At 69.9% G+C, this 55,423-nt stretch carries 55 protein-coding genes and 2 pseudogenes (1 of these 57 cut by a window edge); 34 read left to right on the top strand and 23 right to left on the bottom strand.

The annotated features are described in order from the left end of the window. Positions 1-87, bottom strand: the 5' end (the start) of a protein-coding gene (locus MKK54_RS12505) for a cysteine desulfurase family protein (protein ID WP_244011284.1). Its footprint begins 1,071 nt before the window's first position; 87 of the gene's 1,158 nt are visible here — the first part of the coding sequence; its start codon is at positions 85-87; its stop codon lies off the left edge, out of view. Between the two features lie 325 nt (positions 88-412). On the opposite strand from MKK54_RS12505, the gene MKK54_RS12500 reads away from it, so the two are divergent. Continuing rightward, complete coding sequence (locus tag MKK54_RS12500) at positions 413-1,072, top strand: alpha/beta hydrolase (RefSeq protein ID WP_244011283.1); 660 nt, start codon at positions 413-415, stop codon at positions 1,070-1,072. Between the two features lie 316 nt (positions 1,073-1,388). Here the strand turns inward: MKK54_RS12500 and MKK54_RS24745 are convergent. The 3 genes and pseudogenes from MKK54_RS24745 to MKK54_RS12490 all read right to left on the bottom strand — a co-directional run. Beyond that, positions 1,389-3,491: pseudogene (locus tag MKK54_RS24745) on the bottom strand (Pls/PosA family non-ribosomal peptide synthetase); the annotation flags it as partial. A gap of 117 nt (positions 3,492-3,608) precedes the next feature. Then, a pseudogene (locus MKK54_RS24740) lies at positions 3,609-5,474 on the bottom strand (amino acid adenylation domain-containing protein); the annotation flags it as partial. A 139-nt stretch (positions 5,475-5,613) separates the two neighbouring features. After that, a complete protein-coding gene (locus MKK54_RS12490) occupies positions 5,614-6,201 on the bottom strand; it encodes a histidine phosphatase family protein (protein ID WP_244011281.1) in 588 nt (195 codons plus the stop codon). 120 nt (positions 6,202-6,321) lie between these two features. On the opposite strand from MKK54_RS12490, the gene MKK54_RS12485 reads away from it, so the two are divergent. The 3 genes from MKK54_RS12485 (at position 6,322) to MKK54_RS12475 (ending at position 8,255) form a co-directional block, all read left to right on the top strand. Then, the gene (locus tag MKK54_RS12485) at positions 6,322-7,350 is read left to right on the top strand and encodes a polyphosphate kinase 2 family protein (RefSeq protein WP_244011280.1); all 1,029 of its coding nucleotides are present in this window, start codon (positions 6,322-6,324) and stop codon (positions 7,348-7,350) included. 147 nt (positions 7,351-7,497) lie between these two features. After that, a complete protein-coding gene (locus tag MKK54_RS12480; RefSeq protein WP_244011279.1) occupies positions 7,498-7,815 on the top strand; it encodes a putative quinol monooxygenase in 318 nt (105 codons plus the stop codon). After that, positions 7,803-8,255 carry a MarR family winged helix-turn-helix transcriptional regulator gene (locus MKK54_RS12475; protein ID WP_244011278.1) on the top strand — a complete coding sequence of 151 codons (453 nt, stop codon included), beginning with the start codon at positions 7,803-7,805 and terminating at the stop codon, positions 8,253-8,255. The genes MKK54_RS12480 and MKK54_RS12475 overlap by 13 nt, the downstream gene beginning before the upstream one ends. A gap of 53 nt (positions 8,256-8,308) precedes the next feature. On the opposite strand, the gene fabI is transcribed toward MKK54_RS12475, so the two are convergent. The 3 genes from fabI to MKK54_RS12460 form a co-directional block, all read right to left on the bottom strand. Further along, a complete protein-coding gene (gene fabI / locus MKK54_RS12470) occupies positions 8,309-9,151 on the bottom strand; it encodes an enoyl-ACP reductase FabI (protein WP_238277862.1) in 843 nt (280 codons plus the stop codon). 155 nt (positions 9,152-9,306) lie between these two features. Continuing rightward, positions 9,307-10,230, bottom strand: a complete 924-nt coding sequence (locus MKK54_RS12465; RefSeq protein WP_244011277.1) for a DnaJ C-terminal domain-containing protein — start codon at positions 10,228-10,230, stop codon at positions 9,307-9,309. Between the two features lie 193 nt (positions 10,231-10,423). Next, complete coding sequence (locus MKK54_RS12460; RefSeq protein WP_244011306.1) at positions 10,424-10,885, bottom strand: RT0821/Lpp0805 family surface protein; 462 nt, start codon at positions 10,883-10,885, stop codon at positions 10,424-10,426. A gap of 200 nt (positions 10,886-11,085) precedes the next feature. Between MKK54_RS12460 and pdxH the strand changes: the two genes are divergently transcribed. From pdxH to MKK54_RS12430, 6 genes are all read left to right on the top strand, one after another. Further along, the gene (gene pdxH, locus MKK54_RS12455; RefSeq protein ID WP_279597332.1) at positions 11,086-11,754 is read left to right on the top strand and encodes a pyridoxamine 5'-phosphate oxidase; all 669 of its coding nucleotides are present in this window, start codon (positions 11,086-11,088) and stop codon (positions 11,752-11,754) included. A 265-nt stretch (positions 11,755-12,019) separates the two neighbouring features. Further along, positions 12,020-12,742, top strand: coding sequence for an SDR family NAD(P)-dependent oxidoreductase (locus MKK54_RS12450; protein ID WP_244011304.1), 723 nt, complete (start codon positions 12,020-12,022; stop codon positions 12,740-12,742). A 94-nt stretch (positions 12,743-12,836) separates the two neighbouring features. After that, a complete protein-coding gene (locus MKK54_RS12445) occupies positions 12,837-13,928 on the top strand; it encodes a hypothetical protein (protein ID WP_313898388.1) in 1,092 nt (363 codons plus the stop codon). After that, complete coding sequence (locus tag MKK54_RS12440) at positions 13,925-14,431, top strand: NUDIX hydrolase (RefSeq protein ID WP_409564172.1); 507 nt, start codon at positions 13,925-13,927, stop codon at positions 14,429-14,431. Before MKK54_RS12445 ends, MKK54_RS12440 begins: the two co-directional genes overlap by 4 nt. Next, positions 14,428-14,886: a TIGR02301 family protein gene (locus MKK54_RS12435; protein ID WP_244011274.1), complete on the top strand. Its 459-nt coding sequence runs from the start codon at positions 14,428-14,430 to the stop codon at positions 14,884-14,886. The genes MKK54_RS12440 and MKK54_RS12435 overlap by 4 nt, the downstream gene beginning before the upstream one ends. 161 nt (positions 14,887-15,047) lie before the next feature. Continuing rightward, complete coding sequence (locus MKK54_RS12430) at positions 15,048-15,302, top strand: hypothetical protein (RefSeq protein ID WP_244011272.1); 255 nt, start codon at positions 15,048-15,050, stop codon at positions 15,300-15,302. A gap of 140 nt (positions 15,303-15,442) precedes the next feature. Here the strand turns inward: MKK54_RS12430 and MKK54_RS12425 are convergent, their stop codons facing one another. Further along, complete coding sequence (locus MKK54_RS12425) at positions 15,443-16,780, bottom strand: dihydroorotase (protein ID WP_244011270.1); 1,338 nt, start codon at positions 16,778-16,780, stop codon at positions 15,443-15,445. A gap of 129 nt (positions 16,781-16,909) precedes the next feature. Here MKK54_RS12425 and MKK54_RS12420 point away from each other — a divergent pair, with 129 nt between their 5' ends. The 6 genes from MKK54_RS12420 (at position 16,910) to dxs (ending at position 22,141) form a co-directional block, all read left to right on the top strand. Further along, the gene (locus MKK54_RS12420) at positions 16,910-17,764 is read left to right on the top strand and encodes a YgfZ/GcvT domain-containing protein (protein ID WP_244011268.1); all 855 of its coding nucleotides are present in this window, start codon (positions 16,910-16,912) and stop codon (positions 17,762-17,764) included. A 44-nt stretch (positions 17,765-17,808) separates the two neighbouring features. After that, complete coding sequence (locus MKK54_RS12415; RefSeq protein WP_244011266.1) at positions 17,809-18,444, top strand: DNA-3-methyladenine glycosylase I; 636 nt, start codon at positions 17,809-17,811, stop codon at positions 18,442-18,444. Then, the gene (locus MKK54_RS12410) at positions 18,441-19,043 is read left to right on the top strand and encodes an HD family hydrolase (protein WP_244011263.1); all 603 of its coding nucleotides are present in this window, start codon (positions 18,441-18,443) and stop codon (positions 19,041-19,043) included. The genes MKK54_RS12415 and MKK54_RS12410 overlap by 4 nt, the downstream gene beginning before the upstream one ends. Next, on the top strand, positions 19,043-19,576 hold the full coding sequence (locus MKK54_RS12405; protein WP_244011261.1) for a tyrosine phosphatase family protein: 534 nt from the start codon (positions 19,043-19,045) through the stop codon (positions 19,574-19,576). Before MKK54_RS12410 ends, MKK54_RS12405 begins: the two co-directional genes overlap by 1 nt. Before the next feature lie 180 nt (positions 19,577-19,756). Next, positions 19,757-20,044, top strand: coding sequence for an exodeoxyribonuclease VII small subunit (locus MKK54_RS12400; RefSeq protein WP_244011259.1), 288 nt, complete (start codon positions 19,757-19,759; stop codon positions 20,042-20,044). A 144-nt stretch (positions 20,045-20,188) separates the two neighbouring features. After that, a complete protein-coding gene (gene dxs, locus MKK54_RS12395) occupies positions 20,189-22,141 on the top strand; it encodes a 1-deoxy-D-xylulose-5-phosphate synthase (RefSeq protein ID WP_244011302.1) in 1,953 nt (650 codons plus the stop codon). Positions 22,142-22,191: 50 nt separating this feature from the next. On the opposite strand, the gene MKK54_RS12390 is transcribed toward dxs, so the two are convergent. Further along, positions 22,192-22,746, bottom strand: a complete 555-nt coding sequence (locus MKK54_RS12390) for a superoxide dismutase family protein (RefSeq protein WP_244011257.1) — start codon at positions 22,744-22,746, stop codon at positions 22,192-22,194. Between the two features lie 311 nt (positions 22,747-23,057). Between MKK54_RS12390 and MKK54_RS12385 the strand changes: the two genes are divergently transcribed. Then, complete coding sequence (locus MKK54_RS12385) at positions 23,058-23,603, top strand: hypothetical protein (protein ID WP_244011255.1); 546 nt, start codon at positions 23,058-23,060, stop codon at positions 23,601-23,603. 81 nt (positions 23,604-23,684) lie between these two features. On the opposite strand, the gene MKK54_RS12380 is transcribed toward MKK54_RS12385, so the two are convergent. Then, the gene (locus MKK54_RS12380) at positions 23,685-23,987 is read right to left on the bottom strand and encodes a GcrA family cell cycle regulator (protein WP_279597335.1); all 303 of its coding nucleotides are present in this window, start codon (positions 23,985-23,987) and stop codon (positions 23,685-23,687) included. Between the two features lie 376 nt (positions 23,988-24,363). On the opposite strand from MKK54_RS12380, the gene MKK54_RS12375 reads away from it, so the two are divergent. From MKK54_RS12375 to MKK54_RS12355, 5 genes are all read left to right on the top strand, one after another. After that, complete coding sequence (locus MKK54_RS12375) at positions 24,364-25,377, top strand: NAD-dependent epimerase/dehydratase family protein (protein ID WP_244011252.1); 1,014 nt, start codon at positions 24,364-24,366, stop codon at positions 25,375-25,377. Between the two features lie 183 nt (positions 25,378-25,560). Further along, positions 25,561-26,313, top strand: a complete 753-nt coding sequence (locus MKK54_RS12370) for an ABC transporter permease (protein ID WP_244011250.1) — start codon at positions 25,561-25,563, stop codon at positions 26,311-26,313. A 1-nt stretch (position 26,314) separates the two neighbouring features. Then, positions 26,315-27,073 carry an ABC transporter ATP-binding protein gene (locus MKK54_RS12365; RefSeq protein ID WP_244011248.1) on the top strand — a complete coding sequence of 253 codons (759 nt, stop codon included), beginning with the start codon at positions 26,315-26,317 and terminating at the stop codon, positions 27,071-27,073. Between the two features lie 106 nt (positions 27,074-27,179). Continuing rightward, on the top strand, positions 27,180-27,398 hold the full coding sequence (locus MKK54_RS12360; RefSeq protein WP_244011246.1) for a DUF2842 domain-containing protein: 219 nt from the start codon (positions 27,180-27,182) through the stop codon (positions 27,396-27,398). Between the two features lie 113 nt (positions 27,399-27,511). Continuing rightward, positions 27,512-27,928 carry a hypothetical protein gene (locus tag MKK54_RS12355; protein ID WP_244011245.1) on the top strand — a complete coding sequence of 139 codons (417 nt, stop codon included), beginning with the start codon at positions 27,512-27,514 and terminating at the stop codon, positions 27,926-27,928. 6 nt (positions 27,929-27,934) lie between these two features. Here the strand turns inward: MKK54_RS12355 and MKK54_RS12350 are convergent, their stop codons facing one another. Further along, complete coding sequence (locus MKK54_RS12350; protein ID WP_244011243.1) at positions 27,935-29,023, bottom strand: polysaccharide deacetylase family protein; 1,089 nt, start codon at positions 29,021-29,023, stop codon at positions 27,935-27,937. A gap of 174 nt (positions 29,024-29,197) precedes the next feature. Here MKK54_RS12350 and MKK54_RS12345 point away from each other — a divergent pair, with 174 nt between their 5' ends. Continuing rightward, complete coding sequence (locus MKK54_RS12345; protein WP_244011242.1) at positions 29,198-30,397, top strand: GNAT family N-acetyltransferase; 1,200 nt, start codon at positions 29,198-29,200, stop codon at positions 30,395-30,397. A 90-nt stretch (positions 30,398-30,487) separates the two neighbouring features. Here MKK54_RS12345 and MKK54_RS12340 read toward each other — a convergent pair whose 3' ends face one another. Then, positions 30,488-32,782, bottom strand: a complete 2,295-nt coding sequence (locus MKK54_RS12340) for a GumC family protein (protein WP_244011240.1) — start codon at positions 32,780-32,782, stop codon at positions 30,488-30,490. 208 nt (positions 32,783-32,990) lie between these two features. Here MKK54_RS12340 and MKK54_RS12335 point away from each other — a divergent pair, with 208 nt between their 5' ends. From MKK54_RS12335 to MKK54_RS12325, 3 genes are all read left to right on the top strand, one after another. Then, the gene (locus MKK54_RS12335; protein ID WP_244011238.1) at positions 32,991-33,563 is read left to right on the top strand and encodes a polysaccharide biosynthesis/export family protein; all 573 of its coding nucleotides are present in this window, start codon (positions 32,991-32,993) and stop codon (positions 33,561-33,563) included. 388 nt (positions 33,564-33,951) lie between these two features. After that, positions 33,952-35,124: a glycosyltransferase family 4 protein gene (locus MKK54_RS12330; protein WP_244011301.1), complete on the top strand. Its 1,173-nt coding sequence runs from the start codon at positions 33,952-33,954 to the stop codon at positions 35,122-35,124. A 176-nt stretch (positions 35,125-35,300) separates the two neighbouring features. Then, positions 35,301-36,827, top strand: coding sequence for an undecaprenyl-phosphate glucose phosphotransferase (locus MKK54_RS12325; protein WP_244011236.1), 1,527 nt, complete (start codon positions 35,301-35,303; stop codon positions 36,825-36,827). A 121-nt stretch (positions 36,828-36,948) separates the two neighbouring features. On the opposite strand, the gene MKK54_RS12320 is transcribed toward MKK54_RS12325, so the two are convergent. The 10 genes from MKK54_RS12320 to MKK54_RS12275 all read right to left on the bottom strand — a co-directional run bounded on the left by MKK54_RS12320 (position 36,949) and on the right by MKK54_RS12275 (position 46,462). Next, positions 36,949-37,302 (bottom strand): hypothetical protein, encoded by a 354-nt coding sequence (locus MKK54_RS12320; protein ID WP_244011234.1) that lies wholly within the window; start codon positions 37,300-37,302, stop codon positions 36,949-36,951. A gap of 41 nt (positions 37,303-37,343) precedes the next feature. Beyond that, complete coding sequence (locus tag MKK54_RS12315; RefSeq protein ID WP_244011233.1) at positions 37,344-37,730, bottom strand: EF-hand domain-containing protein; 387 nt, start codon at positions 37,728-37,730, stop codon at positions 37,344-37,346. A 332-nt stretch (positions 37,731-38,062) separates the two neighbouring features. After that, entirely contained in the window at positions 38,063-40,630 is a 2,568-nt protein-coding gene (locus MKK54_RS12310; RefSeq protein WP_244011231.1) for a TonB-dependent receptor, read from the bottom strand. A 267-nt stretch (positions 40,631-40,897) separates the two neighbouring features. After that, positions 40,898-41,533 (bottom strand): hypothetical protein, encoded by a 636-nt coding sequence (locus MKK54_RS12305; protein WP_244011229.1) that lies wholly within the window; start codon positions 41,531-41,533, stop codon positions 40,898-40,900. Then, entirely contained in the window at positions 41,533-42,426 is an 894-nt protein-coding gene (locus MKK54_RS12300; protein ID WP_244011227.1) for an ABC transporter permease, read from the bottom strand. Before MKK54_RS12300 ends, MKK54_RS12305 begins: the two co-directional genes overlap by 1 nt. Further along, positions 42,423-43,166, bottom strand: a complete 744-nt coding sequence (locus MKK54_RS12295) for an ABC transporter ATP-binding protein (RefSeq protein ID WP_244011226.1) — start codon at positions 43,164-43,166, stop codon at positions 42,423-42,425. Before MKK54_RS12295 ends, MKK54_RS12300 begins: the two co-directional genes overlap by 4 nt. After that, complete coding sequence (locus tag MKK54_RS12290) at positions 43,163-43,405, bottom strand: hypothetical protein (RefSeq protein WP_244011224.1); 243 nt, start codon at positions 43,403-43,405, stop codon at positions 43,163-43,165. The genes MKK54_RS12295 and MKK54_RS12290 overlap by 4 nt, the downstream gene beginning before the upstream one ends. Positions 43,406-43,448: 43 nt before the next feature. Then, positions 43,449-43,904 (bottom strand): hypothetical protein, encoded by a 456-nt coding sequence (locus tag MKK54_RS12285; RefSeq protein ID WP_244011222.1) that lies wholly within the window; start codon positions 43,902-43,904, stop codon positions 43,449-43,451. Positions 43,905-44,010: 106 nt separating this feature from the next. Then, complete coding sequence (locus MKK54_RS12280; RefSeq protein WP_409564171.1) at positions 44,011-45,006, bottom strand: YVTN family beta-propeller repeat protein; 996 nt, start codon at positions 45,004-45,006, stop codon at positions 44,011-44,013. A gap of 181 nt (positions 45,007-45,187) precedes the next feature. Further along, positions 45,188-46,462, bottom strand: coding sequence for an ABC transporter substrate-binding protein (locus MKK54_RS12275; protein WP_409564170.1), 1,275 nt, complete (start codon positions 46,460-46,462; stop codon positions 45,188-45,190). A 380-nt stretch (positions 46,463-46,842) separates the two neighbouring features. On the opposite strand from MKK54_RS12275, the gene MKK54_RS12270 reads away from it, so the two are divergent. The 7 genes from MKK54_RS12270 to MKK54_RS12240 all read left to right on the top strand — a co-directional run bounded on the left by MKK54_RS12270 (position 46,843) and on the right by MKK54_RS12240 (position 52,686). Then, positions 46,843-47,388 carry a DUF3280 domain-containing protein gene (locus MKK54_RS12270; RefSeq protein WP_244011219.1) on the top strand — a complete coding sequence of 182 codons (546 nt, stop codon included), beginning with the start codon at positions 46,843-46,845 and terminating at the stop codon, positions 47,386-47,388. A gap of 173 nt (positions 47,389-47,561) precedes the next feature. Beyond that, positions 47,562-48,320 carry a (5-formylfuran-3-yl)methyl phosphate synthase gene (locus MKK54_RS12265; RefSeq protein ID WP_244011217.1) on the top strand — a complete coding sequence of 253 codons (759 nt, stop codon included), beginning with the start codon at positions 47,562-47,564 and terminating at the stop codon, positions 48,318-48,320. Next, positions 48,320-48,937: a uridylate kinase gene (locus MKK54_RS12260; RefSeq protein ID WP_244011215.1), complete on the top strand. Its 618-nt coding sequence runs from the start codon at positions 48,320-48,322 to the stop codon at positions 48,935-48,937. The genes MKK54_RS12265 and MKK54_RS12260 overlap by 1 nt, the downstream gene beginning before the upstream one ends. Beyond that, positions 48,934-50,538, top strand: a complete 1,605-nt coding sequence (locus tag MKK54_RS12255) for a DUF6513 domain-containing protein (protein ID WP_313898387.1) — start codon at positions 48,934-48,936, stop codon at positions 50,536-50,538. Before MKK54_RS12260 ends, MKK54_RS12255 begins: the two co-directional genes overlap by 4 nt. Before the next feature lie 4 nt (positions 50,539-50,542). Next, the gene (locus MKK54_RS12250) at positions 50,543-51,139 is read left to right on the top strand and encodes a DUF447 domain-containing protein (RefSeq protein WP_244011214.1); all 597 of its coding nucleotides are present in this window, start codon (positions 50,543-50,545) and stop codon (positions 51,137-51,139) included. Between the two features lie 30 nt (positions 51,140-51,169). Continuing rightward, complete coding sequence (locus MKK54_RS12245; RefSeq protein ID WP_244011212.1) at positions 51,170-51,706, top strand: SRPBCC family protein; 537 nt, start codon at positions 51,170-51,172, stop codon at positions 51,704-51,706. Positions 51,707-51,729: 23 nt separating this feature from the next. Further along, on the top strand, positions 51,730-52,686 hold the full coding sequence (locus MKK54_RS12240; RefSeq protein WP_244011298.1) for a YncE family protein: 957 nt from the start codon (positions 51,730-51,732) through the stop codon (positions 52,684-52,686). 359 nt (positions 52,687-53,045) lie between these two features. Here the strand turns inward: MKK54_RS12240 and MKK54_RS12235 are convergent, their stop codons facing one another. Then, positions 53,046-53,993, bottom strand: a complete 948-nt coding sequence (locus MKK54_RS12235) for an alpha/beta fold hydrolase (protein WP_244011210.1) — start codon at positions 53,991-53,993, stop codon at positions 53,046-53,048. 97 nt (positions 53,994-54,090) lie between these two features. On the opposite strand from MKK54_RS12235, the gene MKK54_RS12230 reads away from it, so the two are divergent. Next, positions 54,091-54,993 carry a LysR family transcriptional regulator gene (locus tag MKK54_RS12230; protein ID WP_244011208.1) on the top strand — a complete coding sequence of 301 codons (903 nt, stop codon included), beginning with the start codon at positions 54,091-54,093 and terminating at the stop codon, positions 54,991-54,993. The last annotated feature ends 430 nt before the right edge of the window (positions 54,994-55,423 follow it).

Here is a 55,423-nt window from a genome sequence, read left to right as displayed (position 1 = left end):
GCCGAGCGCATTCGCCACGGCGGCCGCAACCTCGGGCCGCACCGGCGAGGTCGCATTGTGGTCGAGATAGGCGCGCGGCGAAATCATGCGGAAAAAACCACTGGCGGCGTCAAGTGCGGAAGCGACAAATCCTTGCTTTTGCCCCCCACGATCATGCTAAGGCGCCGTCACGATACGTGTTCCGGTTGCCCATCGTGCGGGGAACGCGCCGATCCGAAGCTGGCTCGACCGGCGTTGTTTAGAATGATTCCAGTTCGCTAGAATTATTCTAAGAGCGCTTTTAAGTTCGTCGCCGGACGAGTCAAGGCACGCCTCGCGGCTTTGCCCAGGCGTCGGACGCGCGTCTTCCCGATGTTGGAGCGATCCACCGTGCCGGGTCCCGGCGGACCCGTCGCCCAGGAGTGTTGGTTCCATGCCCGAAGTCATCTTCACCGGTCCGGCCGGACGTCTCGAGGGGCGCTATCAGGCTCCCAAGAAGAAGGGCGCCCCGATCGCGATCGTGCTGCATCCGCACCCCCAGTTCGGGGGCACGATGAACAATCAAATCGTGTACAATCTTTTCTACACCTTCGCCAATCGCGGCTTCGCGGCCCTGCGCTTCAATTTCCGCGGGGTCGGCCGCAGCCAGGGCGCGTTCGACCACGGCACCGGGGAGCTCTCCGACGCGGCCTCGGCCCTCGACTGGGTGCAGGCGGTCAACCCGGAGGCCCGTGCCTGCTGGATCGCCGGCGTCTCGTTCGGCTCCTGGATCGGCATGCAGCTGCTGATGCGCCGTCCCGAGATCGAGGGCTTCATCTCGATCGCCGCGATGGCCAACCGCTACGACTTCACCTTCCTGGCGCCCTGCCCGTCGTCGGGCCTGTTCGTGCACGGCTCCGAGGACCGGGTCGCCCCGGCCCGCGAGGTCATGCCGGTGATCGAGAAGGTGAAGACCCAGAAGGGCGTCATCATCGAGCACCAGATGGTGGAGGGCGCCAACCACTTCTTCGACGGGAAGGTCGACGAACTGACCCAGACGGTCGACACCTACCTCGACAAGCGCCTCGGACCGAAAGACGAGGCGAAGGCCTGAGACGCCGTCCCGGCGCGGATCAGCGGGAGCTTTCCTCCGGGGCCGCCCCGATCGCGGATGAGGCGCGCGCTGCTTGAGGCGACGCGTCGGTCCAGGGGGGAGCAACAATGGTACGCGGGTCTTCCGAGTCGCGGTGCTGACACTGAGGTGGGCGAGAGGCTGGCCGGCCACAAAATCCACCACGCGTCGCTCGGCTTCGGCCTGCGCAACTCGGAGGATGTTCGTGTCGAGAAGCCAACCGCTCACAGGGCTACGTCGCGCACGGGCATGACGCTTCGCGGCGGATCGAAATCGGCCGCCGGTCCAGCGTCCGCTCTCACGCCTTCACATGAACCACCGGCACCGCCGGCGCGCCCTCCCACTCCGAATGGGCCGGGATCGATTCGCCCTTCATCACGATGGTGAGCGGGCGCAGGCGGGCGTAGTCGCCGACCTTGGTGTCGTAGAGCACCGTCGAGAACGCGCCCACCGAGACGCCCCGGCCGACCTCGACGCGGCCGACCTTCATGATGCGGTCCTCGTAGAGGTGCGTCTGCAGGGCGGAGGTGCGGTTGATGGTGGCGTAGTCGCCGATCGTCACGCAATCGAACTCGGTGATGTCGGTGGTGAGCATGCACACCCCCTGCCCCACCTTCACGCCGAGGAGCCGCAGCATCCAGGGCAGGAACGGCGTGCCGACGAGGTGCTCCAGCAGGACCTTGCCGGCCAGACCCCAGTACAGCACCGCGACGGCCTCGGTGCGCATCGCCCACCAGGACCACATCGGCTGCATGCCGGGCTTGTAGACGCCCATCAGCAGCCACTTCACCGCGATGACGGTGAAGGACTGGATGAAGGCGATGGCGACGCTGACCGCCACGAAGGTCACGGCCAGCCCGGTCCAGTCCTCCGCCAGGATGGCGGGGTAGAAGTACCAGTCGATGGCCGTGATCGCGAGGGTGATGAACAGCATCGGCGAGAACGAGGTCGAGAACGCCTCGAAGATGCCGCGCCGGAGCTTGGGGCCGATGCCCGGCTCGTAGGTCTGCGTGTTCGAGCCGAGATCGACCCGCTGGCGCGCGGGCAGCTTGATCGGCGGCGAGCCGAACCAGGTGTCGCCCGGGCTCATGAGGTCGTTGGCGGGCGGCTTCGACTTGATGCCGATGAGCACGTCCTCGGGGATCACGGCGCCCGGCGGCACCACCGCGTCGTTGCCGACGAAGACGCGCGGGCCGGTATGGACCTCGTGCATCGTCATCCAGCCGCGCCGGATCTCCTCCTCGCCGAATACCACCTCGTCGGCCACGAAGTTGCGCGCCCCGATATCGGCCAGATCGTAGCGCCCGCCGAGATTGGTGGAGATCTCGGCCCCCTGCCCCATCCGGGCGCCCATCAGGCGGTACCAGGCCCGCATGTAGACGGTGGCGAAGAGCGACGAGAGCGTCTCCAGCGTCACCTCGGCCGCCAACGCCACCGCCCATTTGCGCAGGTAGAAGCCGCTGTAGATCGAGTGCGTCCCCGACGAGACGCGGGGCAGCACCAGCCAGCGGATGCCCGCGATGAGGAGGACGGTGCCCGCCGTCATCAGCATGGCGGTGGGCCAGGTCAGCAGCGGCAGGTACCAGTGGTAGTCGATGTCGGTGATGTCGCCGAGCGAGTCGTTGAGCTGGTCGAAGATGTAGAAGGCCGGGAAGATCGGCAGCAGGCCGATGGCGGGGATCGCCGCCAGCAGGAAGGTGTAGAGCGCCGCGAAGGCGAAGCGGCGCCGGGGCGAGGCCGTGGCCGGCTCGGGCAGGGCGGCGGGGTCGGCCATGCCGATCTTGCGGCCCGGCGAACCGTCCCAGATCTCGGCCGCGCCGACCCGCGTGCCGGTGGGAACGGTGGTGAGGTCCGAGATCTCGGCATGGTCGCCGATGATCGTGTCGGGGCCGATGACGCAGGAGGCGCCGATGGCGACGTCCGTCCCGATGGCGACGCGGCCGATGATCAGCGCGTCGCCCACCACCTCCGCGTTGGCGATGACGAGGCGCCCGCCCAGCGAGGCGCCCGCGCCGACGCTGAGCAGGTCGGGCGCGCCGACCTCCACGTCGGAGATCAGCGCGTCCCGGCCGATGTCGGCGCCGAGCAGGCGCAGGTAGAACACGATGGCGGGCGAGCCCTGGAGCCACTTGATGTGGACCAGCGGCGTCAGGCGCTGCGTCAGCCACCAGCGGAAGTAGTAGACGCCCCAGAGCGGGTAGCGCCCGGGCCTGGTCTGCCCGAGGATCAGCCACTTGGCCGCCACCGCGATCGAGGCCGTCACGGCGTTGATGCCGATATAGACCAGGAGCAGCACCGCGAGTTCGCCGAAGAACCCGAGCCCGCCGCCGGTGAGCAGCAGGTAGGTCACGAAGATGCCGAGCCACTGCGCGGTGGCGAGCGCGATGACGAAGGGCAGGGCCGCGGCCTGCGCGAGGCCGCAGAGGAACCGGCGCTGCAGGGAGGGCGCCGGGAAGCCGAGATCGCGGATCGCCATCTCGGTGCCCGCCCCCCCGGTGCGGTCGATCAGGGTGTCGGCCATGGCCCGCAGGGTGCGCCGGCCGTAGACGTCCTGCAGGGTGATGGCGGCGAGTGCCGGCACCTCGCGGACCGCGCCGACGAAGCGGGCGGCGAGCAGGGAGTGGCCGCCGAGATCGGCGAAGAAGTCCCCCTCGAGCGGAATCGCCTGGTTGCCGAAGATGCGGTTGGCGGCGGCCAGCAGCGCCGCCTCGGTCTCGTTGCGCGGGGGCTCCTGCTCGCCCGCGACGTCCGCCACCGTGAGGGTGGCGACGCGCAGGGCCTTGCGGTCGACCTTGCCCGAGGTCAGGCGCGGCAGCACCTCCACGGCCTCGAAATGCCCCGGTACCATGTAGGGGGGCATCTGCTCGGCCAGCCTGTGCCGCAGGGCGGCCTTGTCGATCTCGGTGCCGCGCTCGGGCACCAGGAAGGCCACGAGGCGGTCGACCCCGTCGTCCTGGCGCAGCACCACCGCCGCCTGATTGATGCCGGGAAGCACCTGGATGCGCGACTCGATCTCGCCGAGCTCCACCCGGAAGCCCCGGATCTTGACCTGGTCGTCGATGCGGCCGTGGAACAGGATGTTGCCGGCCGCATCGAGCGAGACCGCGTCGCCGGAGCGGTACAGCACCGGGTCCGTCCCGTCCGAGCCGTAAGGGTTGGCGATGAATTTTTCGGCGGTCAGTTCCGGGCGCTGGAGGTAGCCCTTCGCCACGCCCGGGCCGCCGATGAGGAGTTCGCCCTGCTGGCCTGGGCCCAGGAGTTCGAGGGTCTCGCCGGCGACATAGACGGAATAGTTCGGGATCGGCCCGCCGATCGTCACGGGCACGCCCGGCCGCATCTCGGCGGCGGTGGCCACCACCGTGGCCTCGGTCGGCCCGTAGGTGTTGAAGAGTTTTCGCGCGGTCGTCGCCCAGCGCGCGACCAGAGGCTCGGGCAGGGCCTCGCCGCCGAGCAGCACGAGGCGCACGGTGGGCAGGTCCTGCGAGATCATCGCCAGCAGCGTCGGCACCGTGTCGAGGACGGTGACGCCGGCCCGCGCCAGGATGCCGGGCAGTGCCTCGACATCGCCCATCATCGCCGGGGAGGCCACGAACAGCGTCGCGCCCACGAGGTAGGGCACCCAGATCTCCTCCATCGAGAGATCGAAGGCGACCGAGGCGCCCTGGAACACCACGTCGTCGGCGCGCATGCCGTAGAGCGCGTTCCCCGAGCGCAGGAAGTGGCAGATGTTGGCGTGGCTGATGACGATGCCCTTCGGCACGCCGGTCGAGCCCGAGGTGTAGATCAGGTAGGCCGGGTGGGCGGGCGTGAGGCCGGACGCCCGGGGGTCGGGGATCGCCGCCTCGGCCGGGGTTCCGGCGTCCAGCGCCGCCACGGTCAGGGCGGGGGTGCCGCCCGGTGCCTGGGGCGCGAGGTCGGGCGAGACGAGGAGCACCTTGGCCTCGGCGTCGGCGAGGCAGACCGCGACGCGGTCGGCGGGGGCCTCGGCGTCGAAGGGCAGCCACGCGGCACCCGACAGGGTGATGCCGATCTGGGTGATGAGGAGATCTGTCCCGCGCGCCATCCAGAGGCCGACCACGTCGCCGGGCCCGATGCCGCGATGCGCGAGGCCGCGCGCGATGTCGCGCGCCCGCGCCTCGACCTCGGCATAGGTGAAGGCCGGGTGCGCGCCGTCGGGGCCGGTGCCGGCGCCGTCGACGAGAGCGGGATGGTCGGGGCGCGCCCGCGCGCTCTCGCGAAAGATCTCGCCCAGGACCTCGTCGCGTATCAGGTCGGGGCGAACCGCGCCCCGCAGCACCGCACGCGCGCCGGGCGCCGTAAAGTCGCTCCCCTGCGGCCCGCGCGCTTCCGCCCGGGTCCGGGTCGTCTCGGCGAGACTGCTCATCCGATGCTCCGCTGTCGGTTCCCGATGGATCGAGAGCCGTCCTTCTTGCCGGGTACGCGCCCGGATCGCGCCGAAATCACGGCGCGTCTAGCACGTTTGGCCCGCCGGCTTGAACCGGTGTTGAACGCGCAGCGGTCGATCAGGCCCAGCGCCATCCGGCCCGGTCGAGAACGAGGACGCTGCCCTGGCGGATGCCGATGCGCGGCGCGTCCCGGATGCCGAGATGGCCGCGAATCACCAGGATCGCCCGGGCGACTCCGCCATGGGCGACGATCACGGCGGGCCGCATCAGTTCGGTGATCGCCGGTTCCACCCGCTCCACCAGCATGGCGTAGCTCTCTCCCGTCCCGCCGGGCGGGCGATAGCCCCAGCGGTCGCGGTCGCGGGCGATGGCGCCGGCCGGGTCCCAGCGCCGGATCTCGGCCCAGGTCGAGCCCTCCCAGGCGCCGAAGCTGATCTCCTTCAGGCGCGGATCGCGGCGATAATCCTCCGGTGGGAGGTCGAGGCGGGCGCGCAGGGTCTCCATCGTGCGCCGGGTCCGGGCGAGCGGGCTGGCGACGAAGTCCAGGGTCGGCAGATCGGGACCCGCGATGGCGGCGAGTCGCGCGGCCACCGCCCCGGCCTGGCGCACGCCTTCGGCGTTGAGGTCGACGTCCCGCTGTCCCTGGAGGCGGCCTTCGGCGTTCCAGTCGGTCTGGCCGTGGCGGATGAAGTAGATCGGGTTCACGGTCTCACGCTCCGCCGCGCACCGGAACGGCCGAGCCTGGGAATCGTTCTCGCACGCACATCCTGGCCCTGATCCGGCTGCGGCCCAACCCTGCCCTCAACCCAGTCGCCGAGTCTCGTCATGTCGAAGCATCACGGCAAGCATCGCCGGGGCCAGCGTCCCACGGAAACCGACCCTTCCGCGTCGCAGCGTGATGTTTCGCACCGCAAGAAGAGCGGGAAGCACCGGGACGCCGATTCGGGAAGCGCCGTTCACCGGCCGCCCGCCTCCGCCGTCTGGGCACGCGAGGCGGAGACCCGGGACGGGAGCGCGGTCGCGGCGCCCGGTCCGGCCCTGGCGCCCGCCGCGCGGGGCATCGTCACGGTGCGGCCCGGCACCCGGTGCGATCTCGGCGCGATCGACGCCGACGCCGATGGCGGGCTCGACAAGGAGGCGGCGAAGGCGGCGCTGCGGGCCGAGCGCGCCCGGATCGTGGCCCTGCAGGAGCGGCTCTATGCCGAGCATGCGCGCAGCCTGCTGGTGGTGTTCCAGGCCATCGATACCGGAGGTAAGGACGGCACCATCCGGGCGGTGTTCGAGGGCGTGAACCCGCAGGGGTGCCGGGTCTGGTCCTTCAAGGTCCCGAGCGCGGAGGAGAGCGACCATGATTTCCTGTGGCGCTACCACGCCAAGGCGCCGGCGCGCGGCATGATCAACGTGTTCAATCGCAGCCATTACGAGGACGTGCTGGTGGTGCGGGTGAAGGACCTCGTGCCCGAGCCCGTCTGGCGGGCGCGCTACGGCCAGATCAACGACTTCGAGCGGATGCTCACCGCCTCCGGCACCACGGTGCTGAAGTTCTTCCTGCACATCTCGAAGGACGAGCAAAAGGAGCGCCTGGAGGCGCGGATCGCCGATCCGGACAAGCACTGGAAGTTCGATCCGGCCGACCTCGTGGAACGCAAGTCCTGGGACGCCTATCAGACCGCCTTCGCGGATGCGCTCACGGAATGCTCCACCCCGCCGGCGCCCTGGCACGTGGTGCCGGCCAACCGGAAGTGGTACCGCAACCTCCTCGTCGCCCGCACCATCGCCGACACCCTGGAGGCGATGGACCCGCGCTTTCCGGAGGCGAAGGCGGACATCGCCGGGATGACCGTGCCGGATTGACCCGAGGCCACTCGGCTCGAGACCCCTTGTCGCGGCATCGAGCCGCTTCGCACCGTGTCCGCATCAACGACCCTGCATCCCCGCCGGTCTTGCCGCGTCCGACGAATCGACCTACCGATTAGTACCCTAATCAGTTTTGGTCCCCTCATGTCCGAACCGTTGACACTCCTCGCCCGTATCACGCCCAAGCCCGAGTACCTTGCCGCCGCGCGCCATGCCGTCCTGGACATCTTGTCCGCGACACGCTCCGAACCGGGCTGCCGCACCTTCATCCTGCACGATGAGGTGAGCGGTGGGGGATGCCTCTATCTCTACGAAGTCTGGGACGACGAGGGCACCCTCGCCGCACATCATGCTCAGCCCTATACGCGCGCTGTGTTCGACCAGTATCGCATCTGGCTGTCCGAGCCGGTCGAGATCACGAAGCTGCGCGAGATCGGCGGGGCGACCGCGTGTTCTTCCTGAAGGAACTCCCCACGCGGCGGATGCTCCAGAACTACGGCGAGCGCTACCCGAGCATGAACGCGCAGGCCGTCACCGAAGCGCTGAGGCTCTTGAGGCGCGCCAGCCTTCTGATGCGCGAGTTGGAGGCGTACTTCAGCGTTCACAAGCTTTCGCAAACCCGGTTTCTCGTCATGATCGTGATCGATCGAGAGCCGGAGCGAAATGGCCTCCTGGCGAGCGAGATCGCCGACCGGCTCGACATCTCCCGACCTGTCGTGACGGAAACGGTCAAGGCGCTGATGCGAGCGGACCTGCTCAGCAGCGTTCCGGCTACCGAGGATGGCCGGGCCAAGCGCATCACGTTGACGCCGACCGGGCAGGCCGTTCTCGCCGGCCTCCTGCCCGGTTACTTCGCGATCATCGCCAATTTCATGGGACGCGAGGACGTTCAGCCGGCGTGAGCGTGCCGTCGACGCATGGAGTCGAAGGCCTCTTCCGGTGTAACCACCAGTCCTCAGTCCTTGTCGAGGCTGAGGTCCGGGGCTTCCGGGTTCTTCATGCCGACCACGTGGTAGCCGGCATCCACGTGCAGGATCTCGCCGGTCATGCCCTTGCTCATGTCCGAGACGAGGTAGGTGGCGGTCTCGCCGACCTCGTCGATGGTCACGGTGCGCCGCAGGGGGGCGTTGTACTCGTTCCACTTCAGGATGTAGCGGAAATCGCCGATGCCGGAGGCGGCGAGCGTCTTGATGGGGCCGGCCGAGATCGCGTTGACGCGGATCTTCGAGGGGCCGAGATCGGCCGCGAGGTAGCGCACGGAGGCCTCGAGCGCGGCCTTGGCGACGCCCATGACGTTGTAGTGCGGCATCCACTTCTCGGCGCCGTAATAGGTCAGCGTCAGGAGCGAGCCGCCGTTCGGCATCAGCTTCTCGGCCCGCTGGGCCACCGCCGTGAACGAGTAGCACGAGATCAGGAGCGACTTCGTGAAGTTGGCCTCCGAGGTCTCGACGTAGCGGCCGGTCAGCTCGTCCTTGTCCGAGAAGGCGATGCAGTGGACGACGAAGTCGATGCCCTCCGGAAACACTTCGGCGGCGGCGGCGAAAACCGCGTCGATCGACGCCGGGTCGGTGACGTCGCAATGGCCGACCACGTGGGCGTCGAGTTCCCGCGCCAGCGGCTCGACCCGCTTCTTCAGGGCGTCGCCCTGGTAGGTGAAGGCGAGCTTGGCGCCGTGGGCGGCCGCGGACTTCGCGATGCCCCAGGCGATCGAGCGATTGTTGGCGACACCGAGCACCAGGCCGCGCTTGCCGGCGAGGAGGCCGCCGACGTGATCGTGAACCGGGTGCGTGTCCGCCATGTGCCACCTGAGCGAGAGCCGTGGCGCGCCGTCACCGGCCCGTCGAGCGACGGGTGGACGAGGGCGCGCCGGGCATCCTTAGCGGAGGCGCGCCGGGGACGGAAGTGCGGGTTTCCCGCGCGCGGCCCCGCCCGTGCCCCCGCCGGTGAGCCGGCTCAGCCCGCCCGGGCCGCGCGCCGGGCCCTGGCGAACTCGGTCAGGGCCGGATCCTCGGCGCTCGGCAGGGTGACGGCGGTGGTGGCGAACAGGTCGCCCCGGCTGCCGTCCTTCTTCGGCAGGCCCTTGCCGCGGAGGCGGAAGGTGCGCCCGGACCCCGTCATCGCCGGAATCTTCATCTCCACCGCCCCGGTCAGCGTCGGTACCCGGATCGGGCCGCCGAGGACCGCATCCTCCAGCGGCACCTCCACGGAGGCACGCAGGTCCGCGCCGTCCACGGTGAAGCGGGGATGGGGCAGGATGCGGATGGTCAGCAGGGCGTCGCCCGGGGTGCCGCGCGGGCCGGCCGGGTTGCCGAGGCCGCGCAGGCGGATGGTCTGGCCGTCCACCACGCCCCTGGGCACCATGACGTCGACGTCGCGCCCGCCCGGCAGCGAGAGGCGCAGCTTCTCCTCGGCGCTGACCTGTTCCAGGGTCACGCTGAGTTCGGCCGACACGTCCTCGCCCTTCACCGGGCCACGCTGGGCGCCGGGACTGGCCGTCCGGAACGCATCGCCGAACAGGTGCGAGAAGATGTCCTCGCCGATGCCCCCGCCCCCGGCGGGCCCGCGCCCGCGCGCGGCGCTCTCGAAGTCGAAGCTCCCGCCGCCGCCCCGGCCGCCGCCGAACCCGCCGAAGCCCTCGAAGCCCGTGGCGCGCGGCTTGCCGTCGCCGTCGATCTCGCCGCGATCGAACTGCGCGCGCTTGCCCGCATCGCCCAGGATCTCGTAGGCGCTGTTGGCTTCGGCGAAGCGGTCCTTGGCCTTGGCGTCATCCTGATTGCGGTCGGGATGGTAGGCCTTGGCGAGCTTGCGGTAGGCCTTCTTGATGTCGGCTTCGCTGGCGCTCTTGGAGACACCCAGCACGTCGTAGGGATTTCGCATCGGTCTTCAGGATTCTCGGTGCCGCCTGGAGCCGGGCGCCTGCCCTGCTCGTTCGGATTCGTCTGTCATGTGGACCGCCTGTTGCTTCTTTGCAACGGTCGCACGTCAGAATCCGCTGTGTTTGGCGCGCCGTCAACGCGCGGAACCCAAAGGCGATCCGGGGACGCCGCCGCGCCGAGCCTCGGGAGAGTTCCTAGACGGAGGATCGCGCGGTCCGGACCCGGGTCAGGGTCCACTCGCCGCCGGACGGCTTGCAGCCGGTGCCGCGCACGAAGCGGCTGCCCGCCGGGGCGATCACTGAGGCGAGAAAGTCGCGGCAGACCAGGTCGTTGGAGACGTAAGGCAGGCCGGTCGGATTGATCGAGCCGCGCAGGGTGGTCTCCGGGTTGTCCCACTTCACCGGGCGGCCGTTGCCCTGCGGATCGAGGGCGACGGCCAGCGCCGCGCTGGCGCGCCGCCAATCCTCGGCCCCGAGATCGTGGCCGAAGCCCAGAGGGCGCCTGTCGATGCTGCCGGTGCTGGTCGGCTCGTCCGGCGACGCCGCCTTCGCCTGCGCGGCCGTTCCCGTGCCGGCCGTCGCCGTCTCCTCGCCCTGGAAGGTGATGATCGGCAGGCCGCAGCCGCTCAGGCCCAGCAGCGCGGCCAGACCCGCCATGACGCCGAGGCGACGCGCCCCGATGCCGCGTTCGATGCGGTTCCGCCGGACGGGATTGTCCAAAATGCCATTGTCCGAAACAGCTTGGGCTCTACACTGACGCCGACGCATTACACCTGATCTCAACGACGTGTTGGGCCGATAACGCTCGTGTCCCACGTCGGTGCCCCCCGACCCGGATCTCACCGCAGGATTACGCCTTGGAACGGTTAAGGATCGATGAGCCCGCCACCCCCACCTCGGGCCGGGAGGTTCCCGGACCCGGCGGCGACTTCACCCGCGCTGCCGACCCCTGGGCGCTGTTCGAGGCCTGGATGGCGGAGGCCGAGGCCTCGGAACCCAATGATCCCAACGCCATGGCCCTGGCGACCGCCGGCGCCGACGGCCTGCCCGACGTGCGCGTCGTGCTGCTGAAGGGCGTCGATGCGCGCGGCTTCGTGTTCTACACGAATCTCGAATCCGCCAAGGGCGACGAGTTGCGCGAGAACCCCCAGGCCGCCCTGGTGCTGCACTGGAAGAGCCTGGGCCGGCAGGTCCGCGCCCGCGGTCCCGTGAGCCACGTCACGCCGGAGGAGGCGGATGCCTACTTCGCCAGCCGCGCGCGCAACAGCCGCCTCGGCGCCCATGCGAGCCGGCAATCGCGTCCCCTCGCCGACCGGGCGACCCTGGAACGCGCGGTGGCCGACCTCGCGGAGCGCTACGGCGAGGGGCCGGTGCCCCGCCCGGAGAACTGGACGGGATTTCGCGTCGCGCCGGTCTCGATCGAGTTCTGGCAGGACGGGCCGTTCCGCCTCCACGATCGGGTCCGCTTTACGCGGGAGGGCGGGACCGAGGACGGGGCGTGGCGCGGTGCGCGGCTCTATCCGTGAGGCCTGCCGGCGGCTTGTCCTTGAAGGCTGCCGGCGGCTTGTCCTCGAGCCTGCCGGCGGCTTGCCTTCGAAGCCTGCCGGCGGCTTGTCCCTGAAGCCTGCCGGCGGCTTGCTGCGTCGCGGGATGACCCTGGATTTTCGGGGCCGCGCCGCTTAGACCTGAATGTGGCGTGGGGGTTCTTTCCGGCAGGGCGGTCGCGCCCGCCGAGCGCCTCCCGATCCTGAAGGAACGGTCTTGGCCTCATCCAACGAACGCCGGCGCGTCATGCTGCTCACGGGGGCGAGCCGTGGCATCGGCCACGCCACCGTCAAACGGTTCTCGGCCGCCGGGTGGCGGGTCATCACCTGTTCGCGCCACCCGTTTCCCGAGAACTGCCCCTGGGAGATGGGGCCGGAGGACCACCTCCAGGTCGATCTCGCCGATCCGCAGGACACGGTGCGCGGCATCGAGGAGGTGGCGGGGCGCCTCGCGGCCGAGGGCGGCCTGCTTCACGCCCTCGTCAACAATGCCGGCATCTCGCCCAAGGGGCCGCAGGGCGAGCGCCTCGGCGCGATCGCCACCGAGTTCAGCGACTGGCAGCGGGTGTTCCAGGTCAACGTGTTCGCCCCCCTCCTCCTGGCGCGCGGCCTCTGCGAGGAACTCACCCGGGCCAAGGGCTCCATCGTCAACGTCACGTCGATCGCGGGCTCCCGCGTCCATCCCTTCGCGGGCGCGGCCTACGGCACCTCGAAGGCGGCGCTCGCCGGCCTGACGCGCGAGATGGCCAGTGATTTCGGGCCTCTCGGAGTCCGCGTGAACGCGATCTCGCCGGGCGAGATCGATACCGCGATCCTGTCGCCGGGCACGGACAAGATCGTCGCCGGCATCCCGCAGCGCCGTCTCGGCACGCCGGACGAGGTCGCCAAGGCGATCTACTTCCTGTGCACCGAAGCCTCGTCCTACGTGAACGGCGCCGAACTGCACATCAACGGCGGCCAGCATGTCTGAACGGGTCGCGCGGTCCGCGCTTCTCGTCGGAATTCTGGGTTCTTGCCTGGGTCTGCCGCTGGTTCTCTCCACCCCGGGCCGCGCGGAACCGGGCGTGACCATCCTCGACCTGCCCTTCCGCGCCCGCGCGATGCGCGGCCCCGGCAGCGAGGTCGCGGTCGCGGTGGCGACCTCCGGCCTGCTCCCCCTCGCGCGGCCCCGTGGCGCCAACCCGGCGCAGGCCGACGAGGACACGCCGATCGTCGTGGTCTGGGGCGATGGCGGCGGTGCGGCCCTCAGCCTCGCCGAAGGGCAGGTGGCGACCACCCTGCTCGGCGCCGAGGCGGTGGAAGGCCTGGCGGCGGCCGAGACCCCGCGCGGCGCCCTGCCCCGCTCCCGCCGCGCCGTGTCCGGCCCCCTGAGCGCGCACCTTGCCGACGCGGTGCCGGCCCTCTCCGGCGGACCCGAACAGGCCGCCAGCCTCGTCATCCGTGAGCGCCAGCCCGTGGCGATGGGGGGCGACCCGAAGCCGGTGCCGATCGTCACCACGGTTCTGACGGCGGCGCCCGAGGCGGCCTTCGCCCTGCGGCGCCCCCGGATCGCCCGGTTCGCCGGCGGCCCCGCCATCGTCGCGGTCACGGTCGCGCCCGACGGCTGGGCCGCGCTCGCGCTGTTCGGAAAGGCGGAGGCCAAGGCCGATCCCGAGAAAGCCGGACCCAAATCGGATGCGAAGGCCGGCCCGACGGCCTGGACGCTCCTGGCGCGGGGCGCGGCGCAGGCGCCCGGCCCCGGCGGTCAGCCGTTGAAGCCGGCGGCGATCGCGGATTTCTCGCGCGACGGCCGGCCCCAGGTCGCCGCCGTCTCGGCGCCCGATGGCGCGGGTCTGCTCCAGCTCTGGGCCCTCGAGGACGGTGCCCTGCGGCTCGCCCGGGAGGCGCCGGGCTACACCAACGTCTCGCCCGGCGAGGGCGAGGCGGACCTCGCCGCCCTGGTGGAACTCACGAAGGACGGCCCTCCCGAACTCGCCCTTCCGGTCGCGGACCGCAGCGCGCTCGCCATCCTGTCCCTGAAGGACGACATTCGCGAGCGGCGGCGCACGCCGCTTCCGGGACTCGCCGCCTTCGGGCTCGCCAGCCTCGGACAGGGTCCCGCGACCCGCCTTCTCGTGGGGCTGGCCGATGGCCGCATCGCCGTGGTGACGCCTTGAACGAAACGGAATCGAGCGCGACGGAATCGAGCGCCACCACGCCGGACGACGCGCAGTCGCGGCTGTTTCCCACCCGGCCCTTCGTCGGCACCTCCATCGCGGTGTTGCGCGCCGACCGCGTGCTCCTCGCCGCCCGGGCCAACGAGCCGATGCGCGGGGTCTGGACGCTGCCCGGCGGCCTCGTCGAGGCGGGCGAGCCCCTGGCGGAGGCGGCCCTGCGCGAGTTGCGGGAGGAGGTCGGCCTCTCGGCCGAGGTGGTGGGCGTGCTCGAACCCACCGAGATCATCCTGCGCGACGAGGCCGGACGGGTGCGACACCATTACGTCGTCCATCCCCATGCCGCCCTCTGGATCGGAGGCGAACCGGAAGCCGGCCCGGAGGCCTTGGGCGTCCGCTGGGCGACCCTGGCCGAACTCGAGACCCTGCCGACCACGCCCGGCCTCGCCGGCACCGTCCGCGCGGCCTTCGCCCGCGTGGGCGAGAGCCGGGAGACTTCGGCTTGACCGTTCGGGGCGTCGGCTTCGCGGTCCTCGTCGGCCTCGCCGCGCTGCCGGCCCTGCCGGATGCGGCCTTGGCCCAGCAATCCCGGGGCGGCACCGCCCGTCCGGCGCCGAAGCCGGCCGAGAAGGAGCCGGCACCGGCGCCCGAGCCGCCGCCGGCCCCCTACGACCGCGACCTGATGCGGCTCTCCGAGATCATCGGCGCGCTGGCCTTCCTGCGCGACCTCTGCGCCACGCCGGACGCGCCGGAATGGCCGGCGCGGATGAAGGCCCTGATGGAGGCCGAGGGCGTCACCCCGAACCGGCGCGACCGCCTCGCCGGGGCCTACAACCGCGGCTATCGCGGCTACAGCCTGACCTACCGGGTCTGTACCCCCGCCGCGACCGAGGCCGCCGGCCGCTTCGTCACCGAGGGCGAGCGCCTATCGCATGCCCTGGCGAGCCGGTTCGGCGGGTAGGTGATGCGGGCCGGACACAGTGTCGGCGCGGCGCACGAAAACGAAGAATTTGAACGCCCGCGTTAACCGCTTCGCAATTCCTGGCTTTGCGAACCCGGCCGCCCGGCCTATCCTCGTGTGACTGGCCGGCTCTTCCACCGGCGCAAACGATGATGTGGCCCATGCACATGGATACGGTCTCCGCGCCCTTCGAGGCGGATCTCGACGACAAGCGCGCCGCGCTGGGCTACGTCTCGGAGGCCTTTGCCGAAGGCTGTCTCGATGGTCTGGATGGCGACTGCATGGCCCAGGCCGCCCTGTTCGCGGCCTTCCAGGAACTCGTCATGACCTATGGCGAGGAGGCGACCGCCCGCTACGCGGAAGGTTTCCCGGATCGCATTCGCGGCGGCGCCTTCACGACCGCGCCCCAGCATTGAGGTCCTCGGAACGCGTCGGGGGCTGACGGCCCTCTCCGATCCGGACGGCGGGACGAGCAGGGCGGACATCAACAGGGCAAGCCTCGCCGGGCTTGCCCTTTTTCATGCGTGTGGTTGATTCCTGCGCGGAGACGTGTTCGTCAGGCCGGCGGCAGCGCTTCCTCGAACACCACCGCCTCGCCCCGCGACGGGGTGGTGAGCGCGCCGTCCCACATCACGCACTGGCCCCGCACCAGGGTGCCCACCGGCCAGCCCGTGACCGTGACGCCGTCATAGGGCGTCCAGCCGCATTTCGAGGCGATCCAGTCGTTGCGGATGGTCTCGCGGCGCTTGAGGTCCACCACCGTGACGTCGGCATCGTAGCCGACCGCCAGCCGGCCCTTGCGGGCGATGCCGAACAGGCGCTTGGGGCCGGCGCTGGTCAGGTCGACGAAGCGCGCCAGCGACAGGCGCCCGGCCGCCACGTGGTCGAGCATGATCGGCACAAGAGTCTGCACTCCCGTCATGCCGGAGGGCGAATCCGGGTAGGGCTTGGCTTTCTCCTCGAGCAGGTGCGGCGCGTGGTCGGAGCCGAGGATGTCGGCGACGCCCTGGGCGAGGCCGTGCCAGATGCCGTCGCGATGGTCGGCGCTCCGCACCGGCGGGTTCATCTGCACCAGGGTGCCGAGGCGGGCGTAAGCGTCATCGCCGTCGAGGGTGAGGTGGTGCGGCGTCACCTCGCAGGTCGCCACGTCCTTGGCTTGCGCGAGATAGGCCATCTCCTCCTTGGTGGAAATGTGCAGGATGTGGATGCGCGCGCCCGTGGCGCGGGCGATGCGCACGAGGCGCTGCGTCGCCTTGAGCGCGGCTTCCGGCGAGCGCCAGACCGGGTGCGAGGACGGATCGCCGGGCACGCGCCGGTCCTTCTGCGCCCGCAGCATCGGCTCGTCCTCGGCGTGGAAGGCCGCGCGCCGGCGCGTGCGCTTCAGGATCTCGGTGACGCCGGCATCGTCCTCGACCAGGAGCGAGCCGGTGGAGGAGCCGATGAACACCTTGATGCCGGCCGCCCCCGGCAGGCGCTCCAATTCCGAAACCCGATGCGCGTTCTCGTGGGTGCCGCCGACCCAGAACGCGAAGTCGCAGTGCATGCGGTGATGCGCGCGGGCGACCTTGTCGGCGAGCGCCTCGGCGCTGGTGGTGAGCGGGTTGGTGTTCGGCATCTCGAACACCGCCGTGACGCCGCCCATCACGGCCGCGCGCGAGCCGGATTCGAGGTCTTCCTTGTGGTCGAGCCCCGGCTCGCGGAAATGCACCTGGCTGTCGATGACGCCCGGCAGCAGGTGGAGGCCCGTGCAGTCGCGCCGCTCGGAGGCCTGTGCGCGGGAGAGATCGCCGATCGCCGCGACGCGCCCCGCCCGGATGCCGAGATCGGCTTGGGTCGCGCCGTCCTGGTTCACCAATGTGCCGCCGGTGAGGAGGAGGTCGAAGGGCTGGTCCATTCCGGATCTCCTGTCCATTCCCGTCTCCCGGAGCGGGCCGCGCACGGGGGCGCGCATTGAGACGGGGTCGCGGGCGGCTTATGTCAGCCTCGGGCGGCACGCAATGCCGCCGCCAGTGAAGGAGCCGCCATGCCCATCGCCCTGCTGCCGGACCGCGCCGTTCTCACCGTCTCGGGCGAGGACGCGACGAGCTTCCTGCAGGGCGTGGTGACCTGCAACGTCGAGACCCTTGCGGCCGACGAGGCCCGCCTCGGCGCGCTCCTGACGCCCCAGGGCAAGATCCTGTTCGACTTCCTGATCGCCCCCGGCCCCGAGGGCGGATTCCGGCTCGATGTGGCGGCCGAGCGCGCGCCCGACCTCGCCAAGCGCCTCGGCCTCTACCGCCTGCGCGCCAAGGTGACGATCGCCCTCGACCCGACGCTGGGCGTCGCCGCCGCCTGGGACGGGGCCGAGACCGCCGCCACGGTCGCGTGCTACCGCGACGGCCGCCTCGCCGGTCTCGGTGCGCGCCTGTATTTCAGCGCCGGCGCCTTTTCGGCGGACGCGACCGAGGCCGATTACCATGCCCATCGCATCGCCCTCGGGATTCCCGAGGGCGGGCGCGACTTCGCCTATAGCGACGCCTTCCCGCACGAGGCCCTGATGGACCAGCTCGGCGGCGTCGATTTTCGCAAGGGCTGCTATGTCGGCCAGGAGGTGGTGTCGCGCATGCAGCATCGCGGCACCGCCCGCACCCGGATCGTGCCCCTGGCGGCGATCTCGGACGCGGCGCTGGAAACCGGCGCGGAGATCACCGCCGGGCAGCGCGGCCTCGGCACCGTGGGCAGCGTCGCCGGACGGCGAGGGCTCGGCACCTTACGTCTCGACCGCCTCGCCGACGCGCTCGCGGCCGGCGAGCCCCTGCGGGCGGGCCATGCCCTGATCGGCGTGGAGAAGCCGGGCTTTGCCACCTTCGCCTTCCCGGAGGCGATGCAGGCCGGGTGACACCGGGTGTTTGTTCCCGGCCCGTTCTCCGGTTAAGACAGGCCATGCCCTCCGAATCCTCCGGCCTGATCCACCATCCCGACGGCTTCGCCCGCTGCTGGTGGGCCGGGCAGGATCCCGTCTACATCGCCTATCACGACACCGAGTGGGGCGTGCCCGAGCATGACGGGCGCGCCCTCTACGAGAAGCTGATCCTCGACGGCTTCCAGGCGGGCCTGTCCTGGATCACCATCCTGCGCCGCCGCGAGGGTTTTCGCCGCGCCTTCGCGGATTTCGATCCGGAGGCCATCGCGCGCTTCACGGACGCGGACGTGGAGCGCCTGATGCAGGATACCGGCATCATCCGGAACCGGGCCAAGATCGTCGGCACCATCGCGGGTGCCCGGGCCTATCTCGCCATCGAGGCGCGGGGCCCCGGCTTCAGCCGATTCCTATGGGACTTCGTCGACGGCGCCCCGATCCAGGGCGCGGCCGTGGACCGGGCGGGCATCGCCACCGAGACCGGGATCTCGCGGAGGATGTCGAAGGCCCTGAAGGCCGAGGGCTTCAGCTTCTGCGGGCCGACCATCGTCCACGCCTTCATGCAGGCGGTGGGCCTCGTCAACGATCACCTCGTTGGCTGCCACCGCCACGCCGCCTGCGCCGCCCTCGGGGGACGAGCCAGCGGAGCCCAGGCATGAGCGGCGACCGGACCCGCGCCTGGCAGCGCATGCTGTCGGGGCGCCGCCTCGACCTGCTCGATCCCGCTCCGCGCGACATCGAGATCGCCGACATCGCCCACGGCCTCGCCCGCGTCGCCCGCTGGAACGGGCAGACGGCGGGGCCGCATGTCTTCTCGGTGGCCCAGCACGCCCTGCTGGTGGAGGCGATCGGCGGCGCCCTCGCGCCGGGGCTGGACCGGACCGGGCGCCTCGAACTCCTGCTGCACGACGCCCCCGAATACGTGATCGGGGACATCATCTCGCCCTTCAAGGCGGCGATCGGCGATTCCTATAAATCCGTCGAGCGTCGCCTCCTGGCGGCCATCCGCCAGCGCTTCGGCCTGACCGAGCCCGATGCGGCGCAGGCCGCCCTGGTCAAGCGGGCGGACGGCATCGCGGCCTATCACGAGGCGCGGCACCTCGCGGGGTTCTCGGAAGGCGAGGCCGACGCGATCTTCGGGGCCTGCCAGGATCTCGGGCCCGAGGCCGCCGAACTGCTCGCGCCCTGGCCCACCGACGTCGCGCAGGCGCGGTTTCTCGCCCGCTTCCACACCCTCGCCCGCCCGGATCTCGCCTGATGCCGCATATCGCGATCTGCCCGCTCTCGCGCCTGCCCGAGACCCTCGACGCGTCGGGCGCCAGCCACCTCATGACCCTGATGAAGGTCGGCACGGCGATCGCCCGTCCGGAGGGCATCGCGGAGGGGCGGCACTGCGTCGTCGAGGTCAGCGACATCGTCGCGCCGATGGAGGGGCACGTCACGCCGGGCGAGGCGCATGTGGCGGCGGTCCTCGCCTTCGCGCAAGGCTGGGACCGGGCGCAGCCCCTGCTGATCCATTGCTACGCCGGAATCAGCCGCTCGACGGCGGCGGCCTACATCGTCGCCTGCGCCCTGGCACCGGACCGCGACGAGGCCGAGATCGCCCAGGCGCTCCGCGCCGCCTCGCCCTCGGCGACGCCCAACGCGCTCTTCGTGGCGATCGCCGATCGCCTGCTGGGCCGTGAGGGGCGGATGGTCGCGGCGATCACCGCCATCGGGCGCGGCGCCGACGCTTTCGAGGGGATTCCGTTTCGGCTGTCGTTGACATCCGACATCCGGACAGGCGCTTAAGGCGTGGTGCGAAAACGAAGATCGGCGCCCATGATCGATGCCCCGGATCGCCGGGGATGGCCGGATCGAGGTGTGGCGCAAAGGCCGCCCCGGACCACGAAACGCGGAGCGTCGGCCGGGTTCGGCTTGCCGGGTTCGGGGCGACCGGCTTAGACCGGCAGAATCAAGGGGTAGTTTAGAATGAGTGTCACGCGACCCGCCGTTGCGCCGACGGCGTCGACGTCCGGCGCCGGCGATCAGGCCCTGGACTTGCCGTTCGAGAAGGCCTTGGAGCAGCTCGAGGACATCGTGCGTCGCCTGGAGAAGGGCGACGTACCGCTCGACGAGTCCGTGGCGATCTACGAGCGCGGCGAGGCGCTGAAGCGCCATTGCGAAAGCCTGCTTCAGAAGGCCGAGGCGCGGATTCAGAAGATCACCCTCGGCGCCGACGGCAAGGCCACGGGTACGGCGCCGCTCGACGTGGATTAGGGGCCCCGCCCCCGTCCTGATTTATTCATTGGCCGCAAGCAATTGCGCGCATCTCTTCCCTCCGGGCGTGAGGTTGGTTCGGTGTCACGACAAGAAACCTCTCAGAGCGCGCCTTCCCCGACCTCGTCGGAGGCGACGGCGATCCTGGACGGTCTGGGGGAGCCTGCGGCGCTGCGGCTGTTGCCCGAGAGCCAGCTCCAGGCGGTGGCGGACGCGGTGCGCACCGAGATGATCGACGCCGTCTCGGTCACCGGGGGGCATCTCGGCTCGGGGCTCGGCGTGGTCGAGCTCACGGTGGCGCTCCACCACGTCTTCGACACGCCCGACGACCGCATCGTCTGGGACGTCGGCCACCAGGCCTACCCGCACAAGATCCTCACCGGCCGGCGCGACCGCATCCGGACGCTGCGCCAGCCCGGCGGCCTGTCGGGCTTCACCAAGCGCTCGGAGAGCGTCTACGACCCCTTCGGGGCGGCCCATTCCTCCACCTCGATCTCGGCGGCTTTGGGCATGGCGGTCGCGCGCGACCTCGACGAGGCCGCCGCGCAGGCGCAAGGGGGCCCCGCCCCGAAGCGCCGCAACATGGTGGCGGTGATCGGCGACGGCTCCATGTCGGCCGGCATGGCCTACGAGGCCATGAACAACGCCGGCGCCCTCAAGGCGCGCCTCATCGTCATCCTCAACGACAACGACATGTCGATCGCGCCTCCCGTGGGCGCCATGTCGGCCTACTTCGCGCGCCTGGCCTCGGGCGGCACCTACCAGTCCCTGCGCGAGACCGCCAAGGAACTGGGCAAGCTCCTGCCGAAGGCGCTCTACCAGCGCGCGGCCGCGGCCGAGGAATACGCCCGCTCGCTGGTGGTGGGCTCGGGCACCATGTTCGAGGAGATGGGCTTCCACTATGTCGGCCCCGTCGACGGGCACAACCTCGACCACCTGCTGCCGGTCCTGAAGAACGTGCGCGACAACGAGCAGGGCCCGATCCTGCTGCATGTCGTGACCCAGAAGGGCAAGGGCTACGCCCCGGCCGAAGCCAGCGCCGACCGCTATCACGGCGTGGTCAAGTTCGACGTGCTCTCGGGCGTCCAGGCCAAGGCCAAGCCGAACGCGCCGGCCTACACCCGGGTGTTCGGCGAGAGCCTGATCAAGGCGGCGGACGCCGACGACCGGGTGGTGGCGATCACGGCCGCGATGCCGGGGGGCACCGGCATCGACCTGTTCGGCAAGGCGCACCCGGACAAGACCTTCGACGTGGGCATCGCCGAGCAGCACGCGGTGACCTTCGCGGGCGGCCTGGCCACCGAGGGCTACAAGCCGTTCGTGGCGATCTACTCGACCTTCCTGCAGCGGGCCTACGATCAGGTCGTGCACGATGTGGCCCTGCAGAACCTGCCCGTGCGCTTCTGCCTGGACCGGGCCGGGCTGGTGGGGGCGGACGGGGCCACGCATGCGGGCGCGTTCGATCTGGCCTATCTCTGCTGCCTGCCGAACATGACGGTGATGGCGGCCTCCGACGAGGCCGAGCTGGTGCACATGGTGGCGACGGCGCACGCGCACGACACGGGCCCGATCGCGCTGCGCTACCCGCGCGGCGAGGGCGTGGGCGTGGACCTGCCCGAGCGCGGGTCGGTGCTGCCGATCGGCAAGGGCCGGATCGTGCGGGCGCCGGAGGGGGCGCGGGTGGCGCTGCTGAGCCTGGGCACGCGGCTGTCGGAGGCCCTGAAGGCGGCGGACGCGCTGGAGGCGGAGGGCGTCTCGGTGACGGTGGCGGATGCGCGCTTCGCCAAGCCGCTGGACGCGGCGCTGATCCTGGATCTGGCAGGCCGGCACGAGGTTCTGGTGACGCTGGAGGAGGGCTCGGTGGGCGGCTTCGGCGCACACGTGCTGCACCTGCTCTCGGAGCGGGGCGCGCTGGATGCGGGCCGGGTGCGGGTACGGACGCTGACGCTGCCGGACAGCTACCAGGACCACAACGCGCCCGACGCGATGTACGCCGAGGCCGGACTCGACGCCGCCGCCATCGTCAAGACCGTCAAGGATACCCTGCCCGAACGGAAGGCGCGGAGCGCCAAGCTGGTCAGCGTCGTCCAGAAATAAGGCGGGGCGGGAGGTCCCCGGCGCGGGTTCGGCGCCGGGGCGATCGCGTCCTACTTGATCACCGCGCAGGCGATACGGGCACCGGCGCCGCCGATCGGCTGGGTGGTGTGATCGTCCTCGTTGGCATGGATGATCAGGGCCGAGCCGTCGCCGTCCTTGAGCGCGCCCTCGCCGGTCAGGGGCGTCTCGCTCGAGACCTCGGCGTTCACGGAACCGTCGGCATTGGCGAAGACGTTGGGCAGGTCGCCCTCGTCGGGACCCTCCGCGTTGAGCAGGCCGTGCTTGCTCTGGTCGTGGTTCACGTGCGCCTTCGACTTCTCGAACTTCTCGGTGTCCGAGCAATCGCCCACGGCGTGGAAGTGGATGCCGTGCCAGCCGGGGGGCAGCCCGCCGGGCTGGATCGTCACACGCATCACCAGCGAGCTCGCGCCGTCGCGGATCACGATCTTGCCGATGGGCTCGCCCTTCTTGTTCTGGATCGGGCTCTCGTAGGTCTGCGGGCTCGCGGCCGCCGCCGGGGCCTCGGTCGCGGGCTGCGCGATGGCGGTCTGGGTGGCGAACGCCGTGCTCGCGAAAAGGGCGAGGGCCGACAGGAGTCGTCTCATGGAATGGCTCTCCTCTCCACGCCGGGGTCGAATGTGGAGCGTCAACGAAGATGGTCCCGGTCCGATCCACGACAATGCCGTGATCACATCAGACCTTTCCCATGCGCGGCGCCGCGATGCCAGTGACGCGGCCGGGGAAACCCGATCTGTCCTCGCGCTGCGTGCGGACCGATGCGTGGACGGACCGGCAAGGATTCCTTAAGCTTCGTGAAGATGAGGCCGGCGCTTCACCCTGAGTCGTGGATCCGCGCAACGACGGGCGCGGTGCCGGTTTCGGTGCCGCGTCTCGTCAGGCTCGTCGGGAGGTCTTCATGAGGGTCATCGTCCTTCGGCGACTCGGGCTCCGCGTCGCGGTATTCGGCCTGGGCCTCCTGCCGGCCCTCGCCCTGGCCGAGACCACGCGGGCCTGGACCGATCCGCCCGGGCGCGAGGCCGCCGGTGCGAAGGTGGAGACGCCGAAGGCGTCCGATGCGGTCCAGGCCGCCGTGCCCGTCACCCAGGCGCCCGCTCGTCGGGCAAAGACGGCAAAACGTCGCCCGGTCCAGAGAACCAGGGTCGTGGTCGCGCCGGACGTTCGGCGCCGGCCGGTGGCCGGTGCCCGTCCGCGCATCGCCGCGACGCGACCCCATGTCAGGGTGGTGACGATGCATCCCTCCGTCTACGCGCCGCCGCCGGCCCCACGGTATGGCTACGTGGTCGAGGCGGCGCCGGGACGATCCGTGATGATCGACGACCGCGCGAGCCGGATTCGGCGGGCCCAGGAGGCCGGCTATCTCGTGATCCGGTCCCGCAGCGTCGAGTTTCCCGATGGCCGCCGCCTGCGCACCTATCAGCCCTACGACGAGGCCGACGATTGATCGTCATCTCAGGGTGTCGAAACGAAAAACCCCGCCGGGCGAACCGGCGGGGTTTTTTGTCTCGACGCACCGAAGCGTGCGTCAGCGCAGACGGCCCGGACGGGCCGGCTCGAACACGATGCGGCGGTGGAACGCGCACCAGCTCTTCCCATCCGGTGCGGGCGCGCCGCAGCAGACCGCGCGGTCGTTCGGTTCACCGATGATGAACTTGCACACGAAGGCGCCGGACTGCGCGAAGGGAACCCGCAACGAGGCGGACGGCTCGGCGATCGCATCGGCCTCGCCGACCTGGGACATGCGGACAAGTTGGTTCATGGATAGGATGACTCGCGGACTGGGTTTCGCGGGCGAGGCCCCACGGAATGTTTCAGTTGAGAAGCGCATCGCGTTCTGACAGACCCTTCCCTCACAGGGACCCGGCAGGCAGCCGCGGACAATCGTGAAGGAAATCGTCGACACGAAGGGTGTCGAGGGCGCGGCCGGACCGGACGCGACAGCGTCATGATGCTGTTATATCTGGGGTTTGGCGCTCGGCAAACAAGGGCTTGCGCATGCGTGTGTTGCAACGCACAGGATTCGCGCCATCGCCGATGACGCAGGCACCCGGTCGGCCATGCGCACGAACGAGGCTCGGGCTCTCATCCGTCGACGCGGCATGCGTCCCACGCTTCGAGGACCGGAGGGCGTTTCTTGAGGTCGCGCGGACGGGGGTGTAGGTCGAGACCCAGGCTCCCCGGTTCGGAAGGCCGCAAGGAACACGATGCGCGTCTTCGTGACCGGCACCGCCGGATTCATCGGCTTCCATCTCGCCCGCCGCCTCCTGGGCGAGGGCCATGCCGTGACCGGCTTCGACGGGTTCAGCGATTACTACGATGTCGGCCTGAAGCGGGCGCGCCACGCGGACCTCGCGCGGAACCCGAACTTCACCGCCGTCGAGGCGCGGCTGGAGGCGCCGGGCGCCCTGCTCGAGGCCATCGGGCGGGCGGCGCCCGAGATCGTCGTCCACCTCGCGGCCCAGGCCGGCGTGCGCCACAGCCTCGAGAATCCGGCCGCCTACGTGGACGCCAACCTCGCCGGCATGGCCAACCTGATCGAGGCGGTGCGGGCGCATCCGGTGCGCCACCTCCTGTTCGCCTCCACCAGTTCGGCCTATGGCGGCAACACCGCGACGCCGTTCCGCGAGGCCGACGCGGCGGTGACGCCGCTGACCCTCTATGCCGCCTCGAAGCTCGCCGGCGAGGCGATGGCGCATGCCTACAGCCACCTCTTCGCCATTCCGACGACGGCCTTCCGGTTCTTCACGGTCTACGGGCCCTGGGGTCGGCCGGACATGGCCCTGTTCCTGTTCACCCGGAAGATCCTGGCGGGCGAGCCCATCGAGGTGTTCGCGGGCGGCGCGGCCGAGCGCGACTTCACCTACATCGACGATCTCGTCGCCGCGATCCGGGGGCTGATGGATCGGCCCCCGCCCCTGCCGGGCGGCGCGGGAGGGCCAGTCCTGGCCGGTGACACCCTGAGCCCCGTGGCGCCGTTCCGGCTGGTCAATATCGGCGGCGGCCGGCCCGTCCGCGTCGATGCGATGATCGACGAATTGGAGCGCGCCCTCGGGCGCTCCGCCGAGCGCGTCCTGAAACCCCTGCCTCCCGGCGACGTGCCCCGCACGCATGCGAGCACCGATCTCCTGCGGGCCCTCGTCGGCAGCGTGCCGGAAACGCCGCTCTCCGTCGGAATCCCTGCCTTCGTGGCGTGGTACCGCCGGTATTATGAGGTCTGATCCCCTCGACATGCGAACGCGCCCGTGCTTCGCCCGCCATCGGGCGACGCTGCCGGGTTCCTCCGAACGGGCGCGCGCCGCCCGCAGACCCGTGAAGCAATCGATCCCGATGATCTCTCAGACACATCCGTCGTGGCACGCCACCCGAAACGGCGCGCGTCGCGGCGCTCCGGAGGCGCGGCCATGAGGGCGCTGCGCTCCACGGCGCTGGCGGCGGCCGGCCTCCTCGCCTTCCTGCTGTTCTGGGAGGCGATGCCGCGTCTCGGCCTGATCAACCCGGCCTTCCTGCCGCCGCCGAGCACGATTCCGGCCGCTTTCCTCAACGAGGTGCGCCTCGGCGTCTGGGGCGAGGCGGTGCTGTCGAGCCTGAGCCATTACGTGGCCGGCCTCGGGGTCGGGGCGGGCATGGGCATCGCGCTCGGGCTGCTGAGCGGCATGTTCCGCGGGTTCGAGGCGGTCACGGCCTGGATCGTGCGCCTGCTGCGGCCGATCCCCGGCCTCGCCTGGGTGCCGTTCGCCATCATCTGGTTCGGCGTCCAGCCGGAGGCCGCCGTGTTCATCATCGCCATCGGCGTGTTCTGGATCGTGTTCTTCGCGACGCAAGGGGCCGTGCGCGGCGTCGACCGGGATCTCGTTGAGGTGGCGCAGGCCTTCGGCTTCGGCTCGCCCTGGGCCCGCCTCACCAAGATCCTGCTGCCGGCCGCGACGCCGGGCATCCTCGTCGGGCTGCGCACGGCCCTGGGCCAGGCCTGGATGGCGGTGGTGGCCGCCGAGATCTTCGGCGTGCCCGGCGTCGGCGCCCGGATGATGCAGGCCTCGAGCCTGCTCTCCACCGACATCGTCGTCGTCTACATGCTCACCATGGCCGCCCTCTACGGCCTGTTCGACACGGCCTTCGTCGCCCTCCAGGGGTGGCTCCTACGGTGGCGCGCCTGAGATGTCCGAGCCGATCATTTCCATCGCGGGCTTAAGCCTCGCCTACGAGCGCGCCGGCACCCGCAACGTCATCCTGTCGGATCTCGACCTCGACGTGGCCCGGGGCGAGTTCCTCGTCATCGTCGGCGAGTCCGGGGTCGGCAAGTCGACGGTGCTGCGCGTGCTGATCGGGCTGGCCAAGCCCAGTTCCGGCACCGTTCGGCTGGCCCCCCGGCCGGATTGCCGCACGCCCATGGCCCTGGTGTTCCAGGACGCGCGCCTGCTGCCGTGGCGCCGGGTCGTCGCCAACGTGGCCTTCGGGCTCGAGGGCAGCGGCCTCTCGAAGGCGGAACGCCTCGCCAAGGCGCAAGGGATGCTCGACCTCGTCGGCCTCGGCGACCTCGGCCAGCGCTGGCCGCATCAGCTCTCCGGCGGCCAGCGCCAGCGCGTCGCCATCGCCCGGGCGCTCGCCGTCGATCCCGACGTCCTCCTGATGGACGAACCATTCTCGGCGCTCGACAGCTTCACCCGCGAGGGCCTCCAGGACGAGTTGCAGCGCATCCAGGCGGCGACCCGGAAAACGATCCTGTTCGTCACCCACGACATCGACGAGGCCGTGACGCTGGCCGACCGGGTGGTGGTGCTGGCGGGCAGCCCCGGCCGTCTCGCGGCGGAGATGCGGATCGCGGTGCCCCGGCCCCGGCGGCGGCGGGACGCGGCCCTGCAGGAGGCCGCCCGGCAATTGCGGATGGAGCTGTCGAACCGCTCGGCCGAGCTGTGACGCTGCTTGAACGCCGATGAAAGGGTCGCGGGCCAGCCCGTTGCCATCGTGGTCCGGCCGCTCTACGCCGCCGGCAGGATAACCCTGCGTTTCGAGGACAAGGCCGATGCGCCGTCGCACCCGCTCGCTGATCGGCACGATCGTGATGCTGGCCTTCATCATCATCTACGCGCCGCTGGCCATGGCGCTGGCTGATAGCCGCATCTCGCAGACGCCGGCCCCCGTCCAGGCCATCCTCTACGCGCTGCTCGGCATCGCCTGGATCTTCCCGCTCATGCCGCTGATCAGCTGGATGGGCAGGAACGACCCGCGCAGCGACCGGTAGAAGCCGCGCCGAGGTCGCAACCTGTGAAAATCGTCGTCCGGTGTCGGGTTTTCGCCGTACTCGCGCGCCAGAAGCGGGCCGTGTCATTCGTCAAGAGGCCGTCGTACCGCTCAATGCCACGTCTGCGCCCGTTTCTGCTCTCGCTCGGCCTCTCCCTCCTGTCCGTGTCCCAGGGGCTCCCGGGGGGAGCCGCCTTGGCGCAATCCGCGCCGCGCTCCGTCTCGGATTGCGAGCGCCTGAAGAACGACCTCGCCTACAACCAGTGCCTCGCCATGTTCGGACCGGCCGCCAAGAACGTCGCGGGCGGCTTCGCGACGGGATCGGCCTCGGCCTCGGCGTCTGTCGCCACCGCTCTGGCGGCCATCCCCCAGACCATCGCGGCGGGGGCTGCGGCGACGGAGGCGGCGATCACCTCGGTCGGGCGTCGCGGGCGCCGGGGCCGCCACGCGCGCCACGGCCGCCAGAGCGCCAGCTTCGCCGTCGCCGGTGGCGAGAGCCGCTCGTATCGCCGCCACCGCCGGCGGCGCTGACGGCCCTCAATCCACGTTGAGCCGGCGTCCCCGGTTCCAGGCCAGGAACGGAACCCCCGAGAGCAGCGCCGAGAGGGCCGCTTCGGTCTGATGGTGACCGTTCACCGAGACGCGGGGCAGCGCGTGCAGGTGCTCGGCATGGGCCGCGAAGAGATGGCCCGGCCGGGTCGTCACCGCCGTCGCGAAGCCGGCCGCACGGGCGATGTCGAATTCCCGCCCCCCCGCCGAGGTCGGATCGCCCACCGGGTAGGACAGGTGGTTCACCGGACGTCCGAGTTCCACCTCGATCCGCCGCCGGCCCTCCACGATCTCCCGCTGCGCGGTGGCGGCGTCGTGCTTGGCCAGCATCGGGTGGCTGATCGTGTGCGCGCCGAAGGTGACGCTCGGATCGCGGCCGAGTGCCCGCAGTTCCGCGCCGGTCAGGCAGAGTTCGGCGGCCAGGGTGCCTGGGGCGATACCGGCCTCGGCGCAGAGATCCGCGATCGCGGAGAGGAGCCGCGCCTCCGGCCCGGCCCGCAGGGTGCGATAGACCGTCTCGAAGGCGTGTGATTTCTCCGCCGCGTCGCGGGCGGGCAGGTCGATCGTTCCGGTCCCGTCCGCGATCCGCACCCGGTCGAGGCGGCGGATCGCCCGTTCCAGTTCAAGCCACCACAGCCGGCCCCGGCCCAGGATGAAATCGCTGGTGACGAACAGGGTCCAGGGCGCGCCGTGGCGCCGGAGGACGGGGGCCGCGTGCGTGGCGTTGTCGCGGTAGCCGTCGTCGAAGGTGAGTACCACGAAGGGCGGCCCCCCGTTCGAGAGGCGCCCGGGCAGGGCGTCGAGGCCGATGATCTCGAAGCCGCGCGCGCGCACCAGGCCGAGCGTGCGGTCGAGGAAGTCGGGCGTGATCGTCAGCAGGCCGTTGGGGGCGTAGGGGCCCGGCGCGTCGGGGTGGACGTGATGGAAGGTCAGGATGAGCCCGCGCCCGCGCGCCACGGGGCCGAGCCAGCGATCGGCCCGGCTCGCCGCGATGGCGCGGAACCCGGCGGCGAACAGGCGGTGGCGCCGGCTCAGGGCAGGCGTCCCGGTGCTCGACGGTGTCTCGGCGGTCGACATGGTGAATCCCCCGTCACGCACCGGCAGGCATGCATGCCAATCGGCAAGGTTTCGTTACCCACGCCCGCAGAGATCCGGCCGCGCGGGGCTGCCGTCACCCGCCGGTTAAGAGATGCGGCCGCATCACGGAAACAATTCGGCGGTGTACGGCCGCCGGCCACCGGGGGTGATGGCATGGCTGTTCTTGCTCAGGGGCGAATCGGAGCCGGGGCGATGCGTGAGCAGGCGAAAGGCGACCTCAGCGCGGAGGTCTTCGGCGATCTGGCCGCCGTCGAGGCGTTGTGGCGCGGGATGGAGGCCGACCCGGCGGTGCTGGCGACGCCCTATCAGCGCTTCGACTGGGTGGCGGCCTATGCCGGCGTGGAGCCCGAAGCCGACCTGCGCATCGTCGTCCTGCGCGATGCCGCCGGACGCCCGCGCGTCCTGATCCCCCTCGTCGTCGCCCGCGAGGGGGGGATGCGCGTCGCCCGCGTGGTCGGGGCCAAGCACGCCAACTACCACATGCCCCTCTTCGCCTCGCGCGAGGCCGCCGCGATGCGCCCGGAGGATCTCGCCGAGCAGCTTCGCAACCTCGGCCGCCGCACCGGCATCGACGTCTACGCCCTCTCGCACCAGCCGCGCTTCTGGGACGGCGCCGCCAACCCGATGTCGGTCCGGGCCGAGCCCTCGCCGAGCGACGCCTACGGGCTGATCCTCGGGCCCGATCCCGAATCGACGGTGAAGCGGGTGTTCAGCGGCGATGCGCGCAAGAAGCTGCGCTCGAAGGAGAAGAAGCTCGTCGAGGCCTTCGGCCCGGTCGAGTGCCGGCGCGCCGCCACGCCCGAGGAGGTCGCCTCCTACCTCGACGCGTTCTACGGGCAGAAGGCGAGCCGGTTCGCCGCCATGGGCATCGCCAATCCCTATGCCGATGCGGCCGTGCGCGATTTCCTGGCACAGGGTGCCTCGGTCGAGGGAGGCATCCCCGCCATCGAGGTGAGCGCCCTGGTCGCGACCCGGACCGGCCGCGTCTTCGCGGTCTTCGCCGGCGCCGTCGACGCCCTCCGCTACAGCGGCATGGTGACGTCGTTCGATGCCGATCCGGTGGTCAGCCGGTCGAGTCCGGGCGACATCCTGCTGCATCACCTCATCGGCGAGCAGACCGCACGGGGCCGCCGCGCCTTCGACCTCGGCGTCGGCGAGGCCCGCTACAAGTCCAGCATCTGCGACGAGACCATCGCGCTCGGCGAGGTCGCCATTCCGGTGACGCTGCGCGGCCACCTGTTCGCCCTCAAGACGATCGGGATCGCGCGCCTCAAGCGCCGGATCAAGCGCGATCCGCGCCTGATGCGATGGGTGGCACGCCTGCGCCGCCGGCCCGTGGCACCGGCCGAGTAGCCCGGAATCGAAGGGGTCCGTCACGCGAAACGCCGCCCTCCGGGATGACCGTGGGCGGCGTTTCGCGTCGTGTCGGATCGGTGCGCCGGATCAGGCGGCGGAGAGACGGAGCGGCATGTCCGCGTGGTCCGTCTCGAAGGCGGGCCGCAGGGGCGCCGCCGAGGCGGCCGCCCGGTCCTGGGCCACCAGGACCTGGCCGGCGCCGGAGGCCTCGGCGAGGGTGTAGAGATCGACGAGATCGCCGTCCTCCGGGTCGCGGTCGGACGCGATCACCACGGTGCCCATCTGCGGACCCGCCGCCGCCAGGATGTCGCGGGCGATGCGGGTCTGCGGGGTTCCGAGCCGGCACACCACCCAATCGTAGGCCTGTGCCAGGGCGTCGAGGGTGATCGCCAGGGCCTGCGGCTCCTCCAGCAGGATTGCGGCGTCGAGGAAGCCGCGCGGGATCGCGTGAAGGCGCGAGCCGGGAATCGACTGGATCACCTCGAGGAAGGCGGCCTCGCCCGCCACGAGATCGGTGAGGCCGACCTCCTCCTCCCCGCAGGCGGGGCCGTTGAGATCGAGGACCACCGCGCTCGCCCGGGCGGCCAGGGTCCCGCCGAGGCTGACCGCGAGGCCGGCTCCGCTCCGGCGCGCCGGATTCGTCTCGATGACGAGGACCGTGCGGCCCGCATCAGCCGCCGGTCCCGGCCCGGCGCCGAGGCGGGCGATGAGCTGGTCGAGGTCGTAGGAATCCGCCGCCTCCCTGACACGCGTCGCGCCCGTGCCGCGTGCCGGGCTCCGCGCGACGACGGGCTCCGAGGCGCGCGCCGGCTCGATCGCGGACGGGACGTCCCGCACGGGCGCCGCACCCGCCCGCGTCATCGCGAGGGAGGCCTCGGGGAAGGCGAAGGGCTCGCTATGGACCGCCGGCGCCGCGGACGGGGCATCCGCGTCGGATTCGAGGCGGCGGCGCCGGCCGGAGCCGTCGGGGTCCCTCAGCAGATGATGGGCGATGACGCCGCCCACGGAGAACAGCAGCCCCAGCACCGCCGCGAGGAGGACGATCGGCAGCTTCTTGGGAAAGGACGGGGTCTCGGGCGTGATGGCGCGAGAGACCACGCGGGCATCGGCCGGGGTGGCGCTCTCGGCGTCCCGGGCCGAGGCCTCGCGGTAGCGCGAGAGGTAGGATTCGAGCTGCTCGCGCTGCACCTTGGCCTCGCGCTCCAGGGCGCGCAGCTGGACCTCGCTGGAATTCCCTTTCGAGACCACGTCGCGCTGCGCGTCGACGGCGGCGCCCAGGCTCTCGACCCGGGCCTCGGCGATGCGGGCGTCGTTCTCCAGGGTGCGGACCACGCGCTCGGCGGTGGCCTTGATCTGGGCGTCGAGGTCCGAGATCTGCGCCGTCAGTTCCTTGATTCGCGGATGACCGGGAAGCAGGGTCCGTGATTCCAGCGCCAGCTGATTGCGCAGGGTGATGCGCTGCTCGACCGTGCGGCGGATGATCTCGTTGTTGGCGACATCCGGGATCTCGAAGGCGCGGCCGTCCTTGATCATCTCCTTGATCAGCTTGGCGCGGCCGGCAAGGTCCGCCTTGGCCGTGCGGGCCTGGGAGAGTTGGGTCGACAACTCGCCGAGCTGCTGGGCGCCGAGCGGCTGTCCGTTGCTGCCGCCCGTGGCGATGAGGCCGTTCCTGGCCCGGTAGACCTCGACCTTGGACTCGGCCTCGGCCACGCGGGTGCGCAGGGTCTCGATGTTGCCGCCGAGCCAGGTGGAGGCGTAGCGGGCGGTGTCGGTTTTCGCCGCGTCGAGGGAGGCGATGTAGAGTTCCGCGATGGTGTTGGCCGCCTGCGCCGCGAGATGCGGGTCCTTGGAGCGGAACTCCACGGTCAGGATGCGGGACTTGCCCGCCGGGAACACCGTGAGGCGGTCGAAATAGGTCTCCAGCATCCGCTCCTCGGGCGGGCGCTCCATCGGATTCTTGGCCAGCCCGATCATCATCAGGGCGCGCTGCAACGGGCCGATCCCGGCGACGTTGGGATCGAACTCGGCGTTGCCGGCCAGCGACAGGCGGCGGATCGCCTCCCGCGCCAGATCGCGCGACATCACCACCTGCACCTGGCTCGCCACCGCCTGCTCGTCGATGGGCTGGGGCTGCTCGCCGCGCTCCTGGGCGCTGCGGGTGAAGGGCGCCTCGCGGCTCTCGAGCAGGATCTTGGCCTCGCCGGTGTAGCGGGGCGAGACGACCTGCACGAACGCGACGGCGCCGATGGTGGCGAGGGCGGTCGGGATCACGATCCAGCGCCAGGACCGGCGCAGCAGGCCGGAAAGCTGCGTCAGTCCGAGTCCCTCGCCGCCGGAGGGCGCAGGTTCGGCGGCAGCCTGGAATGGTGAAGAGCGGGACATGGCTCGATCTTTACGCAAGGCAAGGATGTCGACCGCGACACGGCCGGCGTATCCACGAATAGAGCGCGTTAAGATTGATCAGACGTTAAGCGCATGATCTCGATCGCGTCGATTGTGGGATCGGGCCGTGGCATCCCCGGGACGTCAGTCTTCGTTAACCATATCGCCGTAGGTCTCGCAGCGTACCTTTCACACGGCGGCAGTGGTGATGAACCGGCGATCACTTCTCTTAGCTCTCTCGTCGAGCCTGGCGCTCGGGGGCTGCCTGCGTCCGGATTTCCGGACCGATCAACTCGACGCCACCGGCACCGGCTCCATCGGCGCGCGCTACACCCTCTCGGCCGGTGACCGCCTGCGCGTCATCGTCTTCGGCCAGGACAACCTCTCGAACATCTACGCCGTGGATGGGGCGGGCAACATCGCCATGCCGCTCATCGGCCTCGTGAAGGTGGGCGGCCAGCCGACGAGCCAGGCGGCGCGCACCATCGAGACCAAGCTCGCCTCGGGCTTCGTGCGCGAGCCCCACGTCACCGTCGAGGTCGACGCCTACCGTCCGTTCTACATCCTGGGCGAGGTCACGACCTCCGGCCAGTACCCTTACGTCAACGGCATGGCCGTCGAGACCGCGGTGGCGATCGCCGCCGGTTTCGGCCCCCGCGCCGCGCGCGACTACGCCGTGCTCACCCGCGAGGGCAGCGGCGGCCTCGTCTCGGGCATCGTGCCGATGACCTACCCGGTGCGCCCGGGCGACACCATCGTGATCAAGGAGCGGTTCTTCTGAGACCCGGTCTAATCGCGGTTCGGCGGACGCCCGCAGTCGCGCGGGCAGACCTCGATGAGTCATGCGCATCGAGGTCGGGTGTGAGAACGCCGAATCGGCCGGGAAGGCCGAGGCGCGGCGTGGCCGTGCCGATGCGGGGCTTCCTTCGCGCGCAGTTAGGAATCGCCTAACCGCATCACGAATAATTGCGCCCATTCGGGTCCCGGCGGCGGCTTCGGGCCGCCCGGGGGCCACCGACCTTAACGATCCGCCCACTTCTCCAGCGCCAGGATCAGGCCACGCCCGAGCGTCCCAACCGCTCGTGCGACGTCGCGTGGAGGAGCCTGTCGTGAGTGCGTTCGCCCTCGATCATACCGAGTCCGGCGGATCCGTGCCGGTCGTGAACGCCATGGGCGGCCTGCCCGAGCAGCGGATCCTGCACGTCTTCCGCGCGCCGGTCGGCGGCCTGTTCCGGCACGTCGTCGATCTCGCCCGCCTCCAGGCGGCGGCCGGGCACCGGGTCGGCATCGTCTGCGACGCCTCCACCGGCGGAGAGCGAGCCGCCCGTGCGCTGGCCGAACTCGCGCCGAGCCTCGCCCTCGGCGTCACGCGCACGCCGATGCGGCGCAACCCGCATCCCTCGGATCTCCGGGCGCTTCGTGCCATCGCGCGCCGCGCCGAGGCGGTCGGCGCCACGGTGCTCCACGGCCACGGCGCCAAGGGCGGCGTCTACGCCCGCCTCGCCCTCGTGCGGGGCGGGGCGCCGGTTCGCGCCTACACGCCCCATGGCGGCAGTTACAACTACAAGCCCGGAACCCTGCGCCATCGGCTCTACATGGGCATCGAGCGCGCCCTCGCCCTACGCACGGACGTGTTCCTGTTCGAGAGCGAGTACGTCGCCGGTCGTCACCGCGCCTATGCGGGCGACCCGCGCCGCATCACCCGCATCGTCCATAACGGCATCAGCGAGGCCGAATTCGCGCCCGTGGTGCCCGCCGAGGACCGCTACGACCTGCTCTATGTCGGCGAATTGCGCGACGCCAAGGGCGTGCCCTTCCTCCTCGACGCGCTCCTGCGCCTGCGTGCCGAGGGGCGCCCCCTGCGCCTCCTCATGGTGGGCTCCGGCCCGGACGCGGACGTGCTCGCCGACCGCGTGGTGGAGATGGGGCTCGGCGACGCGGTGGCGTTCGAGCCGCCCCAGGCCATCCGGGCGGTGCTGGCCCGCGGGCGGGTCATGGTCGTGCCGTCGCTGGCCGAGTCCCTCCCCTACGTGGTGCTGGAGGCCGCCGCCGCCCGCCAGCCCCTGGTCGCCACCAATGTCGGCGGCATCCCCGAGATCTTCGGACCCGCAGCCACGGAACTCGTGCCGGCCCGTGACGGAAAGGCCCTCGCCGGTGCCATCGCGAAGGTCCTCGACGAGGAGCCCGAGGCCCGGCGCCTGCGCTTCGAAGGGCTCGCCGCCTCGGTCAAGGCGCGGTTCTCGATGACCCGGATGGGTTCGGACGTGCTCTCGGGTTACGCCGCCGCCCTGCGCGCAAGGGCGGATGGCACCCGCCCGGCGATCGCTCCCACCGCCCCGTGAGACCGTCTCCGCTCGATTCGAAGCGAAAGACGGTCTCGCTCAGCCCGCGCGGCGCCTGAGCGGGGCCCAGATCCGCCATCCCGAACGGAGCAACCGGATCATGAGTGGCTCCGCTTCCTTCCCTGCCCCGACATCCCGCCCTCGATCCTCGTGCGCCTGAAACCCGGAAGCCAGTCATGAGCGCCTTCGATGTCCGTGATCTGCTGGATGCGGCCGGCCGGTTCGGCCCCCAGGCCGACGCCAAGCCGAGCCCCGCGATGCTGCCCGCCGAGGCCCTGGCGCGTCCGGCGCCGCCGGCCCTGCTGTCGCCGGTGGTGCTGGCCGGCTGCGTCCGGATCGCCGAATTCGCGCTGATCGCGATGGTCGGCGTCGGCGTGCATCAGGTTCAGCTCGCCGGGATCGTCCCCCTCTCGCCGCGCTATCTGGCGGCGACACTCGGCGTCGCGGTCCTCGCGCCGTTCCTGCTCCAGGCCACCGGCGCCTATCGCATGGGGGCGTTCCGCTCGCTGGCGGGGTCGGCCCTGCGCCTGGCCGGCGCCTGGTCCCTCGCCTTCCTCATCGTCGCCACCGTGATGGTCTTCGCCAAGATCGCGGATCATTATTCCCGCGTCTGGCTGGCGAGCTTCTACCTCGGCGGACTCGCGAGCCTGGCGGTCGGGCGCTTCGCCCTGACCCGCTTCATCGATTCGCAGCGCCAGCGCGGCCATCTCGACCGGCGCACCGCGATCGTCGGCGGCGGCCCCGTGGCCGAGGACCTGATCCGCGCCCTCGACGCGCAATCCGAGTGCGGTGTGCGCATCGTCGGCGTGTTCGACGATCGCGGCGACATGCGGTCGGACACCGTCGTGGCCGGCTACCCGAAGCTCGGGACCGTGAACGATCTCGTCGCCTATGCGCGCAGCACGCGCCTCGACCTCATCATCTTCACGATCCCGATCGCCGCCGAGGATCGCATCCTGCAGATGCTGGCCAAGCTCTGGGTCCTGCCGATCGACATCCGCCTCTCGGCCCAGGCCTCGAAGCTGCGCCTGCGTCCGCGCGCCTATTCCTACCTCGGCGCGGTGCCCGTTCTCGACGTGTTCGACAAGCCGATGGCCGATTGGGACATCGTCGCCAAGAACATCTTCGACCGCGTGGTCGGGCTCGCGATGCTGCTGGCGCTGGCTCCCGTGATGCTCGGCGTGGCCCTGGCCGTGCGCCTCACCTCCCCGGGTCCGGTCCTGTTCCGGCAGAAGCGCTACGGCTTCAACAACGAGTTGATCGAGGTCTACAAGTTCCGCTCGATGTACGTGAACCAGAGCGATGCGGGCGCCGCCAAGCTGGTGACGCGCGATGATCCCCGCGTGACCCGCGTGGGCCGCTTCATCCGCAAGACCTCTCTCGACGAGCTGCCGCAGCTCTTCAACGTCATCAAGGGCGAGCTGTCCCTGGTCGGTCCCCGCCCTCACGCCCTCCAGGCCAAGGCCGCCAACACCCTCTACGATCAAGTCGTGGACGGGTACTTCGCCCGCCACAAGGTCAAGCCCGGCATCACCGGCTGGGCCCAGGTCAACGGCTGGCGCGGCGAGACCGACACCAGCGACAAGATCCAGAAGCGCGTCGAGCACGACCTGCACTACATCGAGAACTGGTCGATCCTGTTCGACATCCGGATCATGTTCGCGACCCCGATCTCGCTGTTCCGCACCAAGAACGCGTATTGATCCCACCAGCCCGGTGCCGGCAGGCCGCGCGCTGGCCACAGGCACCCGACACGCAAAGGGCCGCGCCTCCCGGGAGGCGCGGCCCTTTGATTCGTGGCCGGTCGACGGGACGGAAACCGGCCTACGGCAGCGCGCCGGCTTTCTTCTTGGCCTCCGTCATCGTGTCCTCGCAGCCCTTCATGTCGCCGGCCTTGTCCTGCGCGCGAGCCTTCTTGATCAGGTCGCGGGCGTCGGAGACGCCGCCGGCGCTGGCCGTGGTCGACGGATCGGTCGGCTTGCCCTTCGGCGCGTGATCGAGGGCCTTGTCCGAGTGCGAGGAGGTCGGGCCGCCGGCCGGCTCCTTGCCGGTCACCTGCTCCGCGCCGGCACTGTCGAGGCGGCGCTCGATCGTGGCGATCTGCTCGGAGCAGGACGAGGCGAGGACGGGCCCGGCGGTACCGAGCAGGGCGAGGGCGGCCGGCAGGACGAAACGCATGAAGGGCTCTCCGGATGGGGCGGCCGCCCCGACGGGCAGCCTTATTTCAGCAGGGTCGCCAGAGAAGCGCCCGCGGGGGACGAGAGTTCCTTCGCGTCGATGGTCCCCTCGGCATCCGGGTCTGCGGCCTTGAAGCGCGCCGCCACCACGGCGAGGTATTCCTTCTTGTCGAGGGTGCCGTCGCTGTCCGGGTCGGCGGCCTTGAGCTCGGCGGCGGTGAGGAGGCCGTTCAGCTCCTTGGCGTCGAGCGTGCCGTCCTTGTCGGGGTCGAGCATGTCGAACTTCTTGGAGGCGGCGGCCTGAGCCTCGGCGAGATCGATGGTGCCGTCCTTGTCCGGATCGAAGGCGGAGACATCGGCCGCGAGGGCGGGAACGGCGAAGCCGAGCAGCGCGGTCAGGATCGCGACGGCGGACAGGCGAGACGACATACTGAATACTCCGAAGATCAGGCGGAAGAACATTCGTGTTCTTCAAAAGAAGGCCATGACGAGGCGGAATCTGCCCGAGTCACGACGAGTCGAGTCGGCGACTCGACTTGGCTCTATCTAGATGAATCGGGAGAATCAGGCAAGTGCCTTCGGGATATTTTGGACCCCAACCCGGGCTATAGCCGCAGGAGCGCCGCCTGATCACCGCATCATGCGGGTCCGGGTGCTCTCACCGCATGGACGAGCCTGCGGCCAGGGTAGAGAGGCCCCCAAACGAAGAACGGCGCGGATCCTGGGATCCGCGCCGTTACATTCTCTCCAGGAAGGAGCCGTCAGTATTTGCGGATGATCGGCTCGGCCATCGGCACGGGGTCCGCGCCGAAGGAGTAGCGCAGGCCGGCGTAGATCGAGAGCGGCTGGGCCAGGGTCGTCGTGCGGACGTCGCTGACCAGGTAGCGGTTGGCGACGAGGCCGGGCTCGAAGAACGTCCCGAACGTCGTGTAGCGGTTGTTGGTCAGGTTCGTGATGAGGCCGAAGACCTGCAGGTTCTTGGTCACCTGATAGGAGGTGTTCAGGCCGAGCACGAAGTAGGCGGGCAGCTTCGGGTTCAGGTTCGACTCGTCGCCCCGGTAGTAGGACGAGGAGAAGGCCTGAAGGTTCATGCCGAAGCGCCAGCCCGGCAGGACCGTGTAGTCGAACCCGACCTTGAACTGGTGGTTGGGGATCAGCGGGACCTGCTTGCCGGGCGTCACCAGGATCTGTCCGGGAAAACCGTTGGCGTCGGTCGTGGAGAGGGGGTTGTTCGGCGAGGAGAGGTTGCCGGTGAACTGGAACGTGGCGTCGATCAGGGCGTAGTTCGCGTAGACCGAGAGATCGCCACGGCTGTACTCGGCGCCGACCTCGACGCCCTGGCGCCGCGTCGACGGCACGTTCACGAAGTAGCCCCGGGCCGAGTTGCCGGGGGTCGCGAGTTGCAGGATGTCGTTGGCGAGGTCGTTGCGGAACGCGGAGACCTTGTAGGTGAGCAGGCCGCCATCGTAGAAATTCGGGATCGAGCCGCGGATGCCGACCTCGTAGTTCTGGGCGGTCACCTGCTTCAGCGGCGGGTCGGCGACCAGCGAGTTCGGCAGCAGGCAGGGCCGGTCCGGGTTGGCGCAGGCCAGTTCCAGCGGCGTCGGCGCGCGGTTCGATTCCGAGTAGCTGCCGAAGAGCGAGAAGCCGGGTGTGAACCGGTAGGTCAGGCCCGCGAGCGGGTTGACCTTGGTGAAGTAGTGGGTCCCGTTCACGTCCGGCGAGAACCCGGTCTGGTCCTGCGTGGACACGCGGGCGAAGTTCAGCCGGGCACCGGCGGTCAGCGAGAGCGCGTCGGTGAGATCGATGGTGTCGGTGGCGTAAAGGCCCATGTAGAGGTTCGAGCCGAGCACCGCGCTCGGCGCGATGCCGAGCGCCCCGTCCGTCCGCAGCAGCGTGGTGCCGAGCCCCTCGACGAACCCGTAGGTCGGGTTGTTCGGATTGGTGGTCACCGACAGGTCCGGATTGATGATGCCGAGCGTGCTCGACGACTTGTAGCTGTAATCCGCCACATCGATGCTGCCGCCGACGACGAAGCTGTTGTTGAACCCGAACACGCGGTCGCGGTTGGCCGCCTGGAGCGAGCCGCCGTAGCCGGTCGCCTCGGTCTTCGTCACGTCGAGGGTGCCGTAGGGGACCAGACGGTTGGAGCCGGCCAGACGGGTGGCGTTGATCAACTGTCCGTTGGCGCCGCGCAGGCGGAGTTGATCGAACGCCACGTTGGGGAAGTTGTCGTCATCGAAGCGCAGGGCGTTGGGGGTCGAGCACGAGCTGCCGCAGCGCTCGAACTCCGCGTCGTTGCCGTCGACGTATTGCTGGCTGAAGCGGCGGAAATAGGCGTTGCCGGCGAGATCCCAGGTCGGGGAGATGTCGACCCGGCCGGTCACCTGCAGGGTGCCAAGCTGGGTGGTGGTGGTCTGCGGGTAGGTGAAGATCGCGCGCGGATCGACATGGGTGAAGTCGACCGGCGTCGCGGCGGCGGCGCCGAAGAACGTGCGGGCGAAGTTGCCGATCAGGTGAAATTCGGAATCGAGGGTGCGGTAGCCGAGGTCGGTGTAGATGCGCCCGATCGTGCTCGGCGACTGGTAGCGCCAGCCGCGGTCGTTGAGGCCGTCGCCGTTGAAGTAGAAGCTCCACGGGCCGATCATCTTGCCGTATTCGAGGCCGCCGGCGATGCGGCCGTCCGAGCCGCCGAGCACGGTGACGTCGGTGCCCTGCCAGGTGAAGCCGTTCTTCATCTGGATGTTGATGGCGCCGCCCAGCGCGTTGAGGCCGAAGACCGGGTTGCTCGTCACCACGTCGATGCGCTGGATCGCCGAGGGCGGGATCAGGTCGAGGTTGACGGTGTCGCCGAAGGCCTCGTTGATGCGCACGCCGTTCTGGTAGACGGCCAGCCCCTGCGGCACGCCCGTCACCGGAGAGGCCTGGAAGCCGCGATAATTGATGTCCAGGCGATTGTTGTTGCCCTGGGAGTCGGACAGGTTGAGGCCCGGCGTGCGGCGCGCGAGCGTGGCCACCGCGTTGAAGGTGCCGCGATCCACGTCCAGGTCGGCCGCCGTCACCGTCTCGACGGTGCTGGGAATCTTGTAGAGCGGCTGGGCGCCGCCCCTCAGCCGCGGCTCGGCCACCACCGGCAGCTGGCCGCCGGGCCCCTGCGTCACGGGTCCCCGGTAGAGGGAGTCGCCGATCGCGCCCACGGGCGTCGTCGCCACGACGCTGAGCTCGTCCAGGCTCACCGACTGCTGGCCGCCCGCGCCCTGCGCCAACGCGGCGCCGGGCATCAGAGCCACGGAAAGGAGCAGGCTGCTCCGCAGCGTCCGCTTCGACATCCCCATTCCCAGACCCTCGATCTTCTTACTGTTCTTGCCCCTTGGCCGGGGCTTCGATCACAGTCTTGAGAGAAGCGTGTGGGAAGGACAATCGCGCGCCGAGGCGATTCCGCGTTTTCGCGGCCTCAGGCTCTGCTTGGCCGGGAAGCGTGGCCCGCCGGCCACATTTTTTCGTATCCGTTCAGAGGCTTAGGGGAAGTCCAGCAAGTTTGTCGGGATAAAGTGGCAATCGTTCCGGAGGCCGCGAACGGGGCCGGAACGGCTCCGTCAGAGGCGCGCCTGGATGCGGCGGGCGATCTCGCCGAGGCGCTGTTCCAAGAGGGTCGGGACCTCGCAGACATAGGTCAGCGACTGGCTGCGCTCCTGGAAGATGCGCCGGTCCCAGGTGAACTTCGTCTCCAGTTCCGAGGCATCCTTGGGGATGTCGCGCGCATCCTGCGCGCTCGGGGAATCCTTGGTGGCGCTGATCTGATCGGCCTCATCGCGGATGCGCTCGGCCATGCGGCGCTGCCCTTGCGCGTAGCGGCCGATGCCCGAGATCACCTTGTTGCGCTCGCTGTTCAGGACCTCGAACACCCCGGCGAAGACGCGGGTGAGGCGCTTGTCCTTGTCGGCGCCCGCCTTGCTCGCGAAGTCGTCGAGCAGCGGGTCGACCTCGGAGAGGGCGGTCCGGCGCGAGGCGACCTTCTGGGCGAGCGCCGCGGCCTCGAAATCGTCGCCCCAGGGACCGGCGGCCTCAAGGTCCGGCCCGGTCCAGACCGTGCCGGGGCTCAGGGTCGAGACCTTGCGCTGGACGCAGGGCCAGTCGGGGTCGGCCTTGGGCTGGGCGACGGCCGGGCCGGCGCCGAGAACGAGGAGGGCGAAGCCCGCGAGGGCGCGCGGGGACGTCGAGGAACGGAACATCAGGCGTTGTCTCCGGCCGGGCCGCCGCGCCGGGCCATGATGCCGCGGCCGGGATCGTAGGCGACGACGGCGAGGGTGAAGAAGGTCAGCGTGGTGCCCACGACGACCGCGCAGGCGATCGGCTCGAACTGCCCGTAGAGGGCGAAGCGGACGAGCTGCACCGCGTGGGAGAAGGGATTGAGCTGGCAGATCCAGTAGAGCGTCTCGGAGGATTCGCGGATGCGCCAGAGCGGGTAGAGCGCCGAGGACGCGAAGAACATCGGGAAGATCACGAAGTTCATCACGCTGGCGAAGTTCTCCAGCTGCTTGACCATCGAGGACAGGAGCAGGCCGATGGCGCCGAGCATCAGCCCCGAGGCGATGAAGGCCGGCAGCGCCGCGACGTAGCCGATGGCCGGGATGTCGAGTTCCCAGAACCACGCGATGGCGAGGAAGGCGTAGGCCTGCACCACCGAGACGGTGACGCCCGCGATCAGCTTGGCCAGCAGCAGCAGCCAGCGCGGATAGGGGCTGGTGAGCAGCACCTTCATCGAGCCGACCTCGCGGTCGTAGACCATCGAGAGCGAGGATTGCATGCCGTTGAAGAGCTGGATCATCACCGCGAGACCCGGCACCACGTAGACCTCGTAGAGCACGTAGGTCTGGTAGGGCGGCTCGATCGAGACCCCGAGCGTGTTGCGGAAGCCCGCCGCGAAGATGAACAGCCAGACCAGCGGGCGCACCAGGGCCGAGAAGAAGCGCTCCTTCTGGTTGAAGAAGCGCAGCAGTTCGCGGCGGACGATGCCGCCGAGGCAGATGAGGTAGCCGACCGCGTCGAGGCGCCCGAGATGGGGGGTGGATCGCTCCGCCAGGCCGGGCGTGGCCGGAGCCGAGAGGGTGGGCGGTGTCGTCATGCGGCCTGCCTCGGAGGTTCGGCGACGAGGCGCCGGAAGGCGGCCTCCAGGGTCTCGTCGCCCTGCGCGATGGAGCCGGCGGTGCCGCGCGCCACGATGCGGCCCTTGTGCAGCACGACCGCCGCGTCGCCCGCGTCGATCTCCTCGAAGATGTGGGTGGCCCAGAGCACCGACAATCCCTCCTCGCGCACCAGGGTGCGGACGATGGCGACGATGTCGGCGCGCGACTCGAGATCGAGCCCCACGGTGGGCTCGTCGAGGAGCAGCAGACGCGGCTCGTGTACCAGGGAGCGGGCGATCTCGATGCGGCGGGACTGGCCGCCCGACAGGGTGCGCACCTTGTCGTCGCGCCGGTCGCTCAAGCCCACGCGGGCGAGGAGCCCGGCGATCCGCGCCTTGGCGGCCTTGCGGGTGATGCCGTGCAGGCTGGCGTGGTAGAGCAGGTTCTGCTCCACGGTGAGGTCGGTATCCAGGGTGCGCGCCTGGAACACCACGCCGAGGCGGGCGAGCGCCCGGCTCGGCTCCCGGTCGAGGGCGTGGCCCAGGATCGAGACCCGTCCGTCCTGGTTCGCGTAGAGCCGGGTGATCACCGAGAACAGGGTCGTCTTGCCGGCTCCGTTCGGCCCGAGCAGGGCGGTGAAACGCCCGCGCGCCACGCTGAGCGAGACGTCCGACAGGGCCGCCCGCGCACCGAAGCGGTGGCTGACATTCGCGACGTCGAGGGCGGGGGTGGCGTTCACGGCTTCAGGGCCCGCTTGGCATCCCCGACCGCGTCGAGGCACTCGTCGAACTCGCCCTCCCCCAGCTCGCGCTCAGCGACCCGCAGGGCCTTCTTCAGCTTCGGCTGGACCGCCTCCGGAGCCGGCCTGGCGATCTCGGCCCTGATCATCGCGATGCCCTCCTGACAGGCGGCCTTGTCGTCCGCGAGGGCGGGCGCGGCCGACACGAGGGTCGCGAGGGCGAGGAGGGCGAGGCGCATCGCTGGGATTCCGGGTTGATGAGGAACTTGCTTGACCAGAAACTCACTTCACGACGAATTTGCCGGTCATGCCCTTGGACTCGAGTCCACGGACCGACCAGGGGTACTCACCGGGCTTGATGGTCACGAACTCGATCGCGATCTCGCCCGGATCGTCGAATTCGAGGTGGTCCGGCGGGCCGCTGCCGTGGATCTCCAGGTGCTGGATCACGATCTGGTTGAACCAGATGTTGCGGAAGAACTCGGTGGCGTAGAACTTGTACTCCTGCCGGCCCTTGGCGACGATGCGCAGGCGGTAGGCCTTGCCGGATTCGAGCTCGATCTCCCGGTTCTCGACCACGAAGTCGTTGCCCTCCTCGTTGCCCAGCACGAGGTCCGGCAGGTTGGCGCGCTTCTTCGTCAGGTCGAGGGCGTGTGCCGGCTTCGGCGCCAGCAGGGCCGGTCCGGCGGCGAGGGCCGCCGCCAAAGCGAGGGCGGTGAGCCGCAGCGTCCGCTTCATGTCGTCATCCTCCCGTTCGCCGCCTTCGGGCGGTCGTCGTTCTGCGTGCCGTCGTCGGGCCGGGCGCCGCAGCGCGGCGCCGGAACGACGGCGGTCGCGGCAAAGATCAATTCGGCGAGACCGCGACCCCCCAGGGCAGCAGCCCCACGGGAATGCTCTTGATCACTTTCTCGGCCGCCACGTCCACCACCGAAATGTCGTTGGAGGAGCCGTTGGTGGAGAACAGCAGCTTCTGGTCCGGCGTGAAGGCGAGCTGCCAGACGCGCTGGCCCACGGGCAGGTACTTCTCCACCGCGTAGGTCTTGGCGTCGATCACCGCGATGCGGTTGGCGGGTCCGAGCGCCACGAAGGCCTTCGTGCCGTCCTTGGTGATGCGGATTCCGACCGGCTGGATCGCCTCGTCGTTCACGCTCGGGATCTTGAAGGTGATCTTCTTGATCACGCGGCGCGCGGCGACGTCGATCACGCTGATGGTGCCGCCGACCTCGGCCGAGACCCAGAGGAGCTTCCCGTCCGCCGTGAATTCGGCAAAGCGCGGCCGGGCGTCCACGAGCACGTTGTCGATCACCGCGAAGGTCGTGGTGTCGATGAAGTGAGCCATGTTGGTGGTCTCGGAGGTGTTCACCAGGATCTTGCCGTCCGGCGACAGGCCCATGCCTTCCGGCTCGACGCCCACGGGCACCTCGGCCATGACCTTGTTCTTCTCGACGTCGATGACCGTGACTTGGCTGTCGTCCTCGTTGGCGACGTAGAGCAGGTTGCCCTGGGGGCCGAGGATGAACTGCTCCGGATCGGGGCCGGAGCGGAGCGAGCGGACCACCTTGCCGGTGCTGGTGTCGAGCACGTCGATGCGGTCGTCGTCGCTGGCGCAGACGAACAGTTCCTTGCCGTCCTTGCTGGTGGTGACGCCGCGCGGGCGCCGGCCGACCTTCCAGGTGGCGGTCACCGCCATGCTCTCGCTGTCGATGACGCTGACGGAGTTGCCCTTCTCGTTCGTGACGTAGACCGTGTAGGCCTGCGCCGGCGTGGCCCCGGTGAGCGCCGTGCCGGCGAGCATCGCCAGACCGAGCATCGCCAAGCCCTGCTTAGCCAGGCCCGGCATCGTTCCGGACGCACCTGCCCTGAAGCCGCGATTCATGGGGTTCCTCCTCGGGACCATCGCCGTCTCGTGCGCGATTGATCGAGCGTTACTATAGTGCAGCCCCGTGTCACGGGGAGCGTGCGACCGCAAGCGGGGATCGATCCGTGTTGCCGCAGGTGGACCGCCTCGCCCATGCGTGCCGCTACTCGGCGAATTTGCAGGTCGTCTCGGGCAAATCGGTGCCGAGGGTGTCCAGCGGCGTGCGCTGGTGCGTGAAGCCCTGCTCGGGCGCCACCGAGACCATGGCTTTGGGCTGCACCACGATGATGGGCTGGCGCAGCTGGTGGTCCCAGGGACGGTAGGTCAGGGAGACGCCCTTGTAGGCCGGCAGGCTGAAAGCCGGATCGGCGAAGTAGGGCGCCAGCACCGCCGGATCGGCGGTCTTCTTCTGGGTCGCCGCCTCGCCCACCGAGCGCACCGCCGCCCAGGCCTGATAATCGAGGGGGCGCATCAGCCGGCCGCTCTGGCGCCGGAACCGGTTCTGGGCCTGCGCCGCGCCCCAGGTCTCCAGGGTCGGGTGCCAGGTGCTGGCGATCAGCCCCTGCGTGCCGGCCACGGGGCGCGGATCGACGGTGCGGAACGGAACGTAGTCGCCCCAATCCCCGGCCTCGTCGGCCACCACCGCGATGTCGTAGTCGAGCCCCCGGGTGAAGACCATCGCCTCGGAGCGGGTCGGCGTGTCGCCGCGCGCCTTGGCCAGCGGCCCGAAGGTCCAGGGCTTCTCGGCGCTGATCTTCAGGTTGAACTTTCGCGCCGCTTTCTTGAAGGCCTCCGCGTAGAGCCGGTCGTTCTCCTGCGGCCCGACAATCAGGAACATCTTGCGCCAGCGCATCAGGGTGAAGAACTGCGCCAGCGCATCGGTCTGCATCGCCCGGCTCGGGACGACGTGGAAGACGTTGCGCCGGCAATCGGCGCCGCGCAGGCGGTCGTCGGGAGCCGCGACGTTGAAGATCGTGACGCCCTGCCCCTTGAGCGCGTCCGCGATGGCGAGCAATTCGCCCGCCGGCAGCGCCACGATGAGATAGCGGATACCGCGCCCCGCCAGATCGCGCGCCGCCGCGACCGCGTCCTTGTCCCCGTCGAGGGCGATCTCGTCCAGCAGGTAGGTCTGCTTGGTGAAGCGGCCGGTGTTGTTGTTGTCCTTGATCGCCATCCGGGCGCCGGCGACGCCCTCGTCCTCCGGAACCGCCTCGGCGTCGTAGGAGGACGGCGCCGGTTCGGGCCGGTAGATCATCCCGATATGCGTCTCGCTCGGATGGATCGCCGGCGCGGCGGCCGGCCGGGCCTCAGTGCTAGGCGCCTGGCCGGACGCCTGGCCGGGCGGTTGGGTCGAATCCTGGGCGAAGGCCGCGTCGAGGCCGGGGCCGCACAGCCCCAGGCTGAGGGCGAGCGGGGCGAGGAGGATGTGGGTCGGCATGGGCATGTGGCGGGCAGGCTAACAAGATTGCGGCCGCCCGCTCAATCATCGTTTGATAAGGAATTCATAAGCTCGCGGGGCGGATCACGCCGCGTGCGGCCGGCGAAAGGGCCCCCCGCGCCGTCTCGCGCCGGCCGTGAACGGCGCCCCGGCGCCGGCCCGGTCCGCCCGACCCACGATTGCACCGAACCGCGATTCCGGGCAGATCTCCTCCGGGCGGATCGCCTCCGAGCGGATCTCGGCGGATGAGACCGAACCCGCCGGATCATGCGGGCCATCGCGCGCGTTGCCCGAGCGTTCCGGGCTCGTCGTCGCTCGGCCTCGTCACCGTTCCGGCTTGCCGACCCCGCCTTGCCAACCCAGCGGAGAGCGTCCTCCTCATGGTCCGTTTCCTGCCCCGCTCCCGATCCGGATGGACGCTCGGCGCCGCGCTGGCGACCGCCGCCCTGTCGAGCCTCGCCGCCACGAGGCACGCCGAGGCCGCGCCCGAGAAGGCCGCGATCTTCGGCGTCGAGCTGTTCGATCCCGGCGTGGTCGGCGGACGCAAGGCCCGGCCGGACGAGGTCCGGCGCCTCGGGCTGGTCACCGAGGAACTGCGCAAGGCCCTCGGCGACAGCGTCGAGCCGGTCGACGTCGCGCCCCAGGCAGCCGAGATCGCCAAGCAGGCCCCGCTCTACAAGTGCGACGGCTGCGCCGCCGCCATCGCCAAGACGCTGGGGGCGGACCTCGCCGTCAGCGGCTTCGTCGAGAAGGGCTCGAACCAGATCTTCAACCTCACCGTCACCATCGCGGAGGCCGCCACGGGCAAGGTCATCCGGGGCGGCCGCGTGGTGATTCGTGCCGACACCGACGACACCTGGGCGCATGCCATGCGCTGGGTGGTGAAGAACCGCCTCCTCACCGAGCCCCTGCCGAACCGCTCCTGAACCGGGGCGTGACGGAGCGGGGGGCTTTCCTTTATCCTGCCGCTTGCTCTACGCCGCCTGCGTCCGGCAATCCGCCGAACATTGCCCCGGCCGTGCCACACAGGCGCGGCGCTTCCCGACCCGGGCGTCGTCGAGGGTCTCCGCGAGACCCCGAACAACCGAAACCCGTGCTGATGTCCGCTCCCCGCGTCCAAGCTCCACTTCACCGGGCCCCGTTCGATCCGGCCGCCGCCTTTCCGCGCCTCCTCGTGAGCGTGCGCGATGCCGATGAGGCGGACCTGTCCACACGCGCGGGCGCCGATCTCGTCGATGCCAAGGACCCGGCGCGGGGCGCGCTGGGGGGGCTGCCCTCGGACGCTGTCCGCGCCATCGTGGAACGGGTGGAGAGGCGCGCGCCGACCAGCGCGGTGGCGGGCGAGGCGGAGGCCGCGTCCGGGCTACTGCCCGGCATCGCCGCCATGGCGGGCACGGGCGTCGACTACGTGAAGGTGGCCGTCCGTGACGTCTGGTCACGGGAGAATCTCGCCGCCCTCGCCGCCGCCGCGCCCGGCCGCCTGATCGCGGTCCTGTTCGCGGAGACGATGCCGGTCACGCAAGGCGCCGCGGACCTCGTGTCGCGCCTCGCTCGCGCCGGCTTCCTCGGCGCGATGATCGACACCGCCGGAAAGGACGGCCGCCGCCTCACCGACCACCTGCCTCCGGAGGCCCTGGCGGCCTTCACCCGGACCTGCCGGTCGCAGGGACTCCTCTCGGGCCTCGCCGGCTCCCTGGCCCTGGCCGACATCGCGGCCCTGGCGCCGCTCGGCGCGCATTACCTCGGATTTCGCGGCGGTCTCTGCGAGGCCGGCGACCGCAGGCGCGGCCTCGAATCCGGCCGGGTGATGGAGGCCGTCCGCGCCTTGCGCGCCCATGCCCGCCGGGATGCCGCGTGATGCGGAGCACCCGATCCGCGACCGTCGTGAAGATCGGCGGCAGCCTCGTCGCCGATGCGGGCCGGCTGCGGGCCCTGCTCGCGGGGCTGGCGGTCGGGGACAGGGGACCCTGCATCGTGGTTCCGGGCGGCGGCCCCCTCGCCGACGCCGTGCGGGTGACGCAGCGGGCCCTCGGGCAGCGCACACCCGGCATGTCCGACGCCCTCGCCCATCGCCTCGCCCTCGATGCCATGGGCCACATGGCCGAGATCCTGTCGGAGCTGGAGCCCCGGCTGGTCGTGGCCCGCGACATGGCGGCGATCGCGGCGGGCCTCGCGGCCGGGAGGGTTCCGATCTGGAACCCCGTCGCCCTGAAGGAGGGCCACCCGGCCATTCCCGAGACCTGGCGCGTGACCTCCGACAGCCTCGCGGTCTGGCTGGCCACGACGCTCCAGGCGCCGCTCTGCCTCCTGGTGAAGTCCGCCGACCGGCCGGCCGTGATGAGCTGGGCCGACCTCGCCCGCGTCGGCTTCGTCGATGCGGCCTTCCCGGCCTTCGCGGCCCGCTATGCGGGCGACATCGCCATCCTCGGTCCCCGGACGGACCAGGCGGGCGCGGCGGCGGAGACCGTCGCGTGAGCGCCGCCGAGCACGCCAAGCCCGAGCACGGCACGCCCGAACATCTGGTCTTCATCACCGGCCGCATGGCCAAGGCGCGCCTGGAGAAGGTCGCCGCCACCCTGCCGCCCGAGCGCTTCGCCTGGAGCATCGCCGATGCCGGCGTGAAGGTCGCCGCCCTGATGACGGAGGAGATCATCCGCCGCCGGGTGACGATCCCCGAGGGCGCCACCCGCATCGTCCTGCCGGGGCGCTGCCGGGCGAACCCCGACGCGCTCGCCCGGCATTTCGGCCTGCCCGTGGAGCGCGGCCCCGACGAGATCGTCGACCTGCCGGCCTATCTCGGATTGGCCGGGCGCAAGGTCGACCTGTCGCGCCACGACCTGCGCATCTTCTCCGAGATCGTCGACGCATCGAAGATGACGCCCGACGAGATCCTGGCCAAGGGCCTCGACCTCGCCCGGCGCGGCGCCGACGTGATCGACCTCGGCGGCCTGCCCGACACGGATTTCCCGCATCTCGAGGATTGCGTGCGCCTGCTGAAGGGGGCGGGCCTGAAGGTCAGCGTCGATTCGTTCTCGCTGGACGAACTCACGCGCGGCGCGAAGGCGGGGGCCGACTACCTTCTCAGCCTCAACGAGGACACCCTCGACCTCGCCTTCGAGACCGACGCGGTGCCGGTCCTCGTGCCCGTGCGGCCCGACGACCTCGCCTCCCTCGACCGCGCCATCGCGCGGATGGAAAAGGCCGGCCGCCCCTACATGGCCGACCCGATCCTGGAGCCGATCCATTTCGGCTTCGTCGAATCCATCACCCGCTATCATGAGACACGTCGGCGCTGGCCGGGGATCGAGATGATGATGGGCACCGGCAACCTCACCGAGCTGACCGAGGCCGACAGTCTCGGCGTCACCGCCCTGCTGGTGGGCATGTGCTCGGAACTCGCCATCCGCAACGTGCTGATCGTGCAGGTCTCGAACCACACCCGCCGCACGGTGGAGGAGCACGACGCCGCCCGCCGGGTGATGTTCGCGGCCAAAGCCGATTCGGCGCTTCCCAAGGGATATGGGCGCAGCCTGCTGGCGCTTCACGACAAGCGCCCCTATGTGCAGACCCCGGACGAGATCGCGGCCCAGGCGGCCGAGGTGAAGGACCCGAACTACCGCATCGCCGTGGCCGAGGACGGCATCCACGTCTTCAACCGCGACGTCCATACGATCGGCACCGACGCGATGGCCTTCTTCCCCGATCTCCAAAAGGCCGGCGACCTGGCGAGCGACGGCGCCCATGCCTTCTATCTCGGCGGCGAACTGACCAAGGCCGAGACCGCCTGGCGCCTCGGCAAGCGCTACGTGCAGGACGAGGCCCTGGCCTGGGGCGCGGCCGCCGAGGCGGAGGTCGAGGACACCACCGCCTTCAAGAAGGCCGGGCACACCAGGCATTCCGGCCCCGACGCGGCCGGGACGGCGGCACGCGACGCGACCCCGGCCGAGGCTGGCGCGGCGCCGCCTGAGACCACGGGCCCGGAGGAGGCGCGCGCCGCCGACGCGCTCTCCGAGACGCCTCGGGATGCGGGCGCCCGCATCGTCTGCGGCAGGCTCGTGCCCGCGAAGGAAGCCTGAGCCCGTGCCGCTGATCCTCGAGACCGTCGTCACCACGACCGCGCCGGACGGCGCGATCCACCTCGTGCCGTTCGGCCTGATCCAGGAGGGGCCGGACTGGATCCTCGCCCCCTTCCGGCCCTCCCCCACCATCCTCAACCTCGCGGCCAACCCGGTCTTCGCCGCCTCCAGCCCCAGCGACGTGCGGGTGATCGCCGGCGCCGTCACCGGCCGGCGCGACTGGGCCACCCTGCCCTGCGAGCGCATCGCAGGGCGCCGCCTCGCCGAGAGCTTCGGCCACGCGGAGTTCGAGGTGGCGGCGGTGGAGGACGATGTCGTGCGGCCGCGTTACCGGGGACGGATGGTTCACGCGGCAGCGCACATGCCGTTCATCGGCTATAACCGGGCGCAGGCTGCGGTGCTCGAGGCGGCGATCCTCTCCACCCGTCTGCACATGCTGGAGCCGGACAAGATTCTGACCGAGATGCGCTATCACGCCATCGCGATCGCCAAGACCGCCGGGCCCGCCGAGCGCGAGGCCTGGGACTGGATCGAGGACAAGGTCGCCGCGGCGCTCGGCCGCGACGAGCGCATCCTCGAACGTTCCCCACCCGCACCCTAGAACGTGCATTTCCGAGGAGACGAAGACCCGATGAAGTTTCTCACTCTGACGACCGTGGCGGCGCTCGCCCTGGTGTCGTTCGGCGCCGAGGCACACGGCCCGACCCGCAAGAAGATCGAGGAGACCGTCGAGATCAACGCGGCTCCCGACAAGGTCTGGGCCGTGATCGGCAACTTCCAGGACATGAGCTGGCTGCCGCCGGTCGAGAAGACCGAGGGCAAGGGCGGCAACGAGATCAAGGCCACCCGTACGCTGACCCTCAAAGGGGGCGCCACGGTGGACGAGGAGCTGTACAAGTACTCAGGTGAGAAGATGAGCTACTCGTATCGGATCACCAAGGTCGACGTGAAGACACTGCCGGTGAACGACTATTCCTCCACCATCAAGGTCGAGGATGCCGGCAGCGGCAAGTCCAAGGTCGTCTGGGACGGCGCCTTCTACCGCGGCTACATGAACAACGATCCGCCGCCCGAACTGAACGACGAAGCCTCTCAGAAGGCCGTGCGCGGCCTCTATCGCGAGGGCCTCGACGCCCTGAAGGCCAAGATCGAAAAGAGCGGTTCTTGATCGCTTCGCACTTTGCGACGGGGATGGGCCGGCGTCTCGCCGGCCCTCTCCTCCTCGGTCTGGGGCTGCTCGGTCCGGGGCTGCTCGGCGCCCCGGTCCGCGCCGACGAGGCCCTCGTCACCGCGCAGGGGGCCAACGTCCTCGCCATCGTCGATCTCGAGGCCGGCACGGTCGCCGCGCAGGTGCCGGTCGACGGTGCCCCGGCGGGCATCGCCGTCTCCCCGGACCGCCGGACCGCCTTCGTCACCCGGCCCGAGGGACCGAGCCTCGCCACGATCGATCTCGCCACCCGCACGGTGACGGGAACCCTCGCCCTTCCCGGCGGCCCCCTCGGCATCGCGGTCAACCCGAAGAGCGGGGCGGTCTATGTGGCCGACTGGTACGGCAGCCGGATCTTCGTGGTCTCGCCGGACGGGTCCAGGCTCGACACCGAGATCCAGGTCGGCGCCTCGCCCTCCGGCATCGCTGTCACCCCCGACGGCGCCACGATCCTGGTGGCGAACCGCGAGGGCAACTCCGTTTCGGTGGTCGATGTCGCGACCGCCCGGGAAATCCAGAAGATCCCCGTGGGTGAGCACCCGTTCGGCATCACCCTCGATCCCGAGGGAGCCCGCGCCTACACCGCCAACGTGACCTCGAACGACGTCTCGGTGATCGATATCGCCGGCCGCTACGAGCTCGGCCGCGTCACCACGGGCGAGCGCCCCTACGTGGTGGCCCTGGCCGGTCCGCGCGGCTTCGTCACCGATCAGTATTCGGGCACCGTGACGGTGTTCAACCTGAAGACGCTGACCAACGTCGCGGCCATCGAGGTCGGCGACCATCCCGAGGGCATCGCCGCCTCCCGCGACGGCCGCACCCTCACGGTCGCGAACTGGGGCTCGAACACGCTGAGCGTGATCGATGCCGAAACCCTGAAGGTGACCGGCGAGATCAAGGTGCCGGACGGCCCGCGCGCCTTCGGGGATTTCCTGCGGTAGGAATCCTCGATCCGGCGGGTGAAAGCCGGGCGTTCGGGGCGTGTCTCGAACGGTCGGGACGCGGGGCGAGCGGACCTCGGCATCGCGTGCTGAAGCCGACGTTCTGCGTTCGACCCGTTGCGGGACCTGGGAAGGGCTGTTTTCGGGCTGCTCGCTGACACAAGAGGGTACAACCGGGTTGAGTGATTTCGCGACGGTCTGCTTCCAGGCGAGCAAGGAGAACAGCGGAGTTGAAGTAAATTGTACAGAACCGCCAAAAGCAGTCCAATTTCTTCAATTTTCTCTTAATGCAAAAAATTCTCAGATATAGCCGGTCTCTATATCTACTGCATATGAAAATTCCGTTGCTGGCGGCCTACCTATGATGAAAGAAATCGACCGACTTGATCACAGAAGAACGCCGGCTCCTCCTCAGCCACGAAATGCCCGCTTTCCTCTGCGACGATACTCTTAACCTTCGTCGCTCGCGACCGTATTGCAGTCGCGAGACTACCGCCGACACTATGCCGACCACCAATCGTCAAGAGGGGCAAGTCGAGTTTGCGATCACCGAACGAGGCAACGAGAGCGGCGTCGTTCGGCAAGGCTCGGTAAAGGTTGAAGCCGGCCGTCATCCCTCCTGGGGTCGCATAGTGCCGTGCATACTCGGTTATGGCCGCTTCCGTGATCGCGTCCTTACGGTACGACCATGCTTTGATCTGCGCGCTGATGTAGTCCCGCTCGCGCCCACGCGTCAGCATCTCAGGAAAACCAGACGCCATGTGGAAACCGTAGTGCCAGAGGCCGCCATGCAGCGCATCGCCGCTCTCGGTACCTGGCACCGAGCAATCGACGAGGACGAGCCTGTCGATGCATTCAGCGTGCAGGTGCGCCAGGACGTAGGCCACCTTGCCGCCCATGTCGTGGCCAACAACGTGCGCTCGACCACCGGCTGCCTTGAGGATGAGGGCAGCGATATCAGCGGCGAGGGTGCGCTTGTCGTACCCGGACTCAGTCCGCTCGGAGAGACCCATTCCGCGAAGATCAGGCGCGATAAGGGTGAAGCGATCGGCAAGCCGCTCCATCGTGCCACGCCATGCGAACCATGTCTGCGGCCATCCGTGCAGTAGAACCACCGGTGGGCCGTTGCCGACAGCAACGTAGTGCAGCGTGACACCGTTCGCCTCCGCATAATGACGGGTGCCGCCGGGTGGCAGCAACGCGACGGCCGTTTCGCGAACTTGGGCGACGTCGGCACGTGCCTGCCTGCGTGGCAACAGAGACCCGGCCATTGCGCCAAGCAGGAGGGTTCTTCGTCCGAAATCCATCCACGCGCTCCATCCGTTGGGACAGCGCGAGTTTGATGATTTTTGCGTTTCGAGATATTGGCGATGCCGGCATGGTTTCCATAACCTGTGGTTATAGATGAACTGCTTGTCCGCCTTGCGTGTCTTCGTCCGCGTCGTCGAGCGAGGTTCCATGACGGCCGCTGGGCACGATCTTGGAATCTCGCAGCCCGCCGTCAGCAAGGTCCTGCGTGACCTCGAAACGCACACGGGAACTCGCCTCCTGCAGCGAAGCTCTCGGGCGATGCAACTCACCGAGCGAGGGCGCGTGCTCTATGATGCGACGAGCGGTGCGCTATCGACCATCGATGCCGCCCTTGAAGGTGTCAGGAGCGGCGCCGGCTCGATCGCAGGGGACCTGCACGTTCACGGTCCCGTCTGTGTCGGGGAGCGCCATCTGAGCCAAATCGTCTTCGACTTTCAAAGCCGTCACCCCGACGTGAAGGTTTCTCTGACGCTCGAAGACCGTGAAATCAATCTCATTGAAGCGAACATCGATCTCGCAGTGCGTGTCGGCCGACCCGAGGCGCAAAATCTGATCGTACGGCGCATCGGCACGAGCCGCCGCATACTGGTCGCATCGCCTGACTATCTTGCACGGAACGGGACGCCCAGGAGCCGCCGTGATCTCGCCCGCCACGGGTTGCTCGTCTCGACAACGATTGTCTCAAGACAGGGTATGATCACGCTCTGTCGCGGAGGGGCGATGACGGAGGTGCCCGCGCATCCCGTTCTCACGACCAACAATCCCCAAGTTCTGATTGGAGCCCTTGAAGCAGGGCTCGGTATTGGTACTGCGCAACAACTGCTTGTGGTCGATCAATTGGCGGCGAGACGTCTCGTCCGTGTCTTACCACAGGACGAGGTTAAGCCGAGCGAACTGTTTTTGACCTATGCTTCGGCGAAGTTCCTTAAGCCAACCGTCCGAGAGTTCATCGATTTCATGATCCCGGCTCTGCAACGGGTCGAAGGAATCAATTGATCTGAGCAAGAAGCGCGCACAAGCCGAAGTCCGCTGTCGCGCGTATAAGGGCTTGTCGCGAGCGACGAGCTTGGTTCGGAGCCAGAGTGTCCACTTTCCGCCGAAAGGTCAACGTCGACTCCCCGCCGATGCTGTGTGAAAACACAGAAGCTGTAGAAGGATTTGCCTCGCACACCCTGGGTCAAGGCCGGCGTAGGGACGCTGACGGCCTCACTCACCACTGCCACCTAGAATGCTCGGATGGCCGCAGCGTAGGAGATTGTTCCACAAGTTTGGTGCGAGCTTGCGTTCTCATACCAAATCCGTGTGATTAGCTCGGCATGGTTTGCTGGGGCCACCAGTGGAAGAGGGTGTTGGCGCGCAGGGTGTCTGGCTGGGCTTCGAGGTGTCGGCAGCGTTGCTCGATACGGTTCTGGACCTCGGGTAGCCG

Origin of the sequence: Methylobacterium sp. J-068, assembly GCF_022829445.1 — a bacterium.
GTDB lineage: Bacteria > Pseudomonadota > Alphaproteobacteria > Rhizobiales > Beijerinckiaceae > Methylobacterium.
This window is presented reverse-complemented; position numbering and strand designations above follow the sequence as displayed.

Coding starts and splice junctions, on each gene's coding strand:
- MKK54_RS12385 (WP_244011255.1), top strand. CDS start 23,058: ATGAGGGTCATCGTCCTTCGGCGACTCGGGCTCCGCGTCGCGGTATTC.
- MKK54_RS12310 (WP_244011231.1), bottom strand. CDS start 40,630: ATGTCGAAGCGGACGCTGCGGAGCAGCCTGCTCCTTTCCGTGGCTCTG.
- MKK54_RS12230 (WP_244011208.1), top strand. CDS start 54,091: ATGAACTGCTTGTCCGCCTTGCGTGTCTTCGTCCGCGTCGTCGAGCGA.
- MKK54_RS12235 (WP_244011210.1), bottom strand. CDS start 53,993: ATGGATTTCGGACGAAGAACCCTCCTGCTTGGCGCAATGGCCGGGTCT.
- MKK54_RS12345 (WP_244011242.1), top strand. CDS start 29,198: ATGGCTGTTCTTGCTCAGGGGCGAATCGGAGCCGGGGCGATGCGTGAG.
- MKK54_RS12420 (WP_244011268.1), top strand. CDS start 16,910: ATGCCCATCGCCCTGCTGCCGGACCGCGCCGTTCTCACCGTCTCGGGC.
- MKK54_RS12285 (WP_244011222.1), bottom strand. CDS start 43,904: ATGAAGCGGACGCTGCGGCTCACCGCCCTCGCTTTGGCGGCGGCCCTC.
- MKK54_RS12275 (WP_409564170.1), bottom strand. CDS start 46,462: ATGCCGACCCACATCCTCCTCGCCCCGCTCGCCCTCAGCCTGGGGCTG.
- MKK54_RS12375 (WP_244011252.1), top strand. CDS start 24,364: ATGCGCGTCTTCGTGACCGGCACCGCCGGATTCATCGGCTTCCATCTC.
- MKK54_RS12350 (WP_244011243.1), bottom strand. CDS start 29,023: ATGTCGACCGCCGAGACACCGTCGAGCACCGGGACGCCTGCCCTGAGC.
- MKK54_RS12320 (WP_244011234.1), bottom strand. CDS start 37,302: ATGCGTTTCGTCCTGCCGGCCGCCCTCGCCCTGCTCGGTACCGCCGGG.
- MKK54_RS12360 (WP_244011246.1), top strand. CDS start 27,180: ATGCGCCGTCGCACCCGCTCGCTGATCGGCACGATCGTGATGCTGGCC.
- MKK54_RS12430 (WP_244011272.1), top strand. CDS start 15,048: ATGCACATGGATACGGTCTCCGCGCCCTTCGAGGCGGATCTCGACGAC.
- MKK54_RS12450 (WP_244011304.1), top strand. CDS start 12,020: ATGCTGCTCACGGGGGCGAGCCGTGGCATCGGCCACGCCACCGTCAAA.
- MKK54_RS12290 (WP_244011224.1), bottom strand. CDS start 43,405: ATGCGCCTCGCCCTCCTCGCCCTCGCGACCCTCGTGTCGGCCGCGCCC.
- MKK54_RS12270 (WP_244011219.1), top strand. CDS start 46,843: ATGGTCCGTTTCCTGCCCCGCTCCCGATCCGGATGGACGCTCGGCGCC.
- MKK54_RS12240 (WP_244011298.1), top strand. CDS start 51,730: ATGGGCCGGCGTCTCGCCGGCCCTCTCCTCCTCGGTCTGGGGCTGCTC.
- MKK54_RS12280 (WP_409564171.1), bottom strand. CDS start 45,006: ATGCCGGGCCTGGCTAAGCAGGGCTTGGCGATGCTCGGTCTGGCGATG.
- MKK54_RS12335 (WP_244011238.1), top strand. CDS start 32,991: ATGAACCGGCGATCACTTCTCTTAGCTCTCTCGTCGAGCCTGGCGCTC.
- MKK54_RS12400 (WP_244011259.1), top strand. CDS start 19,757: ATGAGTGTCACGCGACCCGCCGTTGCGCCGACGGCGTCGACGTCCGGC.
- MKK54_RS12380 (WP_279597335.1), bottom strand. CDS start 23,987: ATGCGCTTCTCAACTGAAACATTCCGTGGGGCCTCGCCCGCGAAACCC.
- MKK54_RS12315 (WP_244011233.1), bottom strand. CDS start 37,730: ATGTCGTCTCGCCTGTCCGCCGTCGCGATCCTGACCGCGCTGCTCGGC.
- fabI (WP_238277862.1), bottom strand. CDS start 9,151: ATGGCGGACACGCACCCGGTTCACGATCACGTCGGCGGCCTCCTCGCC.
- MKK54_RS12425 (WP_244011270.1), bottom strand. CDS start 16,780: ATGGACCAGCCCTTCGACCTCCTCCTCACCGGCGGCACATTGGTGAAC.
- MKK54_RS12465 (WP_244011277.1), bottom strand. CDS start 10,230: ATGCGAAATCCCTACGACGTGCTGGGTGTCTCCAAGAGCGCCAGCGAA.
- MKK54_RS12245 (WP_244011212.1), top strand. CDS start 51,170: ATGAAGTTTCTCACTCTGACGACCGTGGCGGCGCTCGCCCTGGTGTCG.
- MKK54_RS12410 (WP_244011263.1), top strand. CDS start 18,441: ATGAGCGGCGACCGGACCCGCGCCTGGCAGCGCATGCTGTCGGGGCGC.
- MKK54_RS12340 (WP_244011240.1), bottom strand. CDS start 32,782: ATGTCCCGCTCTTCACCATTCCAGGCTGCCGCCGAACCTGCGCCCTCC.
- MKK54_RS12415 (WP_244011266.1), top strand. CDS start 17,809: ATGCCCTCCGAATCCTCCGGCCTGATCCACCATCCCGACGGCTTCGCC.
- MKK54_RS12390 (WP_244011257.1), bottom strand. CDS start 22,746: ATGAGACGACTCCTGTCGGCCCTCGCCCTTTTCGCGAGCACGGCGTTC.
- MKK54_RS12485 (WP_244011280.1), top strand. CDS start 6,322: ATGTCGAAGCATCACGGCAAGCATCGCCGGGGCCAGCGTCCCACGGAA.
- MKK54_RS12365 (WP_244011248.1), top strand. CDS start 26,315: ATGTCCGAGCCGATCATTTCCATCGCGGGCTTAAGCCTCGCCTACGAG.
- MKK54_RS12330 (WP_244011301.1), top strand. CDS start 33,952: ATGGGCGGCCTGCCCGAGCAGCGGATCCTGCACGTCTTCCGCGCGCCG.
- MKK54_RS12405 (WP_244011261.1), top strand. CDS start 19,043: ATGCCGCATATCGCGATCTGCCCGCTCTCGCGCCTGCCCGAGACCCTC.
- MKK54_RS12370 (WP_244011250.1), top strand. CDS start 25,561: ATGAGGGCGCTGCGCTCCACGGCGCTGGCGGCGGCCGGCCTCCTCGCC.
- MKK54_RS12480 (WP_244011279.1), top strand. CDS start 7,498: ATGTCCGAACCGTTGACACTCCTCGCCCGTATCACGCCCAAGCCCGAG.
- MKK54_RS12305 (WP_244011229.1), bottom strand. CDS start 41,533: ATGTTCCGTTCCTCGACGTCCCCGCGCGCCCTCGCGGGCTTCGCCCTC.
- MKK54_RS12355 (WP_244011245.1), top strand. CDS start 27,512: ATGCCACGTCTGCGCCCGTTTCTGCTCTCGCTCGGCCTCTCCCTCCTG.
- MKK54_RS12300 (WP_244011227.1), bottom strand. CDS start 42,426: ATGACGACACCGCCCACCCTCTCGGCTCCGGCCACGCCCGGCCTGGCG.
- MKK54_RS12460 (WP_244011306.1), bottom strand. CDS start 10,885: ATGGCGGGTCTGGCCGCGCTGCTGGGCCTGAGCGGCTGCGGCCTGCCG.
- MKK54_RS12500 (WP_244011283.1), top strand. CDS start 413: ATGCCCGAAGTCATCTTCACCGGTCCGGCCGGACGTCTCGAGGGGCGC.
- MKK54_RS12260 (WP_244011215.1), top strand. CDS start 48,320: ATGCGGAGCACCCGATCCGCGACCGTCGTGAAGATCGGCGGCAGCCTC.
- MKK54_RS12325 (WP_244011236.1), top strand. CDS start 35,301: ATGAGCGCCTTCGATGTCCGTGATCTGCTGGATGCGGCCGGCCGGTTC.
- MKK54_RS12265 (WP_244011217.1), top strand. CDS start 47,562: ATGTCCGCTCCCCGCGTCCAAGCTCCACTTCACCGGGCCCCGTTCGAT.